Consider the following 57,671-nt stretch of genomic DNA (forward strand, 5'->3'; position numbering starts at 1 on the left):
CGTCTGAGCGTAAATACTCACGTGTGTCCTTTATCACTCCAAATGTCGGATGAGCCAAAAATGAATTTGTAGGCGCAAACTGGCCGAAGGTAGCGCAAATAGTTGTACCTTTGCAAAACGAAACGCCTAAATAGAAAACAATACATATAACAACCTAATAAATAACGACTCATGAGAAGACTTTTTCTTTTGTCGGCTGCAACCCTGCTGTCGGCTGCCATGTCGGCACAGACCGTGGCACGTATGGGCAACCTGAAGCCTGAACAGAAGTCGATGGCCATCAGCCTGAAACTCACTGGCGAGCTCTCGACAGATCGCAACGGCGACTATCGACAAATGCGCGACCTGTGTTTCCAAGTGCGCACCATCGACCTCGGCGAGGCGCAAAGCACGGAAATACCCAAGAACGCGTTCCACTCGCGCCATCAGATCGAGAACATCACCCTGCCAAAGGTTCTGAAAACCATTGGGACGCAGGCCTTCTTCGCTTGCGATAAGTTGCAGGCCATTACCATCCCGGCCACGGTGGAGAACATCGGCGCCGCCGCTTTCTCGGGATGTAAGAGCATCAGCCAACTCACCATCGAGGGCACGCCCACCATCGGCGAGTATGCCTTTGCACGACTGGCGGGACTGAAAACGGTGACGGTGCTGTCGAAGGTGCCGCCCAAGGCTGCCATAACGGCGTTCGACGGTGTGGAGCCGGGAAGCGTGAAGCTCATCGTACCGAAGGGTAGCGAGAAGGCGTATAGGAAGGCTGCCGGATGGAGCCGCTTCTACACAGCGCAGAAATGGGCTTGGGAGGTGAGCGACCCCACACAGTGCCTGGTGCCCATGCCGCAGGAGATGAGCCTGATGAAGAGGGCTAAGGCGCTCAACGTGAAGACGGCGTGGAACGTGTATGCGAAGCAGGGCGATGGCGAGAAGCTGGCCAACGAGGTGGAGCAGGCGCGCAACATGCTCAGCGAACGCATCGGAAACATTGTGAACAGTCGTCAGCGCGGCATTGAGATGGTGCTCTCTCTCGACCCCACACTCGACGACGACGAGGCATACACGATCGATGTGGATGCCAACGGGGTGAGCATCAAGGGTAAGACGGCGCGTGGCGTGTTCTGGGGTCTGATGACGCTCGACCAGATATTGCTGGGATCGGGTACGAAGCCTTGTGTGGACGCCATTCCGCACCTCACCATCAAGGACGCGCCGCGTACGCATGTGCGTGAGCTGATGGTGGACCCCGCCCGCACATTCATCCCCCTGGAGGAGCTGAAGGCGTTTATCCCCGAGATGGCGCGCTACAAGCTCAACGCTCTGCACCTGCACCTGGTGGACGACCAGGCATGGCGCATCGAGATCAAGAAGTACCCGCAACTCACGGAGCAGGCGTCGTCGCGCTGGGGACAGGACGACATCCAAATGCCTTACAAGGGCTATTACACGCAGGAGCAGATGCGCGACCTCGTGAAGTATGCCGCACGATATCACGTGGAGATTGTTCCCGAAATTGAGATGCCGGGACATGAGGTGGCCGCCATCAGCGTGTTCCCTGAGCTGACGTGCCACCAGCGACAGGTGCCCATCCGCACCACATGCGGCGTGTCGAACGAGTTGCTCTGCCCAGGCAACGAGTTTACCTATGAGTTCCTCGGAAACGTGTTTAAGGAGATTGCCGACATCTTCCCGTCGAAATACATCCACCTCGGTGGCGACGAGGCTGGCAACCCGGCGCTCAACTGCTGGACCGACTGCCCGAAGTGTCAGGCATTGAAGAAGAAACTGGGCATCACCACAACCGACCGGTCAGACAACTGGCAGTTGCAGGGATACCTCTTCGACCGTGTCATCGAACTGCTGCGCGACACGTATCACAAGACGCCCATGTTCTGGTATGAGACCGATTTCAAGAAGATTCAGCCGGGATGCGTCACCTTCGCATGGCGACACGGACTGACCAACAAGGCACTTGAGGCTGCGGTGGAGAACAACGCGCGCATCATGCTCTGCCCCGGAGAGCACTGCTACTTCGACTATCCCATGGCCAACGGCGACATGCCGGAGGTGAACTGGGGTATGCCCACCACTACGCTCAAGGCTACCTACAGCCTCGACCCTGCCTGGGGACACGACAAGAAGTTTGAGCAGAACAACCTGTTTGGTGTGGCAGGAACGCTGTGGAGCGAGTGCATCACTTCGCCTGAGCGCATCTACTACCAAGCCTACCCACGCGCCATCGCATTGGCTGAGGCAGGATGGAGCCAGCAGGAGAACCGTTCATGGGAGTCGTTCATCAAGCGTCTGGGGGCGCTGGCCAACGACATGATGCGCCGTGGCATAACGTTCTCTATGGAATACTAATCGATCGATAGGATTTTGCCTCATGGATTCCATGTGGCGTAAGGATGAATCCCTAATCGGTCGTTAGATAAGCTCCTCATCGTCTTCCTATTTCGGCCTAATGACAGATTGGGGGTTAACAGCCGATTGGGGGTAACAGAAAGCCCTTTGTTGCAAGGTCATGGATGCAACAAAGGGCTTTTTCATTTCTATACTGTAAGGAGCAGGTGGAACGGAATGGACCTATAAAACGGATAAGCGCAGGCCCAAGGAGCCGGGGCACCAAGGACAGGGAACGGCGTTAGGGCGCAACCAACTTTTCGGTAAGGATCAACCGATGGTCCTTGCCTATGGTGGTAGCAAACACATAAAGGCTGCCACCATCCTTGAGCTTCAGCCTTCGGCGAAGGGCATCGGCCGTAAGGGGAAAATGGCGGACGGCGATGTTGGCCTGGCTCACGCCTTGGAACGCCTGGCGCAAATCGCGCTTGTTCATCGAGGTGATGCGAAGGATGCGAAACTGGCGACCGGGGAAATGGGGTACGGCGCCATTCGAAAGATACAGGTGGGCGTCGGAACTGATCTGGGAAACGCCAAACGCCACCGCTATCTCACGGAAACATCCCGCTTTCATGATGCTGCTATTGGGTACAAGCAGGACGCTCGGAGTGGCATCGGGCGAATGTGTAGGGAGTGAAACGTTGTGGAACTCCTCATCTGGCATGACTCTTGAGGCGTCAGCAGGGCGGCCTGAAACGATTCCTGGAGCGCATGAAGCATCATCGGAGGAACGCAGAGCATCGTCAGAAGCCCGTAAAGCGCCTTCCAAGGGGCGTGAAGCGCCGGAAACACAATAAGTGAACGTCTGCCCGTCATTGACACAAAACACGCGCAGAGGGCGTTTTTCGCGCGTCAAAACGAGAAGAAGTTCCTTGCACTCGTTGGAAACCGACACGACGTGCACCTCTGAGACGTTTTTAAGCTTGCGTACGGCCTCGTGCCAGTCGAGCATGGGTGAGAGCTTAATCACCACAATATCGGCCCGCAGAAGCAAAGTATCGCACAATCCAACGACATCGGGGGTGCAGTCCTCCATGCCAAAGACCTTGCGGCCATAGGTGTCGCGGCGGGCTGGATCGAGATAAATAAGGGTCAGGGGGTGGGAGCAGCCTGTCGTACGTTCGGGTACCAACGGCATCGTTTGCAGGTACGCTACTCCATCGCCAACATGAATTTCCACATGGTCGAGTCCCAGTTGTTGAAAGTTATGTTGGGCAATCGGGCACAACGTTTCGTTGCGTTCCACATAGACCGCATGGGCAAAGGCGCGCGCCATCCATGAGAAATCGACACCGAAACCGCCCGTGAGGTCGACCAAAAGGCCATGTTCAGCCGCATCAGCGCCAACCAGGCGGGAGGCCAACGAAGCCTTATAGATGGCGGTTGGCTCGCTTGAACACTGCTCCATATTAAGGTGGGGCGGGTATTCCAAACCATCGCATGCAGCCCAAGAGGGCAACTTGCGGCGTGCTGTCTGCCATCCGCTGATCTGGGCCAATGCCCAAGGCATATCCACATCTGGGTTCTTGTCGCCTAAGAATGCAAGGCGATTGACGTCGTCTTCTCTATGCAATTGGACAAATTGGAGGGTTGCTTCGTTCTTCATGCTACTTGAATGTTTGGTCCGGCGCGCAATGACATAGGTTCGGATCACAATTATAAATGCTTGGTCCGGCGCGCAATGACTTAGGCTCGGATCACAATTATAAATGCTTGGTCCGGCGCGCAATGACATAGGCTCGGATCACGATTTGTTTGCAAAGGTAGGAAAAACAATTCAGATGGAAAACAAAAAGCAAATAGGCTTGCGTTGCTTAGGGGCTTTTCCCACATAATGATGCTTCGTCAACCCGTGCAGCCAACACCTCGACGACAACGAGGTGAGTTTTACCTGCATAATAATGCTTCGTCAGCTGGTTTGGCGACAAGGCGGCCAAACTGGTTGCAGAGTTTTACTCGCATAATGATGCTTCGTCAACGGGTGTCAATCACTTCTTCGAAACAATATTAGGCACTATAAGCATCATACACGTTGCAAATTCATTCAACATGACCTGAACATTATGGGCAAATGCCATCTGGGTAGGCAACCCCATCCACATGCCACGCATAGCGCACCTGGGGCGCGATAGCTAAATCAAATAAACGTCCGCAATGCGCATGAGAAGAAAGCTATAACAAAAACGCCCACAGGCGAAAAGGAATTCACCTGTGAGCGTATCGTGTGTGATGGAAAGATCGGATTAGTCGGCGAGCTTAGCCTTGATGTACTCGCGGTTCAGGCGAGCGATGTTGGCGATAGACTCGTTCTTCGGGCACTCAGCCTCACAAGCGCGAGTGTTGGTGCAGTTACCGAAGCCCAGCTCCTCCATCTTGGCAATCATGTTCTTGGCGCGACGTGCAGCCTCGGGACGACCCTGGGGCAGCAGAGCAAACTGGCTAACCTTGCTTGAAACGAACAGCATAGCTGAACCGTTCTTACAAGCGGCTACGCAAGCACCGCAACCGATACATGTAGCGCAGTCCATTGCCTCATCGGCATGGTCCTTGGAAATCAGGATGGCGTTGGCGTCCTGAGCCTGACCCGTGCGAACAGAGGTGTAACCACCAGCAGCGATGATCTTATCGAAAGCTGAACGGTCGACCATGCAGTCCTTGATGACAGGGAAGGCAGCCGAACGCCAAGGCTCAACGGTGATAACGTCGCCGTCGTGGAAACGACGCATGTAGAGCTGGCAAGTAGTGGCTCCCTGAGCGGGACCGTGGGGGTTACCGTTGATGTAGAGCGAGCACATGCCGCAGATACCCTCGCGACAGTCGTGGTCGAAGACGAACGGCTCCTTGTCCTGCTCGATGAGCTGCTCGTTGAGAATGTCGAGCATCTCCAGGAATGAAGTATCACCGGGGATGTCCTTCATCTCAAAGGTGTCGAAATGGCCTTCGGCAGTAGGGCCGTTCTGGCGCCACACCTTAAGTGTGAATGATATATTCTGATCCATTTGAATTGTTCTGAAGTTAAATAATGTTTCTGCTTTTCCTCGCGTCTCCTTATATAAGAAGACAAGGTGTGACTACGACTTATAGTTACGGGTCTGAACCTTAATATACTCGTAGTTGAGCGGCTCCTTGTGCAAGACAGGGGCTGTATCGTCGTCCTTCTGGTACTCCCAGCAAGCAACATACATGAACTCCTCGTCATTACGCTTAGCCTCGCCTTCCTCGGTCTGGCTCTCCTCACGGAAATGACCACCGCAGCTCTCGTTACGCTCAAGGGCATCGTAAGCGATCAGCTCACCCATGAGGATGAAGTCGCGCAAGTGGATAGCCTTGTCGAGCTCAACGTTCAAGCCCTCCTTAGAGCCAGGAATGCGAACGCAGGTGTCGAACTGCTCACGAACCTCCTTCAGCTTCTTAAGAGCAGACTTCAAGCCTTCGGCGTTACGAGCCATACCCACCTGGTTCCACAGAATCTTATAAAGCTCCTTGTGGATGGTGTCGACGCTCACGAGCTTGCTCTTGTCGGCCTGCTTGTGCTGGATGTCGTAGATGCGATCCATCTCGGCCTGTACCTTCTTCTCAGCCTCCTCAAACTCGGGCAGGTTGGTGGTGAAGCGAGGAACAGTGATCTGGTCGGCCAGGTAGTTCTGCATGGTGTAAGGAATCACGAAGTAACCATCGCTCAGACCCTGCATCAAGGCAGAGGCTCCCAGACGGTTGGCACCGTGGTCGGAGAAGTTGCACTCACCAAGGGCGAACAGACCCTTGACGCTGGTCTGCAACTCATAGTCGACCCAAAGACCACCCATCGTGTAGTGGATAGCAGGGAAGATCATCATCGGGTTATCGTGAGGATCAACGTCGGTAATCTCCTGATACATGTCGAAGAGGTTGCCATAACGCTCGTCAACACGCTTGCGGCCAAGGCGCTGGAAAGCGTCTGAGAAGTCGAGGAACACAGCCAGACCGGTGTTGTTCACGCCGAAGCCATGGTCGGTACGCTCCTTAGCGGCACGTGAGGCCACGTCACGGGGAACAAGGTTACCGAAGGCGGGATAGCGGCGCTCCAAGTAGTAGTCGCGATCCTCCTCGGGAATGTCGCGGCCCTTGATCTCACCACGCTGCAGGCGCTTAGCGTCCTCAAGCTTCTTGGGAACCCAGATACGACCGTCGTTACGCAGAGACTCAGACATAAGGGTCAACTTAGACTGCTTGTCGCCATGGACGGGGATACAGGTGGGGTGAATCTGAACGAAGCAAGGGTTAGCAAAGTAAGCACCCTTACGGTATGCCTGGATAGCAGCTGTGCAGTTGCAACCCATAGCGTTGGTAGAAAGGAAGTAAGCATTGCCATAACCACCGGTAGCCAAGCAAACGGCGTGAGCTGCATAGCGCTCGAGCTTACCGCTGACAAGGTCCTTGGCGATGACGCCACGGCAACGACCATCGATGATCACAACATCCTCAACCTCTGTACGAGTGTGGAGCTCCACGGTGCCATTGTTCACCTCTTTCATCAATGAACTGTAGGCGCCGAGCAGTAACTGCTGACCGGTCTGGCCCTTGGCGTAGAACGTACGGCTCACCTGCACACCACCGAACGAACGGTTGGCAAGCATGCCACCATACTCACGGGCGAAAGGAACACCCTGAGCGACACACTGGTCGATGATGGAGGCGCTCACCTCTGCCAAACGATACACGTTGGCCTCGCGGGCACGGTAGTCACCACCCTTGATCGTGTCGTAGAACAGACGGTACACAGCGTCGCCATCGTTCTGGTAGTTCTTGGCGGCGTTGATACCACCCTGAGCGGCGATAGAGTGTGCACGACGGGGACTGTCCTGGATGCAGAAGTTGATAACATGGAAACCCATCTCGCCGAGAGAGGCGGCGGCGCTGGCACCTGCCAGACCGGTACCTACGACGATGATGTCGAGCTTACGTTTGTTAGCCGGGTTAACCAGCTTTTGGTGGGCTTTATAGTTGGTCCATTTCTCGGCCAAGGGGCCCGCTGGAATCTTAGAATCTATTTGTGACATAATGATTTGAATTTATTATTAACACATACTTGGAGCGAAGCCAAGCCAGAAGCTCAGCACGAGAATGGCAAACACGCCCAGGAGAACGGTGACGTAAACAACGCCAATGGCCTGCCAACGCTTCAACCAAATCTTACCGCTCCAGCCCAGGGTCTGCATAGATGACCAGAAACCGTGAGTCAGGTGGAACCACAGAGCAACAATCCAAACGAGGTAAAGCACGGAGTAGACCGGGCAAGAGAACACCTCCTTGATCCAGCCAAAGCCATCAGCGGCGCCAATGGCGTTCTGCGCACCCGTGAACTCAGCGAGCATCATGTGTGCCCAGAAGTTGTAAAGGTGAAGAAGAAGACCGATGGCGATGATGATGCCGAGCACCAACATGTTCTGAGAGGCCCAAGACACCTCAGGACGACGGTTAGAAACTGCGTAGCGCTGATCACCACGAGCACGGCGGTTCTGAGCCGTGAGGATGAAAGCATACACGATGTGGCAGCAGGCAAGGAATGCCAAGCCAAGCGTGCCGACAACTGCATACCAGTTTGCACCCAAGAACTCGCAGACGGCGTTGTATGCGTCTCCAGAGAAGAACGCAGCAACATTCATCGCACAGTGGAAGGTAAGGAAGAGAACGAGGCAGATGCCAGTGAGCGACATCACCACTTTCCTACCAATTGGAGAATTGATTAACCACATAAATGATTGATTTTTAATTATTTGAATGTTAGATTTAATTCCAATCTGATTAGATTTTATAGGACCATTCCTAAGGGCTGGGGGGGTCCTCCGAGGCACGCCATACCTTATATTAGGTATTCGAGAGTCTCTTAATGAGTGCAAAAATACTATATTTTAATGATTAATCAAAGTAAAACGAATAAAAAATCGAATTTATTTCTTACTTTTGCCGAAAAGACTAAAACATGGATTTTAAATACGATGTGATAGTGATTGGTGGAGGCCACGCGGGCTGCGAAGCGGCGTGCGCGTCGGCAAACATCGGAGCCAGGACGCTGCTCGTCACCATGGACATGAACAAGATTGCGCAAATGAGTTGCAACCCTGCCGTGGGAGGCATTGCCAAAGGTCAAATCGTGAGGGAGATCGACGCCCTTGGCGGACAGATGGCCCTCGTCACCGACGCCACCGCTATCCAATTCAGGATGCTCAACAAAGGCAAAGGACCGGCCGTGTGGTCGCCCCGCGCCCAGTGTGACAGAGAAAAGTTTATATGGGAATGGCGACGCGTCATCGACCGCACACCGAACCTCGACATCTGGCAAGACCAAGCCGAGGAGCTAATAGTGGAGAACGGACAGGCCGTCGGTGTGAAGACGATATGGGGCGTGGAGATACGCGCCAAGGCTGTCGTCATCACCGCAGGCACATTCCTCAATGGACTGATGCACATCGGGAACCACAAGGTTCCGGGTGGCAGGTGCGCAGAACCTGCAACCTACCACCTTACGGAAAGCATCACCCGATGGGGCATTAGGTCCGAACGGATGAAAACCGGAACGCCCGTGCGCCTCGACAAGCGCTCCATCCACTTTGAGGACACGGAAGTGCAGCCCGGCGACGAGGGCAACCAGCAGTTCTCATACATGGCTCCCCACCGACGGCTCAAGCAACTTCCGTGCTGGACATGCTACACCAACAGCCGCGTGCACGACATCCTCAAGGCCGACATTGCCAACTCCCCACTCTACAACGGACAGATACAATCGACAGGCCCACGCTATTGTCCGTCGATCGAAACCAAACTTGTCACCTTCCCCGACCGCGACCAACACCCGCTGTTCATCGAGCCCGAAGGTGAGGACACGAACGAGATTTACCTCAACGGCTTTTCTTCGTCTATGCCCATGGAGACGCAACTGCGCGCCCTCCATGAGATACCAGCGCTTAGGGAAGCAAAAATCTATCGACCGGGCTACGCCATCGAATACGACTACTTTGACCCCACGCAACTCAACCACTCGCTGGAATCGAAGGTGATCGAAGGCTTATACTTCGCCGGGCAAGTCAACGGAACCACAGGTTACGAAGAGGCCGGAGGCCAAGGACTGGTGGCAGGCGTCAACGCCGCGTTGAAATGTGCGGGCAGCGAACCGCTCGTCATGGGACGCGACGAGAGCTACATCGGCGTGCTCATCGACGACCTGACGACCAAGGGCGTTGACGAGCCCTATCGCATGTTCACCTCTCGCGCCGAGTATCGCATCCTTCTCCGACAGGACGACGCCGACGCGCGACTGACCGAGAAGGCATACCAACTCGGCCTGGCCAAGCGAGAGCGACTGGACTGGTGGTTGGAGAAGAAAGAGAACATCAGGAAGATCATCGAGTTCTGCGACCAAACCTCCGTGAAGCCCAAAGACATCAATAGCGCTTTGGAGGCCATCGGCACCACCCCACTCCGCATGGGATGCAAAATATCCGACCTTATTGGACGACCGCAGGTAAGCATCAAGCAACTGGCAGAAATCATCCCAGAACTAAAGGAAGCCCTTGATACGCCACAGAACCGAAAGGAAGAAATTGCCGAAGCAGCCGAGATACGCATCAAGTACAAAGGTTACATCGAACGAGAGAAAATCGTTGCCGACAAGATGCACCGCCTGGAAGACATCCGCATCAAAGGAAGGTTCAAATACAGCGAGCTCCATGAGATTTCCACGGAAGGCCGGCAGAAACTGGAGCACATCGATCCCGACACATTGGGGCAGGCAAGTCGCATTCCCGGCGTTTCCCCAAGCGACATCAACGTGATGCTTGTGCTACTTGGGCGCTAAATGTTTCACGTGAAACACGAATACGGATAAACCACTAAGAATTAAACAATTAGACATAAAGTAAAACGTTAAACATGAACAATCAATTCCTATTAAACAACTTGCGTTGCATCCCTGATTGGCCGATTAAAGGCGTTAATTTCCGCGATGTGACGACACTGTTTAAGAGTGCAGAGTGCATTAGAATCATTACGGATGAGCTCTACGATCTTTATAAGGACAAAGGCATCACGAAGATCGTGGGCATTGAGAGCCGCGGTTTTGTGATGAGTTCGGCCGCAGCCATTCGTTTGGGCGCAGGAATCGTGCTTTGCCGCAAACCAGGCAAGTTGCCTTGCGAGACCATCCAGATGAGTTACGCCAAGGAGTACGGCATCGACACCATCGAGATTCACAAGGATTCGATCACCGAAGACGACGTGATTCTTCTCCACGACGACCTTTTAGCCACGGGCGGCACGATGAAAGCGGCATGCGATTTGGTTCGCAAGTTCCATCCCAAAAAGGTTTATTGCAACTTCATCATTGAACTTCAGTCGGAGTTTCCGAATGCTCGCGACATCTTCGACGATGACATCGAAGTAACAAGCCTCCTTAAGTTCTAAGGTCTTCCCAGAGATTTCGCAAGACACATCCGGTCGAGCCCGAATAACTGGAACCATCTTTTTGATTCAGGAAAAACACATCCCACATCACAACTGGGCAACGCCCACCATATTCCCCAGGCACATTCCCATAACAAGGAACATGCCTGGGGATTTTGTTTGCGCACAAACGATTGGTTGGACCCATTGGAGAAAATCATAGACAAAGAGCTACAAAGGTCAGAATCGCACCATCGGCGCCATTCCTATAAAGGAAAGGAGCCAATCCATACCCATCACAAGGAATGGCCATGCTCACAGGTGCAACATAACAAAACAAGCCGAGCGGAAATGCGACACACCGTTAAAAGAACGTTTTCCACAAGAGAAACGCCAAGAACACATCTGATACATTCGGAGAATCAGAACCTTTTGGATGCGCTTAGCGGAACTATCGGCATCATTTAGGCCATCTTTCCAATCTTACCAAGTAACGCCTTTTATCACCAACCAATATCTTTCGTTTTTATAAGGGCGCACACAACTGCAACGCTTACATGCGGACACCATAGCGATGCGCTCGCCTCAGAGGTTCCAAAAGGCTCAGACAACAAAAAGAGAAATAACGACGAAACGTTTATCTCTTACGAAAACGCTCTTGACGCCCATAAAATTGGGGCAACGTACAGGAAGAGCACTCTATAACCAACGACAAAGAAGCATATGGAACATTTCGCCTAAGAAAGACAGGTAAGAGTTTCATGAAAGAGAAGGGTAAAATGTTGGCGCATGAATAAGACGCAATGGCAAACCAACAACGCTTTTACTTGAAAAGAAGAAAAGGAACGAACGCTTCAAAAATAAAAGCTTTGAATTATTGTCAAGCCCCCATATTTTTCTTAAATTTGCAATGCGATTTCCTCAGGAAAAAGGAAAGAACAGGCAAGCGAAAACAAACATTGGGAAAACGGCGAGTGGCGCAATCCAAAAGGCGAAAGTACCACACACGACGTGGCCACACGTCATCCTAAGTAACAAACTATCCATATTGAGGATTTACGATGCTCCTACAAAAAAGTTGCGATAAGCCAAAGAAGGATTAAAACAGCTCCTATGAAAGGGCTGTTAAATACCGGAGAAGGATTTACGATTTGGCTGTGAAGGTTAAGCGCAGCACCCGAGAAGCATCGTAGCCTCGCCCGAGAATCGCCAAGGTTGAACTGACGAAAGGTCTACGGAATTCTATCCAAAGGTTAGGGGAAGCCAGGGCTGAAGCACACCTAATACGGATAGAGCACACCACAAAGGCTGTCCGAAAGCCTACGTATCACAAACATAGGGCACACCTCTCGCAAGAGCTGGTCTAAAAGATGGCGACACCAAAGAGCACCTCTCGCAAGCGCTGGTCTAAGAGAAGGCAAAACAAGCGGTCTCAGAAGGCAAGCGAAGGGTTCCAAGGACATTCCGTTGACACATGAAAAAGTATTGGCGGTCACTCCAAAGAACACAAGCGGCGGCACAGGAAGCACTAACAAGTGTAACGCATCATTTGAACAGGGGTAGAAAGCCTACCTCATCGCCCAGGCAAGCGCCCTGGCCTTTGTGTCTGTAAGTCCTACCCGCACCACAGTAAAGCACACGCCAAAAGGTTTAACTGCAACCTTATGAGGCAGTTAACAAGTGGGATAAAGAAGGTAACTGTCGATATGTTTCACGTGAAACAAGATTACCCGAAACACCAATAGATAAAGGGCAAACGAAGATGACAAAAGAAGAAAACGAAGCTCGATTGGCATACCTCAAGAACATCGTGTTGAACATGCCACAGAAACCGGGCAGCTACCAGTATTACGACAAGCGCAGGGAGCCGGGAGAGAACCCGGACCCCGCACATATCATATACGTAGGAAAAGCCAAGCACCTCAAAAACCGTGTGTCGAGCTACTTCCACAAGGAGGTGGACCGATACAAGACGAAGGTGCTTGTGTCGAAGATCCAAGACATCACCTACACGGTTGTTAACACCGAAGAGGATGCCTTGCTGCTCGAGAACGCCCTTATCAAACGTTACAATCCACGTTACAATGTGTTGCTAAAGGATGGCAAGACCTACCCAAGCATCTGTGTCACAAACGAGTTTTTCCCCCGCATTTTCAAGACGCGTACCATCAACAAAAAGACTGGCACATACTACGGTCCCTACCCCCATATCACGGCCATGTACAACGTGCTCGACCTCATCAACAAGGTGTTCAAACCTCGTCGTTGCCACCAGCCCATCACACGCGAGGGAGTGGCCCTTGGGCGCTACAAGACCTGTCTCGAATACCACCTCCACAACTGCGAAGGATGCTGCATAGGCAAGCAATCGTGGGACGAATATCAGGAGAACATACGCGAAGCCAAGGAGGTTCTCAAGGGCAACACACGCGAACTGTCGCAACATCTCTATGAGGAGATGATGGCGGCCGCCAAAGACCTGAGGTTTGAGGAAGCCAATGCCCTGAAAATACGCTATCAACTGTTGCAGGAATTCGTGGCGAAGAGTGAGGTGGTAAGCCACACCATCAACGACGTTGACGTGTTTACCATCATCGACGACGACCATCGTAACAATGCGTATATCAACTACATACACGTCAAGAACGGCACCATCAACCAGAGTTTCACTTACGAATATCGACGAAAGCTCGACGAGAGCGACGAGGACCTGCTGATGCTCGCCATCCCCGAGATTCGTGAGCGTTTCGCATCGAAAGCCAAAGAGGTCATCGTTCCCTTCGAGATGGAGTGGCAACTGCCTGATGCTGCGTTCTTTGTGCCACAACGGGGCGACAAAAAGCACCTCCTGGAACTCTCTGAGATGAATGGCAAACAGTATAAGTTCGACCGCCTGAAACAGGCCGAAAAGCTCAACCCCGAACAGAAGCAAACACGTCTGATGAAGGAGTTGCAGACCAAATTGGGCTTGGATAAATTGCCCTATCAGATAGAGTGCTTCGACAACTCCAACATCTCAGGCACAGACGCCGTGGCAGGATGCATCGTCTACAAGGGCATGAAACCCTCACGCAAGGACTACCGCAAATACAACATCAAGACCGTAGTGGGGCCCGACGACTACGCCTCCATGCAGGAGGTGGTACGCCGCCGTTACACACGCATGCAAGCCGAGGGCACACCCCTGCCCGACCTCATCATTACCGATGGCGGACGAGGGCAAATGGAGGTGGTGCGCGAAGTGGTTGAAGACGAGCTCCACCTTCACATTCCGATAGCCGGACTGGCCAAAGACGACCGCCACCGCACCAACGAACTGCTCTTCGGTTTCCCTCCCGCGGTGGTGGGATTAAAGGCCGACAGCGAACTGTTCCGTGTCCTCACGCAAATCCAGGATGAGGTACACCGCTACGCCATCACCTTCCACCGCGACAAACGGTCCAAGCACGCGCTCCATTCAGAGCTTGATGACATCACCGGCATAGGTCCCAAAACGCGCGACGCATTGCTCAAGGCGTTCAAGAGCGTAAAACGCATCAAGGGGGCAACTCTCGACCAACTTGCTACCGCCATTGGGCCCTCGAAGGCCAACACCGTGTATCGTCACTTCCAGCAACCCACAAACGCCCCTCAAAGGAAGGAGTAACCCTGAAGCAAAACCCCTACGTCGAGGAGCCATAACACAATAAATAAAACATAATAACCTACAAAATATAACATCCACATGAGAGTAGTCATCCAACGAGTGAGCCAGGCATCGGTATCGATCGACGGCAAAGTGAAGTCAAGCATCAACCAAGGTTTCATGATTCTTCTTGGCGTAGGCAACAACGACGGTCCTGAAGACATCCAGTGGCTCGTCCGCAAGATTGTGGCGCTACGCATCTTCGACGATGCCGACGGCGTTATGAACCTCAGTATCAAGGACATAGACGGCGAGATATTGGTCGTATCACAGTTCACCCTCATGGCCAGCTGCAAGAAAGGCAACCGCCCCAGCTGGTTGAACGCTGCGCCCCACTCCATCTCAATCCCACTCTATGAACAATTCTGCAAAGAACTGTCCGCCGCACTCGGCAAGCCTGTAGGCACTGGCGAATTTGGCGCAATGATGGATGTCAGCCTTGTCAACAACGGTCCAACCACCATCTGCCTCGACACCAAAAACAAGGAATAAGACAAAGGTATTCGAATATTCCGACGTGAAGAACCATACAATATCTTCACGTCGGAAACACAGAAACACAATAAGCAGTCTAACCACGCATCACAAGCCATGTGTTAAGCAGGTAACCTACGTCAACTATTTTTGCCAAAAAGTTGGTGCACGATTTCGGGCCAACCAGAACAAGAAAGAAGATAAAATGTCAATAAGCCTTACCTCTAACGAGCTGCTCCGTTGCGGAACATGCCTTCTCGAGATGCCGTTTGGCATGTTTCGAAAGACGGAAAGCCATGTATCGAAGAGCGATCGGCCATGTTTCGCAACACGAAACATGCCTAACGGCAATGCCAAACGAAAAAAAACAAGGTCACAAGAATGACAAAATAAGGTAACTAACTGGCTATTAGCTTATTACAGAAACACGACGAGAATCACGTATTTGGCAAAGATATTTCCGTCGTGGAAAAGAAATGTGTAGTTCTTGGTATAGATTGTTGGCATATTTCAACAAGCTCCTGAAAAACGCTTCAAATGTATAGCAAGAGTTATAGCCTTCCAAAAGCCCCAAAGGGCGAAATAAACGCGCGTAGGGCCGCCAACGCTCCTTAACATACAAGCGCAAGCCAACGCACAAAAAGGGCGCACAGAGCGAAAATGCCGGGGCGGACACGATAAAATGACGAATACGCCTAAACTCGATTCATTTCAAGAGGAATATTATCCAACTATAACACTCATCTACTACAAAAAAGCAGGAAGAGGAGTGGTTTTGTTGCAGGAAAATACGTAAATTTGCAAATATGACAATCGAAGAAGCACAACAAAGCGTTGACCGCTGGGTGAAAACCTACGGCGTGCGCTATTTCTCGGAACTCACCAACATGGCCGTCCTCACCGAGGAGGTAGGCGAATTGGCTCGCGTCATGGCTCGCAAGTATGGCGACCAAAGTTTCAAGGCGGGCGAACGCGACAACCTTAGCGAGGAGATGGCCGACATCCTGTGGGTGCTCTGCTGCCTGGCCAACCAAACGGGCGTGAACCTCACGGAGGCGTTCCGCCAGAGCATCGAGAAGAAAACAAGGCGCGACGCTGAGCGCCACCGCAACAACCCCAAGTTGCAGAAAGGATGAAGCATCTGCAACTATCTATGTATCAACCATATAAAAAGACATCATACCAACTATGGGAATCATCAAGGAAAACGTGTCGAAAGACATAAAGGCTCAGAAAGCAGCCCAAATCGAGAACATGAGCAAGATCGACCAAGCCTTTGCGAAATACAACCTCGAGGTCGACGAGGCAGCCGTTGAGAAGGCCGTTAAGCGCATCATCGACGAGAAGGTGCCAGCCAACAACACTCCTGAGGTAAAGAAGTTCCTCTACGGCAGCGTGGAACTCACCTCGCTCCACACCACCGACACCGAAGAGAGCATTCTCGCCATGATCGAGAAGGTCAACAAGCAAGACTCGCTCTACCCCGGCATGCCCCACGTGGCCGCCGTGTGTGTGTATCCGGTCTTCGTGAACCTCGTTCGCAACTCGTTGGAAGTCGACGGCGTAGAGATCACAAGCGTCAGCGGTAGCTTCCCCTCATCGCAGAGCCGCATGGAGGTGAAAGTGGCTGAAACACAGTTAGCTGTGGCCGACGGAGCCACCAACATCGACATCGTGCTGCCCGTGGGTAAGTTCCTCTCTGAAGATTACGAAGGCGTGGCCGACGACATCAGCGAGTTGAAGGAGGCTTGCGGCGATGTGCCTATGAAGGTCATCCTCGAAACCTGCTGCCTCGGAAGTCTCAGCAATGTGAAGCGCGCATCCATTCTGAGCATGTACGCCGGTGCCGACTATATCAAAACTTCTACCGGCAAGGAGAAGGCTGGCGCCACACCCGAGGGTGTTTACGTCATGTGCCAGGCCATCAAGGAATACTATGAGCAGACAGGGGTCATGGTGGGCTTGAAGCCTGCCGGTGGCATCAACACACCTATGGATGCCATCGTCCTCTACACCATCGCACAGGAGGTGCTGGGCGACAAATGGCTCACCAACGAGATGTTCCGCCTCGGAACCAGCCGCTTGGCCCAGCAGCTCATCGACGAGCTCAACGCCTAATCATCACTTCCGAGGCTTCATTGCCATCGTGTCAAGCGATAGCTTCACCCACATACCGCAATAGCTTAGGCCCACGGGCTTAGGCTATTGCTTTTTCTGTCACCGCTAAGCATTTTCCAGCGCCTCACCAACAATCCTAACACCAACCTCTCGGCAACCAAAAAGCCCCTCTCACAAAGGAGAGAGGCTATTGTTAAAGGGTTATAACAGTCTGATTTGTAGGCGTATATAAGATTAGGTGTATTATTTCTCACGTTCAATCACGAAGTCGAGATAAGCACGCAAACTGCTCTTCAGGTCTTCGTCTTCCACCTCGCGCTCAATGAATGTAAGCGCCTCGGCGTGCATCTCCCACATGCGTCGCTCGGCATATTCTATGCCGCCATGCTCCTTGGTGAACGCCACCAGGCGGGCTATCTCTTCCTTGCTCACCGATCCGTTCTTCACTTTATAGGCAATGGCCAGCATCTCCTCGTTGTGCGTACTGTTCAACGCATAGATGGCGGGTAGCGTCAACTTACCCTCGGCCATGTCGTTGCCGGTGGGCTTGCCTATACGCGACTGGTCGTAATAGTCGAAGATGTCGTCACGAATTTGGAAGATCATACCAAGGTTTCGGCCAAACATCTTGGCGTTTTCTATCTCCTCCTCAGGGGCGCCACCACTCAAGGTGCCAATGGCGCAGCAAGCCTCGAAGAGCGCGGCGGTCTTCTGCCTAATAACCTGATAATAAGACTCTTCCGATATATCGCGCGCATGGATATTCGACAACTGTAAGATCTCGCCATTCGAGAGCGTACGACCCAGTTCGGCCAGGTATCTCACGATGGTTTCGTTGTGTGTATAGCTAATGTGGAGCAGCGCGGTGGAGAGGATATAGTCGCCCACAAGCACCGCTACCTTGTTGTCGTACAACTGGTTGACCGACTGCTGTCCGCGTCGCTCACCGCTCTCGTCAACCACATCATCGTGGACGAGCGATGCCGTGTGGAGCAGTTCCAAACCTACGGCGGCGTGCAATGTAACGTCCGACACGCGACCCACGCTCTTAGCCATGAGCAGGATAAGCATCGGGCGCATGCGCTTGCCCGCGCGCTGACGAATATGGTCGAGCGCCTGACTGAGCATGCCGTCGGTGTGAGACAGAGAACGATTGAAAAGCTCAACGAAATCGGTCAACTCCGACAAGATGGGGTGTTTTATGACTGATAGGTAATCCATGCCTCTAATGAAATTTGCTACAAAAGTAACTATTTTATCGGATAATATGGCTAAAATTTAGTAATTTTACCGTGAAAATAAATATTATTATGGAGAAACTGTTCCTCTTTGACGCATACGCCATCATCTTCCGTTCCTACTATGCCTTCATCAGCAGGCCCACCATCAACTCCAAGGGCATCAACACCTCGGCCATCCTGGGGTTCTGCAACACGCTGAAGGAGATTCTCGACAAGGAGAAGCCCACCTACCTGGGTGTGGCCTTCGACCACGGAAAGACGTTCCGGCACGAGGCTTTCCCACCCTACAAGGCTCAACGACAGGAGACGCCAGAAGACATCAAGCTGTCGGTGCCTTACATCAAGCAGGTGTTGGAGGCCATGAACATACCCGTTTTGCAAGCCGACGGCTTCGAGGCCGACGACGTGATTGGCACGCTCGCCACGGAGGCGGGCCGACAAGGCATCGACACCTATATGCTCACGCCCGACAAGGACTATGGTCAGCTCATCGGTCCCAACGTCAAGATGTACCGCCCCCGTCATGGTGGCGGCTACGATGTCATTGGAGAGAAAGAGGTGGCGGCCAAGTATGGCATTGCCAGCGCCAGCCAGGTGGTGGATCTCCTGGCGCTCATGGGCGACGCGTCCGACAACTATCCCGGTTGCCCGGGTGTCGGCGAGAAGACAGCTGTGAAACTCATCAACCAGTTTGGCAACACCGAAGAGCTCATCAGCCATACCGACCAACTCAAGGGTAAGATGCGCGAGAAGGTGGAAGGGGCCATCGACGATATCAAGATGGCAAAATACCTCGCCACCATCCGCACCGATGTGCCCATCGCCCTCAACCTCGAAGAAATGCGCGTCACACCACCTAACGAGCAAAAACTGCGCGCACTGTTCGATGAACTCGAGTTTAAGCGTATGACGGAGCGGTTTCTTAATAAACCTGAAATTAAGCAAAAAACTGCAAACATACAACTCGATTTATTTGCCGCAAATCCGACCAACGGGGCAGACGAGCAAAAAAAATCGCTCTATTCGAGCCTTAAAACAACCTCTCACAAGTATCAACTTATTGATAATAAGCAAGAAGCGGTCGAATTATATGACTTTTTAAGGACAAAAAAAAATCTCAGTCTAGACACGGAAACCACATCCACCAACGCCATTGAGGCCGAATTGGTGGGATTGAGCTTTGCCGTGACCGAAAACGAGGCCTACTACGTGGCCATCCCCGCCAATCGCCAAGAGGCGCTCGAATACGTCGACATCTTCAAGCCGCTCTATGAGGACCCGGAGATTTTGAAGATCGGACAGAACATCAAATACGACTACATGGTGCTGCGCAATTATGGGGTCGATCTACAAGGCCGCATGTTCGACACCATGCTCGCCCACTATGTCATTCAGCCCGAACTGCAACACAACATGGACTACATGGCCGAGACGCTGCTCAACTACCAGACGGTTCACATCGAGGAGCTCATCGGGCCGAAGGGTAAGAACCAAAAGAACATGCGCGACCTATCGCCCCAAGAGGTCTACGAGTATGCGGCGGAGGACGCCGACATAACGCTCCAACTGAAAAACGTGCTCGAGCCCCGTCTGAAAGAGGTGGAGGCCGAGCGTCTGTTCTGGGATATCGAGATGCCATTGGTGAAGGTCCTGGCCGACATGGAGCTCAACGGCGTGCGCCTCGACACCCAACAGCTGAAGCTCACGCAGCAAACCTTCACCGAGCGCATGAACGCCTACGAGCGCCATGCTTACGAGGAGGCGGGCGAAACGTTCAACATCGCATCGCCCAAGCAGGTGGGCGACATACTCTTCGGAAAGATGCAACTCCTGGAAAAGCCCAAGCGCACAAAGACCGGACAGTATGTCACCTCCGAGGAAGTGCTGCAACAGTTGCGCGGCAAGGCACCTATCGTCGACGACATACTCAACTATCGCGGCATGAAAAAATTGTTGGGAACCTACGTGGAGGCCCTGCCCAAGCTTATCAACAAGCGAACCGGACACATACACACGTCGTTCAACCAAGCCATCACCGCCACAGGACGACTGTCATCGTCGGATCCCAACCTGCAAAACATCCCTGTTCGCGACGACGATGGCAAGGAGATACGCAAGTGTTTCATACCCGATGAGGGATGCCGATGGTTCTCTGCCGACTACAGTCAGATCGAACTGCGCATCATGGCCCACCTTTCGGCCGACGAGAACATGACCGAGGCCTTCCGCGAGGGCTTCGACATACACCGCGCCACCGCCGCAAAGATATGGAAAGAGAGCATGGATCAGGTTAGCGACAGTCAGCGCAAGAAGGCCAAGCAGGCCAACTTCGGCATCATCTATGGCATAACCGCCTTCGGCCTGTCGCAACGCATGGACATCCCCACGGGAGAGGCGCGAAAGCTCATCGACGACTATTTCGAAACCTTCCCCAAGGTACACCAGTACATGGAGGACGCCAAGCGCATGGCCCGCGAGAAGGGTTACGCTGAGACCCTATACGGGCGACGCCGCTATCTGCCCGACATCAACTCGCACAACGGAACCGTTCGCGGCTTCGCCGAGCGCAACGCCATCAACGCCCCCATACAGGGCACAGAGGCCGACATCATCAAGCTGGCCATGATACGCATCTGGAAGCGTTTCAAGGACGAGGGCATCCGCTCCAAGATGACGCTACAAGTACACGACGAACTCAACTTCTCGGTCTACCCCAACGAGGCCGAAAAGGTGGAGCGCATCGTCTTGGAAGAGATGCAAGGCGCCGCCAAGCTCAACGTGCCGCTCACCGCCGACGCCGGCTGGGGCGACAACTGGCTGGAGGCCCACTAACACGCATGGCACCACAAAGTAGCTTACGACATATAACATCGCGGAGCAGACTACACAACACGCTACATTACGTTATATAAGAGAAAATGGTCTGACAAGCCACACGTTATCTCACACGATATAACACAAGGCAACCTGCTCTGCAACAAGGCATTTCACGAGATATAACAGGAGCTAACCCATCAATCTACAGAATAGCTCACACAATATAACATTATACATATTGTGGCACCATAAGTCATATTACGCGATATAATATCACCACGCAAGATGCATGATGTTATATCGCGTAATGGTTTATGGAACAGACAAACAAGGTGAAAATAAGCAAAATAACGCCCTGCGCAAGGAGAAAGGCCGGAAAAATTCGTAACTTTGCACCTTAGAATAAATATAAATGGCAAGCCGCAACAACAAAGCGGCAATCAATAAAGCAACAAATTATGGCATTAAAATGTGGTATTGTGGGATTGCCCAACGTGGGAAAGTCCACTCTCTTCAACTGCCTGTCGAGCGCCAAGGCGCAGGCGGCCAACTTCCCCTTCTGCACCATCGAACCCAACCTGGGCGTCATCACCGTGCCCGATGAGCGACTCACCGAACTGGCAGAGATCGTTCACCCGGGTCGCATCGTACCGGCCACCTGTGAGATTGTAGACATCGCCGGACTGGTGAAAGGCGCAAGCAAGGGCGAGGGACTGGGCAACAAGTTCCTCGGCAACATTCGCGAGTGCGACGCCATCATACACGTCATCCGCTGCTTCGACGACGACAACGTGGTGCGCGAGGGTGGCGCCCCAGTAGACCCCATCGCCGACAAGGAGATCATCGACACCGAACTGCAGCTCAAGGACCTCGAGACCATCGAGGGACAGATGGTCAAGCAAGAGAAGATGGCTGCCGCCGGTAACAAGGACGCCAAGGTCATGGTGAACGTGCTGCGCGCCTATAAGGAGGTGCTCGACAAGGGTATGAACGCCCGAGCCGTAACCTTCGACGACAAGGAGGAGCAGCAGGCCGCCCACGACTTGTTCCTCTTGACCACCAAGCCCGTGCTCTACGTGTGCAATGTGGATGAGACAAGCGCCAAGGAAGGCAACCAGTACAGCCGCCTCATTGAGGAGATCGCCACACAGGAGGGCGCCGAGGCCATGGTGATCGCCGCCAAGACCGAGGAGGACATCGCATCGCTCGACACCTACGAGGACAAGAAGCTCTTCCTCGACGAGCTCGGATTGGAAGAGAGCGGCGTAAACCGACTCATCAAGAAGGCCTACAACCTGCTCAACCTGCAGACGTTCATCACAGCCGGTGAGATGGAGGTGAAGGCATGGACCTTCCACAAGGGATGGAAAGCTCCACAGTGCGCCGGTGTCATCCACACCGATTTCGAGAAGGGTTTCATCCGCGCCGAGGTCATCAAGTACGACGATTACATGAAGTATAAGACCGAGGCTGCCGTGCGCGACGCCGGTCTCTTGCACATCGAGGGCAAGGAGTATGTGGTGCAAGATGGCGACATCATGCACTTCCGCTTCAACGTCTAAACCGCCAAAGGCATCATCTGGTAAAACAATAGCACCATGCTTTACATTTATTGGAACCCCAGCGAAATCATCTTCCACATCGGAAGTTTTGGCGTGAGGTGGTATGCCACATGCTGGCTCATCGGTCTGGCACTCGGATACCTGCTCATGCAGCGCATCTATCGCGAGGAGAAGATACCCGACCAGAAGTTCGACCCGCTCTTCTTCTATATCTTCATAGGCATACTGGCGGGCGCCCGACTGGGTCATTGCCTGTTCTACCAGCCCGACTATTTCCTCTCGTCGGTCGACCATTTCATAGAGATGCTCATCCCCATGCATCATGGATCCGACGGCGCTTGGCACTACACGGGCTACGCCGGACTGGCCTCGCACGGCGGAGTGCTGGGCATGTTCATCGCTATCTGGCTCTACTGCCGAAACACGAAGGTGCCTGGCTGGGTGGTGTTAGACAACTTTGGAGTGGTGTCGGGCATCGCGGCGGCATTCATCCGAATAGGAAACCTCATGAACTCGGAGATTATCGGTAACGTGACCAATGTGCCCTGGGCCTTTATCTTCGAGCGTGTAGACCCCTATCCTCGCCATCCCGGACAGTTGTATGAGGCCATAGCCTACTTCGTCATCTTCGCCATCATCCTCACGGTTTACCGCAAGCATCGCGAGAAGGTGGGCACAGGTCTCTTTTTCGGACTCTGTCTGGCGCTCATCTTCACGTTCCGCTTCTTCATCGAATACACCAAGGATATACAGGTCGACTTCGAGGCGGGCATGCTCTTCGACATGGGGCAGTTGCTCTCCATACCGTTCATCGCCATCGGATTGTTCTGCATCTTCTGCAAGAAGGGCATGGCCAAGCTGGGCGCCAAACCGCTGAGCGAGAGCCTCAAGGCACTGAAATAAACACCACGGGCCACGTAGGGCACACGCCAACCATTGGTCTTTCGCCCCACAAAGCCCCACCAACAACATAGGGAAAAGCCTCTCAGGGAACGCTTTCTTGCCCACCAAGGTCGAAAGACCGGCAAGAAAAACATCCTTGAGAGGCTTTTTCCGTATAACAACATGGAGGCGAGAGAGCGCAGAATGTCAGAACATTCGCAATAATCGCACCTGTCTCCACTCGCCATTTACCACATTTTCCCTTTGGATATTAGAACGCAAATCGTAGACAACAATCCCTGCCGCCCCTACCCTAACGGTTCTTGCCCATAGCGATCCTCAGGATTTGTCCTCACGTCACTGGCTCTTACCCGTAACGATCTTCTTGATTTCATTGAGCTTATTGAGCGCCTCTACAGGCGTAAGGTTATTGATGTCGAGTCCGAGTATCTCGTCTCGCACCTGCGAAAGCACAGGATCGTCGAGTTGGAAGATGCTCATCTGCATGCCCTCGCGGCTATCAGCCAGTCGCTCAGTGTTAGGTTTGCCTGCCGATCCCACCGATGCGTTGTCGGCCTCAAGCTGCTTCAGGATGACCTGCGAGCGCTTCACAATGCTGCGCGGCATACCCGCTATCTCAGCCACATGGATACCAAACGAGTGCTCTGAACCACCACGCACCAACTTACGGAGGAAGATAACCTTACCGTCGACCTCCTTCACCGACACGTTGTAGTTCTTGATGCGCGGGAAGTTCTTCTCCATCTCGTTGAGCTCGTGGTAGTGGGTGGCGAAAAGCGTGCGTGCGCGGGCCTTCGGATGCTCATGCAGATACTCCACAATGGCCCACGCTATGGATATGCCATCATAGGTAGAGGTGCCTCGTCCGAGCTCATCGAAGAGAACCAACGAGCGCGGCGACACGTTGTTAAGGATGTCGGCGGCCTCAGTCATCTCCACCATGAAGGTCGATTCGCCCAGCGAAAGGTTGTCGCTGGCTCCCACGCGGGTGAATATCTTGTCCACCAACCCTATTTTAGCGCGCTCTGCGGGCACGAAGCACCCAATCTGGGCCAGCAGCACAATGAGGGCCGTTTGGCGCAGCAGGGCCGATTTACCGGCCATATTGGGACCCGTGATCATCATCACTTGCTGCTTCTCGGTGTCGAGGTAAACATCGTTGGGCACATAGCGCTCGCCCAGGGGCATCTGCGTCTCGATAACCGGATGGCGTCCCTGCAGTATGTCGATCACGTCGCCCTCGTCCACTTCCGGGCGCACATAGAGGTTATCCTCCGACACCTTGGCGAAGCCCAGGAGGCAATCGATGTGCGCCAAGAGGTTGGCATTGATCTGTATCTGTGGGATAAACTCCTGCATGGCGACAATCAGTTCTGAGTAGAGACGGACCTCAAGGTCGAGTATCTTCTCGTCGGCACCCAGTATCTTCTCCTCATATTCCTTGAGCTCAGGCGTGATGTAACGCTCGGCCTGTGCCAGCGTTTGCTTACGAATCCACGTCTCAGGCACCTTATCCTTAAACGTGTTGCGCACCTCCAGGTAATAGCCAAACACATTGTTGAAGCCCACCTTGAGCGAGGTGATGCCTGTCTTCTCGGACTCATCCTGCTGAATATGCAACAGGTAGTCCTTGCCGTTGCGCGAGATGGAGCGCAGGTCATCGAGCTCCTGACTGTAGCCATGGGCAATAACGTTGCCCTTGTTGACCAGCAACGGTGGGTCGGGCTGTATCTCCTTCTCGATGCGGTCGCGCAGGCTCTCACAGAGGTTGAGCTGCTCACCCAATCGGCGCAGACTGGCATTTTCGGCGTAGAGACAGGCCGTCTTGATGGGTTGGACGGCCATAAGGGCATGCTTCAGTTGCACCACCTCACGCGGCGACACCCTTCCCACGGCCACCTTCGATATGATGCGCTCGAGGTCGCCCACGCGATGGAGCTGCTCGTCGACCAGATGGCGGAAGTCAGGTTGCTTGAAGAAATAGTCCACCACATCCTGCCGGTCGGCTATCTGCCGCACATCCTTCAGCGGAAACACCATCCATCGGCGCAGCAATCGGCCTCCCATGGGGGTCACGGTGCGGTCAATGACACCCAGGAGCGACGTTCCGTCGTCCTGCATGGGCTGCAACAGCTCCAGCGAGCGGATGGTGAACTTGTCGAGGCGCACGTATTTTTCCTCCTCCAAACGCTTCAACGAGGTGATGTGGTTGATATGGGTGTGCTGCGTAATTTCGAGGTATTGCATGATGGCGCCTGCGGCAATGACGCCATCCTTCAGGTAATCCACACCAAAGCCCTTGAGGTTCTTGGTGCCGAAATGCTTGAGCAGTTTCTGCCGAGCCGACTGGTCGGTGAACACCCAGTCGTCGAGTTCGAACACGCAATAGCGCGTACCGAAATAGCGCTCAAAATCGGCCTTGCGGTCGCGGTCGTAGAGCACCTCCTTGGGTGAGAAGTTGCCAAGGAGCTTCTCCACATAATCGTAGGAGCCCTGCCCCGTGAGAAACTCGCCCGTGGATATGTCGAGGAAGCTCACTCCGCACGATGTCTTGCCAAAATGGACGGCTGCAAGGAAGTTGTTCTCCTTGTAATTGAGCACATTGTCGCTCATGGCCACACCCGGTGTGACCAGTTCGGTGATGCCGCGCTTCACCATTTTATCCATCTCGGTCAGTCCTTTCTTTCCCTTGATGGCCTCGCGTTTCTTCTTGGGATCCTCCAGTTGGTCGCAGATGGCCACTCGCTTGCCCGCCCTGATGAGCTTGGGCAAATAGGTATCGAGGGCGTGATGGGGGAATCCGGCCATCTCGGAGCCTACCGAAGCGCCATTGTTTCGCTTGGTCAGCGTGATGCCGAGTATGCGCGATGCCTCAATGGCGTCGTCGCAATAGGTCTCGTAGAAGTCGCCGCAGCGAAACAGCATGAGGGCGTCGGGATGCTTGGCCTTCAGCGAGAAAAACTGTCGCATCATGGGAGTTAAGCCCTTATCTTTGGTTGTTGACATAGTTGTTGTTATTCGAGGGTTATGGCATTCTGGTGCCATGGGGGTGTTATTGTTTGTTGAACGAATAGATGGCTCGTGGCCGATGGGCATGACTTGGGGAAACGACCGGTTAGTCTTTCTTCACCAATGCGCCGAGACCGGTGAGCAAGGCGCGCGCCAAGGGGTTGTTGTCGATGTTGTCGGCCTGGAGCTCAGCGGGACTTTCGTCCACAAAGTCGAGCTTGCGCGGGTCGCGTTCCACCACCTTATAGCACGATCGTCCATGGATTCGGCTGCGCACGAAGCCTGCCTCCTGAAGGGCGAACCCCACGTCTTGGTTGACGTGCTCACCCGGTGTCCAGTAGGGATACTCCTTCATCAGGCGGTCGATGATGGCATCGATGTAGGTGGCTTTCACCTTCTTGCCGCGCGGTGGCTGCGCAAAGAGCGTTCGAATCATCTTCACAAGGTTGTCGGCCTCCTCGAACGGCGCGTTCTGCACGGCCATACGCTCACGCTCAGCGTCGCTGAGGGTGAAATCGGCATCATCGTCGAGCTCTTCCCTGAGCTGCGCATAGAGCTGCTCATAGTCGAGGGGGGTTGCGAGATCGATCATGTGTTCGGCCTCTACACACACCAGGCGCGCCGCTCCGGCAGCGTCGGTCATGGGATGGAGGTTGCCCGTTGTGGCGATGAAAGCCGCCATGGGCCTACGCGGAAGGCGCGTCACGCCATAGGCGGAACGGAAGACGGGCGTGGAGCGCGACAACAGGTAGCGCACGGCAGGCGCCTGATCGGTGTGCTCTTGGTAAAACTCGTCGATGCAAAGCAACAGGTTGGTGACCACCAACTCATGCACCTCGGCATTGGAGCGCAACTTGATCTGGTCGGTATAGTAACGGCGGAGCGACGGGGGAAGCAGGATGTTGCAAAACGAGGTCTTGCCATAGCCATACTGTCCCACGATGACCGGCACGATGGTGTCGCGCTGCGTCACCTCGCGTCCCGTCCATCGCGCCACCATCTGCAGCATCCACTTATGGAAGAGCGCCACCCAGTCGGGGTTTGATGTGATGATGCGGTTGGCCAGGTCGGTCACGCGGTCGGTGCCGTCCCATGCATCGAGACTGTCGAGCCACTCCTCCGCGGGGTTCCAGTCGGTGATGAGCGTGGAATGGACGAAACGCTCAAGCGTCTCGTCGGTCAGCGCTATCCCTTCATTTGCCGCCTCCAAGATCAGCGTGTTGCGCGCCTCGCGGGTAAGCAGTTGGTAGTCGTCGCCACCTTGGGGAGCGAACATTGTCTCTCCGGAAAGCACGTTGCGGCGCAACGAACAGTGCCTTTTCAAATAATTAAGAGCCTCCATGCGTATGTTGGGTTTTGCTGCAAAGTTAGTAAAATGGCATGAAAAGAGAAAACCTTTAGGGTGCAATTTTTTATTTGTTGCACCCTAAAGGTTTCATTTATCGGCAAAGACGGCCACATGGCTCGTCCTACAGCCCTTAGCGCCTCTTTAAGAAAGGCGTTACTCTTCTGTAAACAGCACCTGGACAAGGGTTTGTCCTACGGCCTTGAGCGTGGCGGGATCGATGTGCTCCATGTTGTCGTCCAAGGTGTGCCAGGTGGGTCCAAACGAGCTCTGCTCGCAGTCGGGATAATAAGGTATGATGTCGATGCAGGGTATGTTAGCCACCTGATTGACCGGGATATGGTCGTCGGTGATCATGCCACCACTACTCTTGGGGAAGTAAGAGCCGTAGCCTGCCTGTCGGGCGGCGCGCCAAACCTTCGCAACGATGTCGGAGGCAAACTGCAAAGACATGCCCTCTTGGTAGAACTTAGCGCCCTGGCCACCCACCATATCGAGCAAGATGCCATAGCGTGGCGCATAGTCGCCCGGCTTGTTCTTGGCCCAATGCTGTGCGCCAAGAGCCCATGAGTCGCCGTCGTCGGCCTGGTCGCTCCACTGCGGTATGCCCCAATCCTCGGCGTCGAAGCACACAAAGTCGATGCCCAACGACCGGGTCGCCATCAGCGTCTGTGCAGCATCAGCGTCCGACGTTACCGCTGCGTCAGGGAGCTGGTTCAGCAAACGGGCCAGCTCCAGCATCACAGCCACACCACTTGCGGCATCGTTGGCGGCAAGGATAGGCTTGTGCCAGTTGGTGCTGTCGGGGTCGTTGTCGGCCCAGGGACGCGTGTCCCAATGGGCACAAAGCATGATACGCGTAGTGGCCTTGGGATTCCAGTGGGCAATGATGTTGGTGCTCTTGAGCGTTGTGCCGTCGTATCCCTTCAGGTCGGCTTTCTGCGTGTTCACCTCGCAGCCATATTCCTTAAACTTGGCGATGATCCATTCGGCACACTTGTCGTGCCCCACGGAGTTCATGTCGCGCGGTCCGAAGTCGCATTGGGCCTTGGTGAAGGCGTAGGCCGAGTCGGCATTGAACGTCGGCCCGACAGGTTTCAGGCGCTCCATGGCGTCGGCCTCGTCGGCCTCAGCCGCCTTCGTGGCAGACAAAGGACCTGCCAGGAAGAGCCACGCCACAACGGCACAGACAATAGCTATCACGATAATCAGAATTGTTTTCTTCTTCATTGTTACATGTTTTTAGCGGCTTGCACCTGCGCCATGACACGCAACCAGTTGCCGCCCCAGATCTTTGCGATGTCGCGCTCGCTGTAACGGCGCTTCAAGAGATGACGGGTGAAGTTAATTAGCTCCGACGCATCGGCGCATCCTCGTACCGTTCCGTCGCCGTCGAAGTCGGTTCCGATGCCCACATGGTCGATGCCCATCACCTGGATAGCGTGCTCCAGGTGGTCGATGGCGTCGAGGATGGTGGCCTCAGGCGTGTCGGCACGCAGGAAACCATGGTAGAGGGTGATGTGGGCCACACCACCTTTCTGCGCCAAGGCGCGCATCTGGTCGTCGGTGAGATTGCGCGGCACGTCGCACAGCGCGCGTGAGTTGCTATGCGAACAAACGATGGGCGTACTGCTGATGTCCAACGCATCGTAGAACGATTTCTCGGCTGCGTGACTGAGATCCACCATGATTCCCTCCTCGTTCATGCGGCGAATGACCTTCTCTCCAAACGACGACACACCGTTATGGGTGTTGCATCCGCGCGCGCTGTCGCAGATATCGTTGTCGCCATTGTGGCAAAGGGTGATGTAAACCACACCACGCTGAGCGAAGTGGCGCACATAAGCCAAGTCGTGGTTGAGCGCCAACCCGTTCTCGATACCAAACATAATGGAGTGTCGCCCCATGCGTTTGTCCTCGTAAAGGTCGGCCGGCGTGCGTGCGATACTGATGTAATCGCTGTAATGGGCTACAATGTGCTCGAGCTTATCGAAGATCATATCGGCATACTGGGCGGGCGATAGTTGGGTTCCCAACGAAGCCAGCTCAGGGTTATGGCGTATGATTCCGGCGATGTCGACCTTCTGGGAGAACTGCTCTCCCATCTTGGGCTGAGGCAGATAGGCGGCCATAATGACAGCGTCCTGCCGTCCGTCGGTCATCTTGTGGAGGTCGTAGAGAATGCGATCGTCGCGCTGCCCAAACTGCACACCTTGCGGAAAGAACATCGGCGTGTCGCAATGGGTGTCGAGGGTCAGCGTGCGCTCATGCACCTTCTTGGCCTTCCAGAAGAGGTTGGCCTGCTCAACGAGCCAGCGGAAGAGGGGCAATCCGTCGTCGCCCAACCACTCGGGATGCCACTGCACGCCCAAGATGGGCTTCATCTCGGTGCTCTCCAACGCCTCAATGACGCCGTCGGGCGCCCAGGCTGTGGCCTTGAAACGAGGACCGCCATGGCTCACCGCTTGGTGGTGGAAACTGTTAACACAGAGCGTGTTGGGCTCTTTGCCATCGGTTGCGTAGATCGACGCCAACATCGATTGTGGCGACAGGCTGACCGAATGGGTGGCCAACGAGCGGTCGGCGTCCTGCGAATGTTTGATGGTTCGCACCACACCGCGCTGCGCCAATGCCGCACCGGCCTCGCCCACCGTGCCTTCTGTGGCCTCGGAAGGTACCGCCTCATGCTCCAACTCACTGATATCCTGGGCCACACCGCCGCCTAAGGCCAGCGCAAGCGTTTGCAAACCGCGGCAGATGCCCAGCATAGGGATCTGGCGATTGAAGGCCAACCGCGTGATGAGCAACTCGGGCAGGTCGCGGGTGGCGTTGATACTGTGAAGAAGAGGCGACGGCTCCTGACCAAACCAAAGCGGGTTATGGTCGCCACCACCGGTAAGCAAGAGGGCGTCGATGTGGTCGAGGGTGTTGACGATCACATCCTTATCGTCCACCGGCGGAATAATAACAGGAATGCCACCAGCTCGCACCACCTGTGAATAATAACGGTCGCGCAAGGTTGCGTCACCGTCAACGTAATTGGCCGTGATGCCAATGACGGGGCGGTGACCCGACTCAGGATAGGTCGCATACACCTCACGGAGATGCGACTCTATATGAAATGTCTCCATGATGAATGCCTTTCGACAATTAATCGTCTAACGGAACGGGAATCTCACGCTTAATGCTTTGCTCCAATGAGATGAGCGTCTCGGTCGACACCACTCCCGGAATGGTCTGCAATTGGTTGTTAAGCAAATCCATGAGCTGCTCGTTATCGCGGGCGTAGAGCTTCACCAGCATGGTGTATGAGCCCGTTGTGAAATGGCACTCCACCACCTCAGGTATCTTGTCCAATCGCTTCACGACATCCTTATACATAGAACCGCGCTCAAGGTTGAGCCCCACATAGGTGCAGGTGCTGTAGCCAAGGCTCTTAGCATTGACGTCGAAGCCACTGCCCGTGATGACACCGCCTTCCACGAGATGTTGCACGCGCTGATGGATGGCCGCGCGAGAGACGCCACACTCTGCTGCCACATCCTTAAAAGGAATGCGGGCATTCTTAGAGAGTATCGAAAGGATTTTCTTGTCTAAGTTGTCAATCTTATCCATTATAGTTAGCTTTCATAATATTAATATCACTGAGCAAAAGTAACGAAATTAAACGATACCAACAACAAAAATGCACGATTATTTTGCAATAACCGTGCATTTTGTCATAAAACGAGCGTTAGAAGGTGTTATTTCTTGCGCTTTACTGTCTTTTTGGTTGTGCCAGCAGCCTTTTTGGTTGCAGGGGTCTTGGCGGCGTTGGCGGCGGGAGCGGCCTTCTCCTCAGCCTCGATTCCCACCAGTTCGACGGTGAAGATCAGTGTTGAGTAGGGCTTGATCTGTCCGGCCTGACGCTCTCCGTAAGCCAGCTCCTGGGGGATATAGATCTCCCACTTGCTACCTACGTTCATGCTTGTCAGGGCCTCTGTCCATCCCTTGATGACCTGGTCGCAACGGAACTTATCCGACTTGGCGCCATTGTGGCGCTCGGTAGCGTCAAAGACCGTGCCGTCGATGGTCTTGCCTTCATACACCACCTCAACGGTCTGCGTCTTCTCAGGCTTGGCACCCGTGCCGGTCTTGATGACCTTGTACTGCAGGCCTGAGGGCATAACCACGACACCCGGCTTGGTGGCATTGTTCTTCAGCCACACGGCGTTGAGCTCCTTGTAGGCAGCGTTCTTCTCGTCCTGAATGGCCTTGACACGCTTCTGCACGAAGTTGCCCACCGTTTTGATATTAAAATAGGTGGTGTCGGCCATCACGCCAGCCAAGAATCCCTCGTGGAAGAGGCCGGGAGTGATAGAATCGTTGCTGCCCTCGAGTGTGCGCGACACGCCCGGCAGGATCTGCTTGTTGGCCTGCTCGGCGATGGTTGCGCCGGCGCTATAAGCTACGAAAGCTGGGTCGCCAGCCTTGGCGATGGCCTCACGATAGCCACGAACAAACTCGGCGATGTAAGCCGTGTCGACGTGCAACTGGTGCTGCAAATAGCTCAGCAAGCCCTGTGTGGCGGCATAACCCGAAGCGTAGCTCATCGTATCGGACGACGTGATCAGCGACACGGGCTTAGCGCTCACCGCAACGGTGTCGGCCTGTACCTTTTTCTTCTTGTCTTTCTTGCCAGCCACTGCCGTGCTGAAGGTAGCTCCAGCGAGGAAGAGCATGGCGAACAATAACAGTTTCTTCATGTTGCTTCAGTCCTTTCTATTACTTGCCCACCTTGACAAGCTCAATCTTAAAGATCAGCGTAGAGAAAGGCTTGATCTGGCCAGCCTGGCGCTCCTTGTAACCCAGGTTCTGGGGAATGTAAACCTCCCACACTGAACCCTGGGGCATGTGGGTCAGAGCCTCGGTCCAACCGGGAATGAACTGCTTGGGCTGGATGGTCACAGGGCCACTGCCGTTCTCGTAAGAGTTCTCGAAGACCTTGCCGTCGATGGTGCGGCCCACGTAGTTGACAGTAACGGTTGTGGTGTCGGTGGGGATAGGACCATTGCCTTCCTTGATGACCTTATACTGCAAGCCTGAGGGCAGTGTGACCACTCCGGGCTTCTTCTTGTTGGCTGCCAGGAACTTCTCGCCAGCTGCCTTGTTAGGACCAAACTCCTTCATCATTGTGGCGGTCTTGATGGCGTCCATCTTGGTCTGGGCCACTTCCTGGGCCGTCTCGGGAGTCATCAGTCCGGGTTTGCCATACACACCTGTGATGAAAGCTGCGAGCAGGTTCTTCAGTGAGATGGTCTTGGTAGAATCGGAACCGAAGGCCTCATGGTTCACACTCTTCACAAGCTGAGAAGAGAGACCCTGACCGATCTGAAGACCCATGATGTAAGCGGCCTTCTTCTTGTCGTCGCCGGCGTTGGCGCCCTCAATGATACCCTTCACCACCTCGTCGATGTAAGCGGTGTCGATACCGGCCTGGCCCGACTGAATGACCTGGCGGATATACTGTGACTGGAGTGTACCGATGGCGTAGCTCATTGAGTCGACATCGGTTTTCAGGTCTGCCTTAGGGGTTGAGTTGCCACATGACGAGAGAGCGGCTGCGGCGATAGCCACGATGGCTAATGATTTTAAGTTTTTCATTGTTTGATATTTGTTTTTTCTTAAATCTCTATGATTTGTGTTGGGGTAACTACTGCTGGCGGCTATTACTTCACCTTCACGAGCTCCACATCAAAGATGAGGGTGGCGAAGGGAGGAATGCTCTGGCCGGCACCACGCTCACCGTAGGCGAGGTGGTAAGGAATGAAGAAGCGATACTTGGCGCCTTCCTGCATGAGCTGCAAGCCCTCGGTCCATCCGGCAATCACCTGGTTGAGGCCGAATGTGGCGGTCTGGCCACGCTGGTAGCTGCTGTCGAACACCTGTCCGTTGATGAGCGTACCCTCGTAGTGGCACTCCACCTGGTCGGTAGCGGCGGGCTTGCGGCCATCGCCCTCGCGCAACACCTGATACTGCAATCCTGAAGGCAGGCTCACCACGCCCTCCTTCTTGGCGTTCTCGGCCAGGAAGGCTTCTCCCTCAGCCTTGGCGGCACCAGCCTGCTCCTCAGCCTTGCGTTGGAAGAAATCCTGCACGACCTGCTGGGCCTCACTGTCGGTAAGGCTGGTCTTCGACGCAAACACATCCTTGATGGCCTGTGCAAAATCATCAACGTTCACTTCGGCGGCGTTCATCTGTTGCAGCTGACGGCCAATGCTCATACCAAGAGCATAACTTACTTTATCCATTCTTCTGATAATAATTTTTAATTTTATGCGCAAAGGTACTATTTTTAATTGTTTGCCGAACCATTCTATTCGAAAAATTACTATTTTTGTGCAATAATAACTTTTAATAACCCGTATAACAATGAAGAAGAAAGTGGTTTTCCTCACCGGCGCCGGCATGTCGGTGGAAAGCGGATTCAAAACCTTCCGAGGCAACGACGGCCTGTGGGAGAATTATCCGGTGGAGCAAGTGGCGTCGCACGAGGGGTGGGAGGCCGACCCCACGCTGGTCAACAACTTCTACAATATGATGCGGCGAAAGCTGTGGAACGCCCAGCCCAACGAGGGGCACCGACTGGTGGCCGAGCTCGAAAACACGTTTGACGTGAGCGTGCTCACACAGAACGTCGACGACCTGCACGAGCGGGCGGGCAGCTCACACGTCATCCACCTGCATGGCGAGCTCACCAAGGTTTGCTCGAGCCGCGACCCCTACGACGAGCGTTACATCCAACAACTCACGCCCGAGACCAACGACGTGAAGCCGGGCGCGCTGGCTGGCGACGGATCGCTGCTGCGCCCCTTCATCGTGTTCTTCGGTGAGAGCGTGCCCATGCTCGACGCCGCAGCACGCAAAGCGGCCGAGGCCGACGTGTTCGTCATCATCGGCTCATCGCTCAATGTGTACCCCGCCGCCGGCCTGGTGCGTTACACCCCGGCCCACTGCCCCATCTTCCTCATCGACCCCAACGCCGTGAGCATGGGCCAATACAGCAACATTACGCATATCGAGAAAGGGGCGTCGGAGGGCATGCGCGAACTCGTGAAACTGCTGAAGCCGTAGGCCAAGGGGGTGTAAAAAACGCAACAAAATGCCCCACAACCTTTCCAAGTATTTTCAATCACGAAAATATTTGGCCGAAATACGCGATTCTCAGCGATTTTACACAATCTTCTAACTATCAAATAGTTACAGGATTTAAGGCTCGTTCAACGTTTCAAATTCCGCTTTTCACGTTGCGAAACATGCCTAACCGGGGTGCGAAACAGGGTCTTTCGAGATGCGAAACATGGCTAACCGCGCCTCGGTTAGGCATGTTCCGCAACTCAATACATGCCTAACGCCGAACGGCTCGCTCCTTTTCGGTGATCCGATCGCACAAAAAGGGCTTTTTCGCTCGCTAAATGACATGAGAATCCTGACAAACTTTTCGGATAGAAAACACAACAAAACGACAAGGCGATTGAAAGGACCGAAAACAGAGGTCGCAGCACTCTGTTAATTGCTACCTAACAGCCCATTTTGCAACGCGCCACAAAAGGGACCCAAACAGCATTTTGGAAGCCTTACGGAAGCTTAAAACGGCCCAAATCGCCAGATAAAAACCAGAGCGCTCTTCCACACTGCAAAATGGGGCGTTTTAAGGCGCCACAAAGAGGAAAAATGCCGTTTTTCATACCCCCAAACGCCTTCAGGGTAAGAAAAGTGCCCTTAACCCCACGATTTGTAAAGTCAGAGTTGTCACTTTTTTGTCGCACTTTGCGGTTTCTTCATTTAGAAACCAACATTTATCCTACGGATAACCAACAATTCAACAGATTTTCGCTATCTTTGCATCTAAACTAATACAAATTGGCATGAAAAAGACACTTATAACGGCATTAGCCCTCACGGTAGGCCTAACAGCCACCGCCCAGAAGCGCGCTTTCACCATCGAAGACGTGTATCGCGTGCAAAGCGTATCATCGCCCACGGTGGCCAAGGACGGCACACTCGCCTACTCCACCAGCAGCTCGGATCTGAAGACACAGAAATCCACCAGCAACATCTGGGTGATGAACAAGAGCGGCAAGGGCCAACCCACCGCCATCACCACCAACGGAAAGAGCTACGAACCCATGTGGTCGCAGGATGGCAAAAGCCTCTACTTTTGTTCGTCGGTAGACGGCGCTGTCCAACTGTTTAAATACAGCGACGGAACAACCACCCAAATCACCGATTATGCGCTCGGCGTGCAGGGCGCGCAGGTGTCGCCCGACGGTCGCTACGTGGCCTTCGCGGCCGAGGTGTACCCAGAGATTGGCGGTGCCGACGGCAAGGCCAACAAGGCAGCGCTCGACAAACGCGCCAAGAACCCCATCCAGGCACATGTGGCCGACGCCCTGCTCTATCGCCACTGGACCGAGTATAGCGACGGGCGCTACTGGCACATCATCGTCTACAACACCGAGACCAAGACCTACAAGGACATCACGCCGGGACGATTCCACAGTCCGGTGTTCTCACCCAGCGGCCCTTCAGGCTTCGTCTTCTCGCCCGACTCGAAGGAGATATGCTACCTGAGCAACCACGACGACCATCCCGAGGCTTCCACCAACTGCGACCTCTGGACCGTGAGCGTCGAGGGAGGCGAGGCGCGCAACCTCACCGCCGAAAACAAGGCGTGGGACGGCAGTCCACAGTATAGCCCCGACGGACAGTGGATCGCCTACCGCTTCCAGCGCACACCGAGCTACGAGAGCGACCGTTTCGTGCTCGCCCTCATCAACCGCAAGACCGGAGAGAAGCGTGTGCTTACCGAGAATTACGACAACTGGGTGGACGAGTACAAGTGGGCCGCCGACTCAAAGAGCATCTATTTCCTCGGCGAGGAGCGCGGCTACCAGCCCCTCTACCAAGTGAGCATCAAGGACGGGCGCCTCAACAAGCTCGTGGCCGACCGCGCCATTGGCGCCTTTGAGCCCGACGGCAAGGGCGGGTTCTACTACACCTACTCCACCACAGGCAAGCCCGTGGCCCTCTATCACACCGCCACTGCCGGCAAGCGCGGCAACCGATTCGCCGAGAAACAGATCACACACCTCAACGACCAACTGGAGGCAGAGGTCGACATCCGACCCTCTGAGGCCCACTGGGTGATCGGAGCCGACGGCGACAGCGTGCAGTATTTCATCGTGAAGCCACACGGCTTCGACCCCAACAAGCGCTACCCGCTCGTCATCAACGTGCACGGCGGACCACAGATGCAGTGGATGGACTCGTTCCGACCCGACTGGCAGGTGTTCCCCGGAGCGGGATACGTGGTGGCATACCCCAACCCACACGGATCGACGGGATACGGACAGAAGTTCTGCCGAGCCATCAGCGGCTCATGGGGCGGACGACCCTATGAGGACGTCATGAAGGTGACCGACCAACTGGCACAGCTCAGCTACGTCGACTCCACACGCATGGGAGCCATGGGATGGTCGTATGGAGGCTACTTCATGAACTGGCTGCAGGGACAAACCAAGCGCTTCCGCTGCCTCGCCTCGATGATGGGTCTCTACGACCTCAACTCCATGTGGGGCACTACCGAGGAGCTTTGGTTCCCCAATTTCGAACTCGAGGGACAGCCCTGGAACTCGAAGCTCTATAAGAAATGGAGCCCGTCGGAATATGTGAAGAACTTCGCAACACCAACACTCATCATCACCGGAGAGCGCGACTACCGCGTGTCGTACACCCAGTCGCTGCAATACTTCAACACGCTGCAGACACTCGGCATACCATCGCGACTCATCGTGTTTACCAACGACGGACACTGGCCCTCAGGACTCCGCTCCATGCCCCTCTACTACAACGCCCACCTCGAGTGGTTCCACAAGTACCTGGGCGGCGAACCAGCACCCTGGAACAGCGAGAAAATGGCCGACCAGGGCATCGAATGGTGACAAATCGCACCTAAATAGGGAAAAAGACGCGAAAAAAGAAAGCCGCGTCGGATAATTGATGTAACTTTGCGTAACACCGATCAAGTCTGATAAATATGGCTAAATACCCTTCTTGGCAAAACGAATACTGGCTCATGCTCATGCAGCTTTACCTGAAACGGCCGCAGGGCATGAAGCCGCTCTACAGCCGAGGCCTCGTAGACCTCGCACTGGAACTGCATTTCCCACCCGAATACCTGTATCGGAAGATGTTCAAGTTGAGGCAGATCGACACGCCCAACCTGCAACGATTGTGGGACACCTACGCCGACAACCCACGACGGCTGACGCGCGAGGTGAAGCTGCTCAAACGCATGAACGGCTTCGGAAACGCCAGCGAGTTCTACGCAGGAGTGGCAGTCAACGAGTCGTGGGAGAAAGACTTCAAGCCTCTGGAGGGAGTGGAGCCAGAAGGACTCACGCCTGTCATGCTTATCATGATTCTCGACCTCTACTTCCGTCTCACACCCAACACCATGGTGGTGGAGACGCCCGAGGTGGTGAGCCTGGCCAAAAGCATCAGGACGAAGCCCGAGGAGGTGGTAGGAATCATGCAGGCATATCAGGTGTGCGACCCCTACCTCAACAACCAACACCCCGTGGCCCCCACCCTGCTCGACGCATGCCAGCAGGTGTGGAAGCGCTTCGGAAACGAAGATCCCGAAAAAATAGCCGCATTGGCGGCACAACTCAAAGATTACTGGAAATAAGGAATGTCACAGAAACTCATTCAAACACAAACGCTGAGTCAGACCCAACAACAACGACTCTCACAGCAACAAATGCTGCAAGTGAAGTTGTTGGAGATGCCATTGGCAGAGCTGGAGCAAAACATCGATGTGGAACTCGACGACAACCCAGCCCTGGAGGCCACGCACGACGATCTTGATGACATCCAAACGGACAACGCATCACACGACAACGAACCGCACGACGCAGCCGACAACGACGTGCAAGACAGCACCAACGACGACAGCATGGAGACTGCCATGGCCGACGACAACTACGAAAGGAAAAGTGAGCGAGAGGAGCGCGAAGAGGCGCTCGACAACGCTCTGGCCAACCTGGGAAGCGACGACGAGATGCCACAAGCCTCCCCATACGCACAATCGGACAACAACGACAACGCCGATTATGAGGAAACGGTGTGGGGCGACACCACGTCGTTCTACGACAACCTCAAGGAACAGATGGGAATGCTCGAACTGACCGACCAACAGCAGGAAGTCATGGAGTATCTCATCGGATCGCTCGACGACGACGGGATATTGCGTAAACCATTGGATGATATAACCGACGAGTTGGCCATCTACTACGGAATCGACGTCGCCGAGGCGGAGGTGGAGAACCTATTGCACAAGCTGCAGACGTTCGAGCCGGCGGGAATCGGCGCCCGTTCGCTGCAGGAGTGCCTGCTATTGCAGGTGCAACGCAGGCCGGCAGGCAAGCTCAAGGACCTCATGACACGTGTGCTGAACGAGCAATACGAGGAGTTTACCAAGAAACACTGGGACAAGATTGCCGCCGCGCTCAACCTGACAAGTGAGCAGGCGCAAGCCGTACACCAGGAAATACTCAGGCTAAACCCCAAGCCGGGAGCAGCCCTGGGCGAGACCATGGGCCGCAACACCCAGCAAATCACCCCCGACTTCATCGTCGACACCGACGACGAGGGACACATCAGCTTCACCATCAACCATGGGCGCGTGCCCGACTTGAGGGTATCGGCCGACTTCGCCAACATGGTGGACCACTACAAGAACCACAAGCAGACTATGACGCGCACCGACAAGGAGGCGCTGCTCTACGCCAAGGAGAAGGTGGAGAAAGCGCAAGGCTACATCGAAGCCATACGCCAGCGACACCACACCCTGTACGTAACGATGAAGGCCATCATCAATTGGCAGAAGAAATTCTTCCAAGATGGCGACGAGGCCGACCTCAAGCCGATGGTCCTCAAGGACATTGCCGAGAAGACAGGGCTCGACATCACCACCATCAGCAGGGTCAGCAACCAGAAATATGCGCAAACACGCTGGGGCACATTCCGCCTCCGATTCTTCTTCACCGACAAATACATCACCAAGGATGGCGAGGAAATGTCGACGCGAAAGATCAAGCTCGCCCTCAAGGAACTCATCGACAACGAGGACAAGAAGAAGCCGCTCTCAGACGATGTACTGGCTCAGGAAATGAAGAAAAAAGGGTTCCCCGTGGCGCGCCGAACCATCGCCAAGTATCGCGAGCAGCTACATCTGCCCGTGGCACGTCTGCGCAAGGCATAGCGAAGGGCGCACTTCGATTCTTAGCAAAGCACAAATGAAAGAAAAAAACATCATATTGGCCGCACGAGTGATGAGCATGGTGTTCACCCCGTTCTACCTGCCCATCGCCGGACTGCTGGCCTTGTTTATCTTCAGCTACATGAGCTTGTTGCCCACAACCTACAAGCTCACGGTGCTCACCATGGTGTATCTTTTCACCATCCTGCTGCCCACGATGTTTATCCACGTCTATAGGCGCTACCAAGGATGGACCTCTTCAGAGATGGCGCAAAAGGAACGCCGAATGGTTCCCTATGTCATCACCATCCTCTGCTACTTCACCTGTTACTACCTGATGAGCCTGCTGCGCATCCCACAGTTCATGTCCAACATCCTCGTGGCGGCCTTGCTCATACAGATAGCGTGCGCCATCATCAACGTGTGGTGGAAAATCTCCACCCACAGCGCGGCCATAGGCGGCTTCGAGGGGGCACTGGTGGCCTTCTCCATCCTTTTCGCCTTCAACCCCATGGGGTGGTTCTGCACCATCCTCATCATTGCGGGCATGGTGGGAACGAGCCGCATGATACTGCGACAGCACAGCCTCTCGCAAATCATCGCCGGCTTTCTCATGGGCGTGGTGCTCGGCTTTTGGGCCATCATCTAACCCATAACCGCGGAGCCAACGGCAAGAAACACAGGAACAAGCAACGCAAATCGACAGGCGCAACGCCTGTATAACATCCGCCTGGGGCGGCAAAACATAACGACACACAACAAAACAACACATAGTATGAAACCATTAGTCAGCATCATTATGGGTTCGACAAGCGACCTTCCTGTCATGGAGAAAGCTTGCAAGTGGTTGGAAGAGCAAGAAATTCCGTTTGAGATGAACGCCCTCTCGGCGCATCGCACACCCGACGCAGTGGAACAATTTGCCAAAGGTGCCAAGGCACGCGGCGTGAAGGTCATCATCGCCGCAGCAGGCATGGCTGCCGCATTGCCCGGCGTCATTGCAGCCTCTACCCCACTGCCCGTCATCGGAGTACCCATCAAGGGCATGCTCGACGGTCTCGACGCCATGCTTTCCATCATTCAGATGCCGCCGGGAATCCCCGTGGCTACGGTTGGTGTGAACGGCGCACAGAACGCCGCCATCCTCGCAGCGGAGATGATCGCCCTCGGCGATGAGGCCATTGCGGCCAAGGTAGACGCATGGAAGGCCAGCCTGGGAAAGAAGATCGAGAAGGCCAACAAGGACCTGGCCGAGATCAAGGACTATAAGTTCAAGTGCTAATTATCAAACGATCGACATGGATTTATTCAATTACCATAGGCGCGAAACGACCGTGGCGCATGTGGGTTCGTTCAACATGGGTGGCGACAACCCCATTCGCATCCAGTCGATGACGACCACCAACACCGACGACACCGAAGGATCGGCAGCCCAATCGGAGCGCATCATCAAGGCCGGAGGCGAGTTGGTGCGCCTCACCACACAAGGCATACGCGAGGCGGAGAACCTGAAGAACATCCAGGAAGCCATCCGACGCGACGGTTTCAACACGCCACTATGCGCCGACATCCACTTCAACCCCAACGTGGCCGACGTGGCGGCGCGCATCGCCGAAAAGGTTCGCATAAATCCTGGCAACTACGTAGACCCGGCACGGAAGTTCGTCAAGCACGAATATACCGATAAGGAGTATGCGCAAGAACTGCAAAAAATCGACGAGCGCTTTGTGCCATTCCTCAACATTTGCAAGGAGCACCACACCGCCGTACGCATCGGTGTGAACCACGGATCGCTCTCCGACCGCATCCGCAACCGCTACGGCGACACGCCGGAAGGCATCGTGGAGAGCTGCATGGAGTTTCTGCGCATCTGCAAACGTGAGCATTTCGACGATGTGGTCATCTCCATCAAGTCGAGCAACACGGTGGTCATGGTGCGCTCCGTGCGCCTGCTGGTCGACACCATGGCCAAGGAAGGCATGAGCTACCCACTCCATCTCGGCGTCACCGAGGCTGGCGAGGGCGAGGACGGACGCATCAAGAGTGCCGTGGGCATTGGTGCCTTGCTGGCCGACGGCATTGGCGACACCATCCGCGTGTCGCTCTCCGAGGAGCCAGAGGCTGAGATTCCCGTGGCGCGCCACTTGGTCGACTACATCAGTCGCAAGGCGGGCCATATCCTCATTCCGGGCGAGGCTTACAGCGGTTTCGACTGGCTGCACCCCACCCGCCGCGCCACCGTAGCCGTGGGCAACATAGGAGGCGACCACGTGCCAGTGGTCATCGCCTCGCGCAACAGCGCCCAACAGAGTGCGACCGCTGCACCTTCGGCCAGCCAAAAGGCCAAGGCCGACTATATCTACACGGGGTCGGAAGCGCCGACGGATACGCTCAACAACTATATCATAGACTATAACGTGTACGCCGAGCTCACCAACAACGGCACCCTACCCTACGAGCCGCAGGGCAAGGGCACAGGCGCCGCCACGCTCTACCCCATCTTCCCTGTCACCGCCATGCCTTTCATCGGCTTGATCAAGGCTCCCGTGAAGTTCCTTGTGTTGCAATTTGGCACACCGAGCGAGGAGTATTTGGCTTGCCTGAAGGCGCATCCCGAGATTGTGGTGATAGGAACAAGCCACCACCAGAACCGCTTGGGCGACCAGCGTGCGCTGGTGCATGAGATGATGAGGGCAGGCCTGACCAACCCCGTGGTCTTCGCGCAGATGTACAAGCTCAACGACAAGGAGGAGTTCCAACTGCAATCGGCAGCCGATATGGGCGCCCTGATGATGGATGGTCTGACCGACGGTGTGTGGTTGATGAACGACGGCAACATCGCCCAGGACGACATCGACGACACGGCATTCGGCATTCTGCAAGCCGCACGTCTGCGCACCTCGAAGACCGAGTACATCTCGTGCCCAGGATGCGGACGCACGCTCTACGACCTGCGTGAGACCATCGCGAAGATTCGCAAGGCCACGCAAGACATGAAGGGGCTGAAGATTGGCATCATGGGATGCATCGTGAACGGTCCAGGCGAGATGGCCGACGCCGACTACGGATACGTGGGCGCAGGCCCCAAGCGCGTGTCGCTCTATCGCAAACAAGTGTGTGTGGAGAAGAATATTCCCGAGGAAGAGGCTGTGGAACACCTGCTGGCGCTCATCCATAAGGACCAAAGGGCAACGGGCGCATAACGCTGCCGCCACCCCACTCCACAGCTTACATAACCGCCAAGCCCATCGCTCGCATCGCCTAAACCCTGCGAAAGTGATGGGCTTGACTGCTTTCTGAACCTAACGACAATGGTTTTTAACCCTAATCGGTCATTAGATTTTAATTCTTGTTAGCGTTTGTTTCGAGCAGGTTGCGACAGGCGCGGTGAAGCCATAGCGGGCTATGGCGAAACGCGACTGGAAGCAAGATGCCGAAAGAAACGCTGAAAAGAGTTGAAAAGAATCCATAAGATCCTAACCATTCGCCTGTTTCGGTCTAATGACCGATTGGGGTTTAACCCAAACCGGTCAACGGATAGCAGAGACGGTCCGCTCATATTGACATCAATAACACACTGATAACCTTCCCATTTCGGCCTAAGAACCGATTGGGGATAAAACCCAACACGGATGGAAACACAAACTACAAAAGAAAAGGAACTGCCGAACCACTACACGGCGTCGGACAACCGCTACGACGACTCAGCCGACCTGTATCGGCGATGCGGCCGGTCGGGCGTGCTGCTCCCCAAGGTGAGCCTCGGCTTTTGGCACAATTTCGGAGGCGTAGACAGCTACGACCGAGCACGCGCCATTGCCCGTTGCGCCTTCGACAACGGCATCACCCATTTTGATTTGGCCAACAACTATGGCCCTCCCTATGGCTCGGCAGAGCAGACGCTGGGCAAACTGATGGACGATGACTTCCGACCCTATCGCGACGAACTGTTCATTGCCACGAAGGCTGGCTATGACATGTGGCCCGGTCCCTACGGCAACTGGGGATCGCGCAAATATATCTTCGCCAGTCTGGAGCAGAGTTTGAAGCGCATGAGGCTCAACTATGTCGACCTCTTCTATAGTCACCGCTACGACCCCAACACGCCGCTGGAGGAGACGTTACAGGCATTGGTCGACATCGTCAGGCAGGGCAAGGCGCTCTATATCGGCATATCGCGCTGGCCGCTTGAGGCGCTTCGCGTGGCCCACGATTACCTAAAGGCCCACGATGTGCCCATGCTCATCTATCAAGGCCGCATCAACCTGCTCGACCGTGAGCCCATCAACGAGGGCATACTCGACTATTGCCAACGTCAAGGCATCGGCTTCATCAGCTTCTCGCCCCTGGCACAGGGATTGCTCACCGACCGTTACCTGCACGGGGTGCCCGACGATTCGCGCATGGCACGCAATCATTTCCTGAAGAAAGAACGGCTCACGCCCGAACTGCTCAACTACCTGCAGCGGCTCAACGCCACGGCAACGGAGCGCGGAGAGAGTTTGGCCGAGATGGCGCTGTCGTGGGTGCTGCATCAGCAAGGCATCACCAGCGTGTTGGTGGGGGCCAGCAGTTCCGAACAGTTACAAAAGAACCTACGAAGCGTTCACGCCCAACCATTCGACGAGAACATAGAGGCGATAGTGTAGAAAGCCTTCCAAGAGGCGACCTTTCTAACACAAAGACAAAGCGTAAACGCCCCTATCGCCTTCCTCCACGGCAAGGGGCATGAGTGTAATCGTCCTGAAAAAGAATAGTGTCGGGTAAAAATGGAAGGGTGGAGATTTTTTATGCGAACAAGAAACCGGTTGTGCTATTGACCAACGACTTTGACTTCACGGTTGAGGACATTGCTGAAATTTACCGCTTAAGATGGGCTATCGAGTCGTTATACAAACAACTTAAACAGAACTTCACGCTTCATTTCTTCTATGGGGACAGCGTCAACGCCATATAAATACAGACATGTGTTGTTCTGATAGCCAATCTGCTGATAACGGTTCTGTCGAGAAGCATCAAGAGGCATTGTGCATTCTCGCAAGTTGTTACCATGATACGGCTTATGCTTATGTGCTACGTCGATTTTATCGCATTTATGGAAAATCCCGAAAAACTTGGAATGATTTCCTTGCAAAGGAGATGCAAAAAGCACCGCCAGAACCAAGTCTTTTCGATTAGGGGGCTTACTTTTGAAAAATATACCCCGAAGTCCTATTTTACGGGACTTCGAGGAGGCTATTTATGCTCTTTGGAATTTTACCGGACCGCAATACTAAATAATATAGCTTTAACCCATCGAAGCCTATTATCTCACAACTACCATTCTTCCCATTACGGAAGAATGGGGAACGCAGTAGGTCATTCTGTGAGGAAAGCTTTGGCGAACTCCCAGATCACGATGCCTGCCGTAGTGCTCACGTTCAGGCTGTGCTTGGTGCCAAACTGGGGTATTTCCAAGCATCCGTCGCTCATGTCGACAACGGTTTGCTTCACGCCTTTCACCTCGTTTCCCAAGATGATGGCGTAGCCTTCGTGAGCATGGGCATCGTCGGTGCTCATCTGGCTGAGCATCGATTGTATGTTCTGCAACTTGGTGGAGTGCTCCACCTGCTCCACGCTCCACACAAAGAAGCCCTTGTCATGGAGCTCACGCACCGCGTCCTCGGTGTTCTCGAAGTAACGCCAGTCGACGCTGTCCTCGCCTCCAAGCGCCGTCTTGTGTATCTCCGCGTTGGGCGGGCAGGCCGTGATGCCGCAAAGGTAGACGCCCTCAACGCGGAAAGCGTCGCCGCAACGGAACACACTGCCTACGTTATAGAGCGACCTGACATCATCGAGCACCACGATGAGCGGCAGCTTGTGGGCTTCCTTGAACTGCTCCACCGACAGGCGGTGCATCTCTATGGTTCTGAGTTTGCGCATAACTAATGGGGTTGGTGGATGGCCTATGGCAGCCACGGGTTATTGTTTCACGCTGTATGCCAACGCGTAAGCCTTGATTTGCTTGATCATGGCAAGCAAACCGTTGGAGCGGGTGGGGGAAAGATGCTCTCGCAAACCAATGCGGTCGATGAAATAAAGGTCGGCGTCGAGAATGTCCTTAGGTGTCTGTCCGCTGAGCACTCGTACCAACAGGGCGATGATTCCCTTCACGATGAGGGCATCGCTGTCGGCCGTAAACACCAACTTTCCGTCAACATCGTCGCACTGTAGCCACACACGGCTCTGGCAACCGTCGATGAGGTTCTGCTCGGTTTTATACTTCTCGTCGAGCGGTTCGAGATCATTGCCCAGGTCGATGAGCATCTGGTATTTGTCCATCCAGTCGTCGAAGTCGCTAAACTCCTCAATGACTGCGTCTTGTAATTCGTTGATTGTTTGTGCCATAATACTTGAATCCTTATATGTTTATAAGCCTAAGCTGCTATTTCAAACGCCTGTTGCCACACGGTTAGGCGTCGGTATCGATGCGGAAAACCTTGTCGTTGGGACGCACCTTGTCGGGAACGGGCACGCTGACGAGCGTGTGTTGCGGAGCCTCGGGTATCACCCCGTTGTCGCCGTGAATCTCCGTGGCATGAAGATACATGGCTCCAGTGGTGTTGCCCGTGATGAGAAGCTTGTCGCCTTGCTTGAAGGTCGACGCCTGAACGGCAATCTCTCCCACGCCGAGACGGCTGAAATACTTGGTCACCTTGCCCACGAGCACCTTGCGCTCTGTGGCCAACGAGCCATAGCTGTCGTTCCATTCGCCCATCGTCTGGCCCTGGTAATAACCATCCCAAAAGCCGCGGTTGAACACGGTAGCCAGCCTTTCGTCCCACGCATCCTTACGTTCCTCAGTGAAAGAGCCGTCGAGCACGGCACGGATGGCCTCCTTATAACACGACACCACGGTGTAAACATACTCGGGGCCACGTGCACGGCCCTCAATCTTAAACACCCTCACACCAGCGTCCATCATCTTATCGATGAAGCGAATGGTCTTCAGGTCCTTGGGGCTCATCACGTATTTGTTGTCGATCTCAAGCTGATGGCCCGTCTCATTGTCGGTCACGGTGTAGCTGCGGCGGCACACCTGCACACACTGTCCGCGGTTGGCGGAGCGGTTGGCGGCGTCGAGGCTCATGTAACACTTGCCCGACACGGCCATGCAAAGGGCTCCATGGCAGAACATCTCGATCCGAATGGGGTCGCCATTGGGGCCTACGATATGCTGGGCCTCTATCTGTTCGTGGATATGTTTCACCTGGGGCATTGTAAGCTCTCGGGCCAACACGCTAACGTCGGCAAACTGGGCGTAGAACTTCAGGGCCTCCACGTTAGAGATGTTGAGTTGGGTAGACAGATGCACCTCCACGCCCACCTGACGGCAGTAGGCCATAACGGCCACGTCGGAAGCGATGACAGCACTGACGCCCGCTATGCGAGCGGCATCAATGATCTGTCGCATGGTATCGAGGTCGTTATCGTAAATGATGGTGTTGACCGTCAGATAAGTCTTCATGTTGTGCTCCTGGCAGATGGCAACAATGTCGTGCAAATCATCGAGCGTGAAGTGATTGGCGCTGTGCGACCGCATGTTGAGTTGCCCCACACCGAAGTATACCGAGTCGGCACCTGCCTGAATGGCGGCCGCCAAACTCTCGCGCGACCCCACAGGGGCCATGATCTCAAAGTCTTCTATTCGTGCGTTCATGCTGCAAAGGTACTAAGTTTTTCTTACATAGCGTTTCTTCCACCCCCAGGATAATGAAAATAAGTTTATGCTTCTGCCCGCATGGTTCTTCTCTTTTCTTAGTAACTTTGCAGCGATATGAAGAAAATGTGGACCTGGCTGCTCATCATCGGCCTGATGACAGCCTGCTGCCGACCGGCGCCCAAGACGTCCGAGGCGACCCCAAACGAGTTTACCGACGAGGTGGTGCTCAAGACCACGCCCGTTCGCAACCAAGGGCACAGCGACCTCTGCTGGGCCTATGCCATGCTGACCACCATCGAAACCGACCGCCTGATGGTGGGCGACTCCATAACGCTCTCCACCGATTATGTGGCGCGATGCCTGTTGCAGGAAGAGGCGCGACGTTATTTCCTGTCGAAAGGAGGCACGAACATTTCGCTGCGGGGCATGTCGTCGACCCTGCTCAACTTGCTGGAGCGATCGGGAGCGCTGCCCTTCGACTCCTATTATCAGAACCAAGGAACCGACATTTACAACAGCGGCGTCAACTATAACGTGCTCTGTCGGAAGGTGAAAGATGTGGCGCGAGCCTCCGCTTCGCTCTCCATGATCGACCAACACGTTACCGACCTGCTCGACCGCGAGGTGGGTTGCCTGCCGCGCATCATAGCTCTCTATGGCGCAACCTACACCCCACACGAGTTCGCCCATAGTCTCTGCCTTCCCGGCGACTACGTGGCAATGACGAGTTTCACCCACCATCCGTTCGGCAGCAAGTTTGCCTTGGAGACACCCGACAATCGTTTTGGCGACACCTTTCTCAACCTTCCCATCGACACACTCATGAAACGCATTGTGCAATCGCTTCAATCGGGCCATGCCGTATGCTGGGAAGGCGACACGAGCGAGGCGGGATTCCGCTTCGCCGAGGGCCGAGCCACCATGCCCGAAGGCACAAAGGCCACCCAAGAAGAGCGCCAACGACTCTTCGACCGACGCCAAACCACCGACGACCACTGCATGGAACTGTGTGGATTGGCGCGCGACCGGAAGGGCCAACGCTTCTTCATCGCCAAGAACTCCTGGGGCAAAGGCAATCGCTACAAGGGCTTCATGTATCTCAGCGACGACTATGTCCGACTGAAAACCATCGCCGTTTACATGCGTATGCCTATCGAACCCCCCAACCAGTAAACCCAAAATAGGTTATGGGATTTAGGTTGACCGCTCGTCAATCGTGAGATAATTTATGGTGGAATACTTCCGTAATCAAATAAAAAGCACTATTTTTGCACCACATTCGGCGGCATACCCAGGCTAAGCGCCACACAAACCGCCACACCATGAGGCAAGGGGCGACCAACCGGACGCACCCGCCCAACAACCAACTAAACAGACAACAAAACAATATGGGAAAGATTATTTTGACAGGCGACCGCCCCACCGGCAAGCTCCACCTGGGCCATTACGTTGGCAGCTTGCGTCGCCGTGTGCAGTTACAGAACGAGGGCAACTACGACCGCATGTTCGTTTTCATGGCCGATGTGCAGGCATTGACCGACAACGCCAGCAATCCAGAGAAGATTCGACAGAACATCATTGAGGTGGCACTCGACTATCTCTCGGCCGGTCTCGACCCCTCCAAATGCACACTCTACATACAAAGCCACATCCCCGAGCTGGCAGAGCTCACCACTTACCTGATGAACATCGTCAGCGTGGCGCGTGTTCAGCGCAACCCCACGGTGAAGACCGAGGTGAAGATGCGTGGCTTCGAGAGCAACTCAGTGCCACTCGGCTTCTTCTGCTACCCCGTGTCGCAGGCCGCCGACATCGCCGCCTTCAAGGCCACCACGGTTCCCGCCGGCGAAGACCAGGAGCCCATGATTGAGCTGACGCGCGAACTGGTGAACCGCTTCAACCAGACTTACGCTCCCGTGCTTGTGGAACCCGAAATCCTTCTGCCTGAGAACGCTACGGCCCGACGCCTTCCTGGCACCGACGGCAAGGAGAAAATGTCGAAGAGCCTCGGCAACTGCATCTACCTTTCCGACGACGCCGACACGGTGTGGAGCAAGGTGAAGAGCATGTACACCGACCCCACCCACATCAATGTGTCCGACCCCGGACACGTGGAGGGCAACGCCGTGTTCACCTATCTCGACGCCTTCTCAACCGATCAGGACTTCGCCGACTTCTGGCCTGAGTTCCAGAACCTCGACGAGCTGAAGGCTGCTTACACCCATGGCGGCATCGGCGACATGAAGTGCAAGAAGCTCCTCAACAACGTCATCAACCGCATGCTCGACCCCATACGTCAGCGTCGCGCCGAGTATGAGAAGGACATCCCCGAGATTTTCAACATCCTCAAGCAAGGATCGGAAAGCGCTCGCGAGACGGCCGCACAGACCATGGACGACGTCAGACGCGCCATGCGCATCGATTATTTCGATGACGCTGAGCTCATTCGCCAGCAAAGCGAGAAGTTCAAGCGCTAAACAAGGCTAATATCGCCATCAAATATGATGATAATGCCCCCTCCTTGCTTGTCAAGGGGAGGGCGTTTTTTATGCCCATACCCATCCGTCGTGAGGCCATAAGGCATGGGCCGATAGCCCATCACACTTGACTCGACGCTCCTCAAAGGGCCTTCTGACAGAAGAATAAGCCTTACGAAGCAAATGATGGCATGTGATAAAACGCAAGAGCGAACACCATAAAACGCATGAAGAAACGTTATGAAGCCCATGAGAGAATGCAATAAGACGCATGAGAAAATGCCAAAAGTAGCTGAGGAAACATCAAAAAGCAGATGGGGAAACACCATAAAACGACAAACCCCAGTCTCTTCAAACAGAGACAGGGGTTTGTCATTCCTGAAATCAATCTACTAATTACCTAAAAAGTTACTAACAACCTAATGAAATAACCTAAAAACTTTAATCTAAAAACCTAAAAACTAAAAACCTATATGAAACAATCTACTAACCTTAAACCTATTGAATCGAATGTCTAGGAATTCACTTCTCTCGAGGTTACTTATTTCCTTTTGACGATGCAAAGGTAGCATGAAAGTAAGAATTCTGCAATACCTAAGGCATGGAAAATCGCATTTTTGGGCTCATTCTTGACCTAAATCAACATTTTGTGTGCGCACACAACACATTTTAAGACTTGTTTTACATTCATTAAGCACCCAAGCGGCAGTTGGCCTACTATCACAAGGCACCAAAGCAAGAGAGACCAGCGATTACAATCACCGATTACCTATATAATAAGGAGCAATCCAAGGGCTCAAAAGCACGTATCCACCGAGGATGGGAACGGCCTGTGGGCAAATAAAGAAAGCATAGGTCCGAGAGAGACGGTCCATCGTATAGCAAATGGATAGACAACGCAAGCCATCAACATAGCGTAGGTTGGCCATCTAAGCGAATAACCTTGGGTCCCCAAACAGCATTGCCCTTCCTTGCGCAATGACGACCCATAAGGTAAAAACAGCATAGGCCATCCTTTTTTGTGGGATGGCCTATGCGGGTATGAAAGGGGGATGGCTTATTTCAGATACTCAGCGAAATCGGTCAGGCGCATGTCGCCCTTGCGCATGAAGGTGTCGTGGAAGGCCAGCGCAGCGGTCATGCTCTGGGGCTCGTGGCCCATGGGGGCGATGTGAGCCAAGTAGTCGCGCAGCAGCGGGCGGTACTCAGGATGAGCGCAGTTCTCTATGACCTCATGTGCACGGCGAACAGGCCCCTTGCCTCGCAAGTCGGCCACACCCTGCTCGGTGACGATCACATCCACGTCGTGCTCGGTGCTGTCCACGTGGCAACACATGGGCACGATGCACGAGATCTTGCCGCCCTTGGATACCGACGGTGTAGTGAACACGCTGATATAGCCATTGCGCTCATAGTCGCATGAGCCACCAATGCCGTTCATCAGGGCCGATCCGCAGATGTGGCTCGAGTTCTCATTGCCATAGATATCACACTCCACAGCGGTGTTGATGGCGATGACGCCCAATCGGCGAATCACCTCAGGCGAGTTGGCCACCTCGCTCTGACGAATGGTGAGGTGCTTCGAGAAGTAGTCCATGTTGGCGTAAACCTCCTGCAAACACTCGTTGGTGACGGTCATGGCCGTAGCCGAGGCGTCCATCACCTTGCCCTCAAGCATCCAGCGGATGGCCGCATCCTGCACCACCTCACTGTAAACGTTGAAGCGTGGAATGCGCGGATTGGATCCCAATGCGGCCAGCACGGCGTTGCCCGTGGCACCCACACCACTCTGTATGGGCAGGAATTGCTTCGGGATACGGCCCGCCTTCATGTCGTCGACGAGGAAGTTGGCCAAGTGGTTTCCGATGGCCGAGGTAAACTCATCCACCTCCTTGAAGGCGCGCGCCTCCTCGGGTATGTTGCTCTCTATGACGCCCACAATCTTCTTGGGGTCGATGCTGATGTAGTTTTCGCCAATGCGGTCGTAGGGCTTGATGACCATCATCGGTCCGCGTCCCGATCCGTTGTCGCCTGGCTCCCACGTATCGTGTAGGAATTTTGAGTTGGGATTGTGGAACGTGTTGTGCTCCAGTATGACGCGTTTGGCAAGCCTCGCAGCGGTAGCGGCGATTCCTCCTGCCGACGTGAGGTAGGCACGGCACTCCGACTCGCCCTCCACAATGTCCGACACCTCGATGACCGCCCAGTCGAACTCTCCATAGAAGCCATGTCGCATGCGCTCGGCCATGTGTCCCAGGTGCATGTCCTCATAGTCGATCTCACCCAGGTTGGTGTGTGTGCGGAAGTCCTTGTTGGTAGAGAACGGTGCGCGGAAGAGCAACGCATGCGCATTGGCCATGTCGCCTTCCACACTCTGGCACGACGAAGCGCCCGTGTAGATGCCTACTGCAAAAGGTTTTCCGGCCTCGTGTTCCTTCACGGCGCGCTTACTCAGTTCACGGAAGATGGCCTTTGGATTGCCGTTGGGCGTAAAGCCGCCAAGGGCCATCTTGTCGCGGTCATTGATCATGGCCGCAGCCTCGGCTGCTGTGATTCGGGGGTATCTCATAATAAAGGTAATGGGGAATTTGCTGATTGTATAGCTGATTGTTCTGTTAATTTGATGGGGTTAATATTTTCTCGCACCTTGGCAATGGCCGTCATGTGGTGACAGGCTCGATGCCCTGCGCCCTGTCGCGCACGATGTCCGCCATGTTATCGGCCGCCCAGTTGATGAGCGAGTCGATCAATGGGATGAGCGTCAATGCCCTTTCGGTGAGCGAATACTCCACTCGCGGAGGCACCTCCGCAAACACCTTCCGGCAGATGAGCCCGTCGGTTTCGAGAGTGCGCAGGGTAGTGGTCAGCACCTTCTGCGATATGTCGGGGATGGCACGGCGCAGTTGGTTGAAACGCATGGGCGACATGCCGTTGCGGTCCAGCGTATAGAGCACGAGCAACGACCACTTTCCGCTGATGCGAGCCAGCACGTTGCGGATGGGGCAATCCGTAAAGACGGTTTCCTTAATGACCTTGGGCATGGGTTAACCAATGTTTTTCATTATTAGGCTACAAAAGTAACCTTTGGCAATGGAAGACAAAAGTCAAATGCGTTAATAATAGTTAAACCTCCAAAACTTAACCTATTGTTGCTCAACAATGGTTACGCAGAGGTAACCATGTTACGCCAAAGTGCCTTCTTGTGGGAGCATCCGAATTGGCTTAACTTTGCCATCGCAAACCAACAAAAACAGAACAACATGAAAGAAGCAAAGATTATCAAGTCGCTGACCAACGCCACGGCAGCAACGTTTGGCCCCATGAGCGAACTCAACCAGTATGAATTGCAACTCGGTCCGGAGGTGAAGATCCCCGGAAAGGTGTTTGGCGGCGCGCTGCTGGACGCCACCGGAGGCGACTTCTCCTTCCAATCGTTCGCCCCAGGCAGCGAGACAGGCTTTCTCCACACCCACAAGACGCACGAGGAGCTCTATTTCTTCCTCAGCGGAACGGGCGAGTTTCAGGTCGACGGCGAGGTGTTCGCGGTAGGCGAGGGTAGTGTGGTGCGCGTGGCGCCCGCTGGCAAGCGCTCGGTTCGCAACAACGGAACGGAGCCGCTCGTCATGCTCTGCGTGCAATATCGCGGTGCCACATTCACCGCCGACGACGCCACCGACGGGGTCATTCTCGGCGAGAAGGTGGTGTGGTAAGCCTCATGTCACCACCTCTTTTAATGCTTTTTCCCTACAAAAGGGTGTCGAAAGGTTCTGTTTCTCAAGATTATTAGCTACCTTTGCAACAACCAACACAGTAGCAAAACATTAGCAAGCATGAAACAGAATCTTTTGATTTACAATACGCTGACACGCTCGAAAGAGCTGTTCAAGCCTCTCCACGCCCCCCATGTGGGCATGTACGTTTGCGGTCCCACGGTTTACGGCGACCCGCATCTGGGCCACGCGCGCCCGGCCATCACCTTCGACGTGCTCTTCCGTTACCTCAAACACCTGGGCTACAAGGTGCGTTACGTGCGCAACATCACCGACGTAGGCCACTTGGAGCACGACGCCGACGAGGGCGACGACAAGATTGAGAAGAAGGCACGCCTCGAGCAGCTCGAGCCCATGGAGATCGCGCAATACTACACCAACCGCTATCACAAGGCCATGGAGATGCTCAACGTGCTGCCGCCAAGCATCGAGCCGCACGCCACCGGCCACATCATCGAGCAGGAGCAGCTCGTGCAAGAGATTCTCGACAACGGCTATGCCTACATATCAAACGGCTCGGTTTACTTCGACGTTGAGAAGTACGACCGCGACCACCACTACGGCATTCTCTCAGGCCGCAACCTCAAGGACATCATCAACAAGAGCCGCGAGCTGGCCGGCACGTCGGAGAAGCACAACCAAGCCGACTTCGCCCTTTGGAAGAAGGCGCAGCCCGAGCACATCATGCGATGGCCCTCGCCATGGAGCGACGGCTTCCCCGGATGGCACTGTGAGTGCACCGCCATGGGCCGCAAGTACCTGGGCGCCCACTTCGACATCCACGGAGGTGGCATGGACCTGGTTTTCCCCCACCACGAATGTGAGATTGCGCAGGCCGTGGCATCGCAGGGCGACCAGATGGTTCACTACTGGATGCACAACAACATGATCACCATCAACGGCCAAAAGATGGGCAAGTCGCTCGGCAACTTTATCACACTCGAGCAGTTCTTCAAGGGTGAGCACGACAGCCTGGAGCAGGCTTATTCGCCCATGACCATCCGTTTCTTCATCCTCTCGGCCCATTACCGTGGCACGGTCGACTTCTCCAACGACGCCCTGAAGGCCGCCCAGAAGGGTTACGACCGCCTGATGAACGGCATTGCCGACCTCGGTCGCGTGCAGGTGGCCAAGGGATCGTCACCCGATACGCAAAAGGTGGTGCGCGCCCTGCGCCAGCGTTGCTACGACGCCATGAACGACGACTTGCAGACGCCGCTCGTCATCAGCGCGCTCTTCGAGGCTTGCCACCTGGTGAACCAGCTCGTCGACCACAAGCTCAAGATCTCTGCCGACGACCTGCAGGAGCTCACCGACACCATGAGTCTGTTCACCTTCGACGTGCTCGGACTGCAGAACAACCGCGGAGCCAACAACGAAGCCCGCGAGAAGGCCTACGGAACGATTGTCGACATGGTGCTCGAGATGCGCCAAAAGGCCAAGGAGGCCAAGGATTGGGCCACCTCCGACCAGATTCGCAACACGCTCACCGAAGCCGGATTCGAGGTCAACGACACCAAGGATGGCGTGACCTGGAAGCTCTCATAGCCCCTTACTCGAGCTCATCGAGAACGCTTCCGAACACACAAAGGACACACATGAACATAAAAGTTATCCTTACAGCCATTGCGCTTGCAACCTTTACGGAGTTGCAAGCGCAATCTTTTTTAACCCACAGAAGGTGAACGGCAGCGGCAACGAGGCCATCGACCACACAACCATCGACACACCCAGCGGTAGCGAGCTCTACAACCTGCAAGGCCAAAGGCTCACCACACCGCCCGCCCACGGCGTGTATATCCTCAACGGGCGCAAGGTGGTGAAGTAGGCCAAGAGAGTTGCGACGGGTTCCATTCGTCCAGTTTTTTGGTTAAAAAGTTGTGTTGGAATTTTGCGCGAGATAGACAACGAAAATGCCATTTTTGCGCCATCGTAGCGCCAAAAATGAGAGATGCGCGTACCGTTAGGCATGTATCGGGTTGCGAAAGACGCCAAACCGAGCCACCGTTGGGAAGGTATCGCCTTACGATCGGGCATGTTTCGCAATGCGAAACATGCCCAACGGCAATGCGTGAGGTCAAACTCTGAGTGCAGAATTACCAAAAATCATCGCAACCATTTGAACAATAACATGTTACGTAAACACACCGAGAATTGCGTATTTCGGCCAAATAGTTCCGTGAAAGAAAAGAAATGTGTAGTTTTCACTATAGATTGTTGGCATAATTCACGTTCGTCCAACATTGGGCACAACGCTTCAACCTGATGCCTTCGCAGGCTTCTCCTACCCAGATTTCTCTCAGATTCATCCACATTGGAGTGATGAAGGATGCTTGTAAGTATTTACACTCAGAAGCGGTGAAGCCATCTGAAGCCAAAAACTGTTAGAAGTGAACAGAAGTTCAAATCATCTCTAAATGTCAGGTAAGTCCATTTTATTAACATTTACAATATCTAATAATTAAATAAAATGTTTATCTTTGCCCTCAAACTATATATAATGAAGCTGATCCTGATGGGGGATATATGCGAGTAAAATAACAAAAATCCTTTGGATATGTTAAATCGTTTTCTTTTAAAGGCTATTTGGGTGGCAAATGTCTGCTTAATGCCGATAATCGCTATTGCCCAGAGCGACTATGTTTTTCCTGATTTAGGCATGGAAAATCAAGTTCGCATATACAATCGCACTTGCCACCTTCAAATACACAAATGGCTTAAGCAAAATCATTTCAAAGACAGTGTTACTGTTAAGGAAATGAAAGAAGCCTTCTATCAGAACTACAAGTATGCCACAAGCAATAATCCTTATGCGGGATTCGATTCATTGACGGCCCCTTTTATTGGAGGAAACAATTATCCGGCAGTTATCATAACGGAAGTGATGAAATCATGTCCTGAAAAAAGATTAAGACCATTTAGGGGAATTTGGAGAAACACAAATCTACTATTACAAAGTCTAACAGATACAAAGGGACAGGAATGCCCAAAACACATTGCCCAAATAGCCAAACGTTGGCAACATTTGTCTGATTGGTACCATGGCGATGTCGTATGGCTTTTTTCGCCCAAGAATTACATGGGGTTCATTGTCTCCGGCCATCCTGCCGTTTCAAGTTTCTACGATGGCACACAGGTAGCATACAATTATTACTCTGGCCCCACAAACTTCTTCCAATGTTTCAACCAACGCGTTCTCGATGGCGACTGGCATGCAACAAGTGATATCAGCACATTCGCATTGAGCAACTTTCTTAATCTTGCAGTAGATATCAGAAACATCGAATGTCAGTTCTCTGTTCTTCTACACGAAAAGGCAAGGGGGGAATATACATTGGAGTTGTTGCTGCCACAAGAACCTGACCAGAACGTACGCATTGCATTTTCTGAAATGCGCTTTGAAATTGAACATTTGCCAACAGATTTTTTTCTACCTTATTACACAGCCG

Annotated in this window: 43 protein-coding genes (1 of these 43 running past the window's edge); 25 read left to right on the forward strand and 18 right to left on the reverse strand. The window is 54.1% G+C overall.

Annotated elements, in window-relative coordinates:
• The first annotated feature begins 171 nt into the window (after positions 1 to 171).
• Positions 172 to 2,358: a family 20 glycosylhydrolase gene (locus KM934_RS03665; protein ID WP_215759268.1), complete on the forward strand. Its 2,187-nt coding sequence runs from the start codon at positions 172 to 174 to the stop codon at positions 2,356 to 2,358.
• A 280-nt stretch (positions 2,359 to 2,638) separates the two neighbouring features.
• Here the strand turns inward: KM934_RS03665 and KM934_RS13125 are convergent, their stop codons facing one another.
• From KM934_RS13125 to KM934_RS03685, 4 genes are all read right to left on the reverse strand, one after another.
• Positions 2,639 to 4,003, reverse strand: a complete 1,365-nt coding sequence (locus tag KM934_RS13125; RefSeq protein ID WP_252344880.1) for a THUMP-like domain-containing protein — start codon at positions 4,001 to 4,003, stop codon at positions 2,639 to 2,641.
• 637 nt (positions 4,004 to 4,640) lie between these two features.
• Positions 4,641 to 5,396 (reverse strand): succinate dehydrogenase/fumarate reductase iron-sulfur subunit, encoded by a 756-nt coding sequence (locus KM934_RS03675; protein ID WP_215759269.1) that lies wholly within the window; start codon positions 5,394 to 5,396, stop codon positions 4,641 to 4,643.
• Between the two features lie 72 nt (positions 5,397 to 5,468).
• Positions 5,469 to 7,436, reverse strand: a complete 1,968-nt coding sequence (locus KM934_RS03680; protein ID WP_215759270.1) for a fumarate reductase/succinate dehydrogenase flavoprotein subunit — start codon at positions 7,434 to 7,436, stop codon at positions 5,469 to 5,471.
• An 18-nt stretch (positions 7,437 to 7,454) separates the two neighbouring features.
• Positions 7,455 to 8,132, reverse strand: coding sequence for a succinate dehydrogenase cytochrome b subunit (locus KM934_RS03685; protein ID WP_215759271.1), 678 nt, complete (start codon positions 8,130 to 8,132; stop codon positions 7,455 to 7,457).
• 227 nt (positions 8,133 to 8,359) lie between these two features.
• Between KM934_RS03685 and mnmG the strand changes: the two genes are divergently transcribed.
• The 6 genes from mnmG to deoC all read left to right on the forward strand — a co-directional run bounded on the left by mnmG (position 8,360) and on the right by deoC (position 17,092).
• Positions 8,360 to 10,231, forward strand: a complete 1,872-nt coding sequence (mnmG, locus tag KM934_RS03690; RefSeq protein WP_215759272.1) for a tRNA uridine-5-carboxymethylaminomethyl(34) synthesis enzyme MnmG — start codon at positions 8,360 to 8,362, stop codon at positions 10,229 to 10,231.
• 74 nt (positions 10,232 to 10,305) lie between these two features.
• Positions 10,306 to 10,836 (forward strand): adenine phosphoribosyltransferase, encoded by a 531-nt coding sequence (locus KM934_RS03695; RefSeq protein WP_215759273.1) that lies wholly within the window; start codon positions 10,306 to 10,308, stop codon positions 10,834 to 10,836.
• 1,741 nt (positions 10,837 to 12,577) lie between these two features.
• Positions 12,578 to 14,461, forward strand: a complete 1,884-nt coding sequence (gene uvrC, locus KM934_RS03700; protein ID WP_215759274.1) for an excinuclease ABC subunit UvrC — start codon at positions 12,578 to 12,580, stop codon at positions 14,459 to 14,461.
• A 78-nt stretch (positions 14,462 to 14,539) separates the two neighbouring features.
• Entirely contained in the window at positions 14,540 to 14,992 is a 453-nt protein-coding gene (dtd, locus tag KM934_RS03705; RefSeq protein WP_215759275.1) for a D-aminoacyl-tRNA deacylase, read from the forward strand.
• 788 nt (positions 14,993 to 15,780) lie between these two features.
• Positions 15,781 to 16,110, forward strand: coding sequence for a nucleotide pyrophosphohydrolase (locus tag KM934_RS03710; protein WP_215759276.1), 330 nt, complete (start codon positions 15,781 to 15,783; stop codon positions 16,108 to 16,110).
• Positions 16,111 to 16,162: 52 nt separating this feature from the next.
• A complete protein-coding gene (gene deoC, locus KM934_RS03715) occupies positions 16,163 to 17,092 on the forward strand; it encodes a deoxyribose-phosphate aldolase (RefSeq protein WP_215759277.1) in 930 nt (309 codons plus the stop codon).
• Positions 17,093 to 17,335: 243 nt separating this feature from the next.
• On the opposite strand, the gene KM934_RS03720 is transcribed toward deoC, so the two are convergent.
• Entirely contained in the window at positions 17,336 to 18,313 is a 978-nt protein-coding gene (locus tag KM934_RS03720; RefSeq protein ID WP_215759278.1) for a polyprenyl synthetase family protein, read from the reverse strand.
• Positions 18,314 to 18,402: 89 nt separating this feature from the next.
• Here KM934_RS03720 and polA point away from each other — a divergent pair, with 89 nt between their 5' ends.
• The 3 genes from polA (at position 18,403) to lgt (ending at position 23,615) form a co-directional block, all read left to right on the forward strand.
• Positions 18,403 to 21,165 carry a DNA polymerase I gene (gene polA, locus KM934_RS03725; RefSeq protein ID WP_215759279.1) on the forward strand — a complete coding sequence of 921 codons (2,763 nt, stop codon included), beginning with the start codon at positions 18,403 to 18,405 and terminating at the stop codon, positions 21,163 to 21,165.
• A 443-nt stretch (positions 21,166 to 21,608) separates the two neighbouring features.
• Positions 21,609 to 22,712, forward strand: a complete 1,104-nt coding sequence (gene ychF / locus KM934_RS03730; protein ID WP_215759280.1) for a redox-regulated ATPase YchF — start codon at positions 21,609 to 21,611, stop codon at positions 22,710 to 22,712.
• 36 nt (positions 22,713 to 22,748) lie between these two features.
• Positions 22,749 to 23,615, forward strand: coding sequence for a prolipoprotein diacylglyceryl transferase (lgt, locus tag KM934_RS03735; protein ID WP_215759281.1), 867 nt, complete (start codon positions 22,749 to 22,751; stop codon positions 23,613 to 23,615).
• Positions 23,616 to 23,951: 336 nt separating this feature from the next.
• On the opposite strand, the gene mutS is transcribed toward lgt, so the two are convergent.
• The 8 genes from mutS to KM934_RS03775 form a co-directional block, all read right to left on the reverse strand.
• A complete protein-coding gene (gene mutS, locus KM934_RS03740) occupies positions 23,952 to 26,621 on the reverse strand; it encodes a DNA mismatch repair protein MutS (protein WP_215759282.1) in 2,670 nt (889 codons plus the stop codon).
• Between the two features lie 109 nt (positions 26,622 to 26,730).
• A complete protein-coding gene (locus KM934_RS03745; protein ID WP_252344881.1) occupies positions 26,731 to 27,900 on the reverse strand; it encodes a virulence-associated E family protein in 1,170 nt (389 codons plus the stop codon).
• 225 nt (positions 27,901 to 28,125) lie between these two features.
• Positions 28,126 to 29,199, reverse strand: a complete 1,074-nt coding sequence (locus KM934_RS03750) for a M28 family peptidase (protein ID WP_215759284.1) — start codon at positions 29,197 to 29,199, stop codon at positions 28,126 to 28,128.
• Between the two features lie 2 nt (positions 29,200 to 29,201).
• Entirely contained in the window at positions 29,202 to 31,100 is a 1,899-nt protein-coding gene (locus tag KM934_RS03755; RefSeq protein WP_215759285.1) for a membrane dipeptidase, read from the reverse strand.
• 19 nt (positions 31,101 to 31,119) lie between these two features.
• Positions 31,120 to 31,584: an Lrp/AsnC family transcriptional regulator gene (locus tag KM934_RS03760; RefSeq protein ID WP_215759286.1), complete on the reverse strand. Its 465-nt coding sequence runs from the start codon at positions 31,582 to 31,584 to the stop codon at positions 31,120 to 31,122.
• Between the two features lie 128 nt (positions 31,585 to 31,712).
• A complete protein-coding gene (locus KM934_RS03765) occupies positions 31,713 to 32,714 on the reverse strand; it encodes an FKBP-type peptidyl-prolyl cis-trans isomerase (RefSeq protein WP_215759287.1) in 1,002 nt (333 codons plus the stop codon).
• Positions 32,715 to 32,733: 19 nt separating this feature from the next.
• Entirely contained in the window at positions 32,734 to 33,612 is an 879-nt protein-coding gene (locus tag KM934_RS03770; RefSeq protein WP_215759288.1) for an FKBP-type peptidyl-prolyl cis-trans isomerase N-terminal domain-containing protein, read from the reverse strand.
• Positions 33,613 to 33,677: 65 nt separating this feature from the next.
• The gene (locus tag KM934_RS03775; RefSeq protein WP_215759289.1) at positions 33,678 to 34,259 is read right to left on the reverse strand and encodes an FKBP-type peptidyl-prolyl cis-trans isomerase; all 582 of its coding nucleotides are present in this window, start codon (positions 34,257 to 34,259) and stop codon (positions 33,678 to 33,680) included.
• Positions 34,260 to 34,380: 121 nt separating this feature from the next.
• On the opposite strand from KM934_RS03775, the gene KM934_RS03780 reads away from it, so the two are divergent.
• The 9 genes from KM934_RS03780 to KM934_RS03820 all read left to right on the forward strand — a co-directional run bounded on the left by KM934_RS03780 (position 34,381) and on the right by KM934_RS03820 (position 45,230).
• A complete protein-coding gene (locus KM934_RS03780; protein ID WP_215759290.1) occupies positions 34,381 to 35,082 on the forward strand; it encodes an SIR2 family NAD-dependent protein deacylase in 702 nt (233 codons plus the stop codon).
• A gap of 794 nt (positions 35,083 to 35,876) precedes the next feature.
• Positions 35,877 to 37,952 carry a S9 family peptidase gene (locus KM934_RS03785; RefSeq protein ID WP_215759291.1) on the forward strand — a complete coding sequence of 692 codons (2,076 nt, stop codon included), beginning with the start codon at positions 35,877 to 35,879 and terminating at the stop codon, positions 37,950 to 37,952.
• A gap of 95 nt (positions 37,953 to 38,047) precedes the next feature.
• Positions 38,048 to 38,701: a hypothetical protein gene (locus KM934_RS03790; protein ID WP_215759292.1), complete on the forward strand. Its 654-nt coding sequence runs from the start codon at positions 38,048 to 38,050 to the stop codon at positions 38,699 to 38,701.
• Positions 38,702 to 38,704: 3 nt separating this feature from the next.
• A complete protein-coding gene (gene rpoN / locus KM934_RS03795; RefSeq protein WP_215759293.1) occupies positions 38,705 to 40,276 on the forward strand; it encodes an RNA polymerase factor sigma-54 in 1,572 nt (523 codons plus the stop codon).
• Between the two features lie 34 nt (positions 40,277 to 40,310).
• The gene (locus KM934_RS03800; RefSeq protein WP_215759294.1) at positions 40,311 to 40,922 is read left to right on the forward strand and encodes a phosphatase PAP2 family protein; all 612 of its coding nucleotides are present in this window, start codon (positions 40,311 to 40,313) and stop codon (positions 40,920 to 40,922) included.
• A gap of 126 nt (positions 40,923 to 41,048) precedes the next feature.
• Entirely contained in the window at positions 41,049 to 41,555 is a 507-nt protein-coding gene (gene purE, locus KM934_RS03805; protein WP_215759295.1) for a 5-(carboxyamino)imidazole ribonucleotide mutase, read from the forward strand.
• A 16-nt stretch (positions 41,556 to 41,571) separates the two neighbouring features.
• Positions 41,572 to 43,476, forward strand: coding sequence for a 4-hydroxy-3-methylbut-2-en-1-yl diphosphate synthase (locus KM934_RS03810; protein ID WP_215759296.1), 1,905 nt, complete (start codon positions 41,572 to 41,574; stop codon positions 43,474 to 43,476).
• A gap of 429 nt (positions 43,477 to 43,905) precedes the next feature.
• Positions 43,906 to 44,922 (forward strand): aldo/keto reductase, encoded by a 1,017-nt coding sequence (locus tag KM934_RS03815; protein WP_215759297.1) that lies wholly within the window; start codon positions 43,906 to 43,908, stop codon positions 44,920 to 44,922.
• 161 nt (positions 44,923 to 45,083) lie between these two features.
• Positions 45,084 to 45,230 (forward strand): transposase, encoded by a 147-nt coding sequence (locus KM934_RS03820; protein ID WP_317192658.1) that lies wholly within the window; start codon positions 45,084 to 45,086, stop codon positions 45,228 to 45,230.
• A gap of 401 nt (positions 45,231 to 45,631) precedes the next feature.
• On the opposite strand, the gene KM934_RS03825 is transcribed toward KM934_RS03820, so the two are convergent.
• The 3 genes from KM934_RS03825 to KM934_RS03835 form a co-directional block, all read right to left on the reverse strand.
• Positions 45,632 to 46,195, reverse strand: coding sequence for a TrmH family RNA methyltransferase (locus KM934_RS03825; protein WP_215759299.1), 564 nt, complete (start codon positions 46,193 to 46,195; stop codon positions 45,632 to 45,634).
• Between the two features lie 39 nt (positions 46,196 to 46,234).
• The gene (locus KM934_RS03830) at positions 46,235 to 46,660 is read right to left on the reverse strand and encodes a SufE family protein (RefSeq protein WP_215759300.1); all 426 of its coding nucleotides are present in this window, start codon (positions 46,658 to 46,660) and stop codon (positions 46,235 to 46,237) included.
• Between the two features lie 64 nt (positions 46,661 to 46,724).
• Entirely contained in the window at positions 46,725 to 47,972 is a 1,248-nt protein-coding gene (locus KM934_RS03835) for a peptidase U32 family protein (protein ID WP_215759301.1), read from the reverse strand.
• 117 nt (positions 47,973 to 48,089) lie between these two features.
• Between KM934_RS03835 and KM934_RS03840 the strand changes: the two genes are divergently transcribed.
• Together KM934_RS03840 and trpS are read left to right on the forward strand one after the other, a co-directional pair.
• Positions 48,090 to 49,148, forward strand: a complete 1,059-nt coding sequence (locus tag KM934_RS03840) for a C1 family peptidase (RefSeq protein ID WP_215759302.1) — start codon at positions 48,090 to 48,092, stop codon at positions 49,146 to 49,148.
• Positions 49,149 to 49,363: 215 nt separating this feature from the next.
• Positions 49,364 to 50,452: a tryptophan--tRNA ligase gene (trpS, locus tag KM934_RS03845; RefSeq protein WP_215759303.1), complete on the forward strand. Its 1,089-nt coding sequence runs from the start codon at positions 49,364 to 49,366 to the stop codon at positions 50,450 to 50,452.
• Positions 50,453 to 51,509: 1,057 nt separating this feature from the next.
• Here trpS and KM934_RS03850 read toward each other — a convergent pair.
• Positions 51,510 to 53,021, reverse strand: coding sequence for an acetyl-CoA hydrolase/transferase C-terminal domain-containing protein (locus KM934_RS03850; protein WP_215759304.1), 1,512 nt, complete (start codon positions 53,019 to 53,021; stop codon positions 51,510 to 51,512).
• 91 nt (positions 53,022 to 53,112) lie between these two features.
• Complete coding sequence (locus KM934_RS03855; RefSeq protein ID WP_215759305.1) at positions 53,113 to 53,493, reverse strand: winged helix-turn-helix transcriptional regulator; 381 nt, start codon at positions 53,491 to 53,493, stop codon at positions 53,113 to 53,115.
• 219 nt (positions 53,494 to 53,712) lie between these two features.
• Here KM934_RS03855 and KM934_RS03860 point away from each other — a divergent pair, with 219 nt between their 5' ends.
• The 4 genes from KM934_RS03860 to KM934_RS03875 all read left to right on the forward strand — a co-directional run.
• Entirely contained in the window at positions 53,713 to 54,162 is a 450-nt protein-coding gene (locus KM934_RS03860; RefSeq protein WP_215759306.1) for a cupin domain-containing protein, read from the forward strand.
• Between the two features lie 120 nt (positions 54,163 to 54,282).
• Positions 54,283 to 55,770: a cysteine--tRNA ligase gene (gene cysS, locus KM934_RS03865; protein ID WP_215759307.1), complete on the forward strand. Its 1,488-nt coding sequence runs from the start codon at positions 54,283 to 54,285 to the stop codon at positions 55,768 to 55,770.
• A gap of 133 nt (positions 55,771 to 55,903) precedes the next feature.
• Complete coding sequence (locus tag KM934_RS03870) at positions 55,904 to 56,050, forward strand: hypothetical protein (protein WP_215759308.1); 147 nt, start codon at positions 55,904 to 55,906, stop codon at positions 56,048 to 56,050.
• 729 nt (positions 56,051 to 56,779) lie between these two features.
• A protein-coding gene (locus KM934_RS03875) for a DUF5030 domain-containing protein (protein WP_215759309.1) crosses the window boundary here: on the forward strand, positions 56,780 to 57,671 show its 5' portion. 86 nt of this gene lie beyond the right edge of the window; only the first 892 of its 978 coding nucleotides appear in the window; its start codon is at positions 56,780 to 56,782; the stop codon falls past the right edge of the window.

The organism is Hallella faecis (genome assembly GCF_018789675.1).
GTDB classification, from domain to species: Bacteria; Bacteroidota; Bacteroidia; order Bacteroidales; family Bacteroidaceae; genus Prevotella; species Prevotella faecis.

Bases quoted from the DNA above. Each gene is read 5' to 3' on its own strand.
- KM934_RS03665 (WP_215759268.1), top strand. From the start codon at position 172: ATGAGAAGACTTTTTCTTTTGTCGGCTGCAACCCTGCTGTCGGCTGCC.
- KM934_RS13125 (WP_252344880.1), bottom strand. From the start codon at position 4,003: ATGAAGAACGAAGCAACCCTCCAATTTGTCCAATTGCATAGAGAAGAC.
- KM934_RS03675 (WP_215759269.1), bottom strand. From the start codon at position 5,396: ATGGATCAGAATATATCATTCACACTTAAGGTGTGGCGCCAGAACGGC.
- KM934_RS03680 (WP_215759270.1), bottom strand. From the start codon at position 7,436: ATGTCACAAATAGATTCTAAGATTCCAGCGGGCCCCTTGGCCGAGAAA.
- KM934_RS03685 (WP_215759271.1), bottom strand. From the start codon at position 8,132: ATGTGGTTAATCAATTCTCCAATTGGTAGGAAAGTGGTGATGTCGCTC.
- mnmG (WP_215759272.1), top strand. From the start codon at position 8,360: ATGGATTTTAAATACGATGTGATAGTGATTGGTGGAGGCCACGCGGGC.
- KM934_RS03695 (WP_215759273.1), top strand. From the start codon at position 10,306: ATGAACAATCAATTCCTATTAAACAACTTGCGTTGCATCCCTGATTGG.
- uvrC (WP_215759274.1), top strand. From the start codon at position 12,578: ATGACAAAAGAAGAAAACGAAGCTCGATTGGCATACCTCAAGAACATC.
- dtd (WP_215759275.1), top strand. From the start codon at position 14,540: ATGAGAGTAGTCATCCAACGAGTGAGCCAGGCATCGGTATCGATCGAC.
- KM934_RS03710 (WP_215759276.1), top strand. From the start codon at position 15,781: ATGACAATCGAAGAAGCACAACAAAGCGTTGACCGCTGGGTGAAAACC.
- deoC (WP_215759277.1), top strand. From the start codon at position 16,163: ATGGGAATCATCAAGGAAAACGTGTCGAAAGACATAAAGGCTCAGAAA.
- KM934_RS03720 (WP_215759278.1), bottom strand. From the start codon at position 18,313: ATGGATTACCTATCAGTCATAAAACACCCCATCTTGTCGGAGTTGACC.
- polA (WP_215759279.1), top strand. From the start codon at position 18,403: ATGGAGAAACTGTTCCTCTTTGACGCATACGCCATCATCTTCCGTTCC.
- ychF (WP_215759280.1), top strand. From the start codon at position 21,609: ATGGCATTAAAATGTGGTATTGTGGGATTGCCCAACGTGGGAAAGTCC.
- lgt (WP_215759281.1), top strand. From the start codon at position 22,749: ATGCTTTACATTTATTGGAACCCCAGCGAAATCATCTTCCACATCGGA.
- mutS (WP_215759282.1), bottom strand. From the start codon at position 26,621: ATGTCAACAACCAAAGATAAGGGCTTAACTCCCATGATGCGACAGTTT.
- KM934_RS03745 (WP_252344881.1), bottom strand. From the start codon at position 27,900: ATGTTCGCTCCCCAAGGTGGCGACGACTACCAACTGCTTACCCGCGAG.
- KM934_RS03750 (WP_215759284.1), bottom strand. From the start codon at position 29,199: ATGAAGAAGAAAACAATTCTGATTATCGTGATAGCTATTGTCTGTGCC.
- KM934_RS03755 (WP_215759285.1), bottom strand. From the start codon at position 31,100: ATGGAGACATTTCATATAGAGTCGCATCTCCGTGAGGTGTATGCGACC.
- KM934_RS03760 (WP_215759286.1), bottom strand. From the start codon at position 31,584: ATGGATAAGATTGACAACTTAGACAAGAAAATCCTTTCGATACTCTCT.
- KM934_RS03765 (WP_215759287.1), bottom strand. From the start codon at position 32,714: ATGAAGAAACTGTTATTGTTCGCCATGCTCTTCCTCGCTGGAGCTACC.
- KM934_RS03770 (WP_215759288.1), bottom strand. From the start codon at position 33,612: ATGAAAAACTTAAAATCATTAGCCATCGTGGCTATCGCCGCAGCCGCT.
- KM934_RS03775 (WP_215759289.1), bottom strand. From the start codon at position 34,259: ATGGATAAAGTAAGTTATGCTCTTGGTATGAGCATTGGCCGTCAGCTG.
- KM934_RS03780 (WP_215759290.1), top strand. From the start codon at position 34,381: ATGAAGAAGAAAGTGGTTTTCCTCACCGGCGCCGGCATGTCGGTGGAA.
- KM934_RS03785 (WP_215759291.1), top strand. From the start codon at position 35,877: ATGAAAAAGACACTTATAACGGCATTAGCCCTCACGGTAGGCCTAACA.
- KM934_RS03790 (WP_215759292.1), top strand. From the start codon at position 38,048: ATGGCTAAATACCCTTCTTGGCAAAACGAATACTGGCTCATGCTCATG.
- rpoN (WP_215759293.1), top strand. From the start codon at position 38,705: ATGTCACAGAAACTCATTCAAACACAAACGCTGAGTCAGACCCAACAA.
- KM934_RS03800 (WP_215759294.1), top strand. From the start codon at position 40,311: ATGAAAGAAAAAAACATCATATTGGCCGCACGAGTGATGAGCATGGTG.
- purE (WP_215759295.1), top strand. From the start codon at position 41,049: ATGAAACCATTAGTCAGCATCATTATGGGTTCGACAAGCGACCTTCCT.
- KM934_RS03810 (WP_215759296.1), top strand. From the start codon at position 41,572: ATGGATTTATTCAATTACCATAGGCGCGAAACGACCGTGGCGCATGTG.
- KM934_RS03815 (WP_215759297.1), top strand. From the start codon at position 43,906: ATGGAAACACAAACTACAAAAGAAAAGGAACTGCCGAACCACTACACG.
- KM934_RS03825 (WP_215759299.1), bottom strand. From the start codon at position 46,195: ATGCGCAAACTCAGAACCATAGAGATGCACCGCCTGTCGGTGGAGCAG.
- KM934_RS03830 (WP_215759300.1), bottom strand. From the start codon at position 46,660: ATGGCACAAACAATCAACGAATTACAAGACGCAGTCATTGAGGAGTTT.
- KM934_RS03835 (WP_215759301.1), bottom strand. From the start codon at position 47,972: ATGAACGCACGAATAGAAGACTTTGAGATCATGGCCCCTGTGGGGTCG.
- KM934_RS03840 (WP_215759302.1), top strand. From the start codon at position 48,090: ATGAAGAAAATGTGGACCTGGCTGCTCATCATCGGCCTGATGACAGCC.
- trpS (WP_215759303.1), top strand. From the start codon at position 49,364: ATGGGAAAGATTATTTTGACAGGCGACCGCCCCACCGGCAAGCTCCAC.
- KM934_RS03850 (WP_215759304.1), bottom strand. From the start codon at position 53,021: ATGAGATACCCCCGAATCACAGCAGCCGAGGCTGCGGCCATGATCAAT.
- KM934_RS03855 (WP_215759305.1), bottom strand. From the start codon at position 53,493: ATGCCCAAGGTCATTAAGGAAACCGTCTTTACGGATTGCCCCATCCGC.
- KM934_RS03860 (WP_215759306.1), top strand. From the start codon at position 53,713: ATGAAAGAAGCAAAGATTATCAAGTCGCTGACCAACGCCACGGCAGCA.
- cysS (WP_215759307.1), top strand. From the start codon at position 54,283: ATGAAACAGAATCTTTTGATTTACAATACGCTGACACGCTCGAAAGAG.